The 55016-nt window shown below is 63.1% G+C and carries 64 protein-coding genes and 1 other RNA gene (2 of these 65 only partly in view); 42 read left to right on the plus strand and 23 right to left on the minus strand.

Translation table 11 applies throughout. The annotated features are described in order from the left end of the window. The 10 genes from J2S45_RS03495 to J2S45_RS03540 form a co-directional block, all read left to right on the plus strand. Positions 1-516: the 3' end of a mannose-1-phosphate guanylyltransferase gene (locus J2S45_RS03495; protein ID WP_307634559.1), read on the plus strand. Its footprint begins 570 nt before the window's first position; only the last 516 of its 1086 coding nucleotides appear in the window; the start codon falls outside the window, past its left edge; the stop codon is at positions 514-516. Positions 517-684: 168 nt separating this feature from the next. Next, complete coding sequence (locus J2S45_RS03500) at positions 685-1776, plus strand: BMP family lipoprotein (protein WP_307634560.1); 1092 nt, start codon at positions 685-687, stop codon at positions 1774-1776. Between the two features lie 79 nt (positions 1777-1855). Further along, complete coding sequence (locus J2S45_RS03505; protein WP_270974721.1) at positions 1856-3397, plus strand: ABC transporter ATP-binding protein; 1542 nt, start codon at positions 1856-1858, stop codon at positions 3395-3397. Next, entirely contained in the window at positions 3397-4704 is a 1308-nt protein-coding gene (locus J2S45_RS03510; RefSeq protein ID WP_270974720.1) for an ABC transporter permease, read from the plus strand. Before J2S45_RS03505 ends, J2S45_RS03510 begins: the two co-directional genes overlap by 1 nt. Then, positions 4701-6011 carry an ABC transporter permease gene (locus J2S45_RS03515; RefSeq protein ID WP_270974719.1) on the plus strand — a complete coding sequence of 437 codons (1311 nt, stop codon included), beginning with the start codon at positions 4701-4703 and terminating at the stop codon, positions 6009-6011. The genes J2S45_RS03510 and J2S45_RS03515 overlap by 4 nt, the downstream gene beginning before the upstream one ends. Next, positions 6008-6448, plus strand: coding sequence for a cytidine deaminase (locus tag J2S45_RS03520; protein WP_270974718.1), 441 nt, complete (start codon positions 6008-6010; stop codon positions 6446-6448). Before J2S45_RS03515 ends, J2S45_RS03520 begins: the two co-directional genes overlap by 4 nt. 1 nt (position 6449) lies before the next feature. Beyond that, positions 6450-7736, plus strand: coding sequence for a thymidine phosphorylase (locus J2S45_RS03525; RefSeq protein ID WP_307634561.1), 1287 nt, complete (start codon positions 6450-6452; stop codon positions 7734-7736). Continuing rightward, on the plus strand, positions 7733-8446 hold the full coding sequence (locus tag J2S45_RS03530) for a hypothetical protein (protein ID WP_307634562.1): 714 nt from the start codon (positions 7733-7735) through the stop codon (positions 8444-8446). The genes J2S45_RS03525 and J2S45_RS03530 overlap by 4 nt, the downstream gene beginning before the upstream one ends. Before the next feature lie 2 nt (positions 8447-8448). Further along, complete coding sequence (gene deoC / locus J2S45_RS03535; RefSeq protein WP_270974715.1) at positions 8449-9102, plus strand: deoxyribose-phosphate aldolase; 654 nt, start codon at positions 8449-8451, stop codon at positions 9100-9102. A gap of 132 nt (positions 9103-9234) precedes the next feature. Beyond that, positions 9235-9960 (plus strand): hypothetical protein, encoded by a 726-nt coding sequence (locus J2S45_RS03540; RefSeq protein WP_307634563.1) that lies wholly within the window; start codon positions 9235-9237, stop codon positions 9958-9960. Between the two features lie 79 nt (positions 9961-10039). Here J2S45_RS03540 and J2S45_RS03545 read toward each other — a convergent pair whose 3' ends face one another. Together J2S45_RS03545 and J2S45_RS03550 are read right to left on the minus strand one after the other, a co-directional pair. After that, positions 10040-11722 carry a phospho-sugar mutase gene (locus tag J2S45_RS03545; protein WP_296932901.1) on the minus strand — a complete coding sequence of 561 codons (1683 nt, stop codon included), beginning with the start codon at positions 11720-11722 and terminating at the stop codon, positions 10040-10042. Then, on the minus strand, positions 11719-12528 hold the full coding sequence (locus J2S45_RS03550) for a purine-nucleoside phosphorylase (protein WP_307634564.1): 810 nt from the start codon (positions 12526-12528) through the stop codon (positions 11719-11721). The genes J2S45_RS03545 and J2S45_RS03550 overlap by 4 nt, the downstream gene beginning before the upstream one ends. Before the next feature lie 159 nt (positions 12529-12687). Between J2S45_RS03550 and J2S45_RS03555 the strand changes: the two genes are divergently transcribed. Together J2S45_RS03555 and J2S45_RS03560 are read left to right on the plus strand one after the other, a co-directional pair. Then, a complete protein-coding gene (locus J2S45_RS03555; RefSeq protein WP_307634565.1) occupies positions 12688-13449 on the plus strand; it encodes an LOG family protein in 762 nt (253 codons plus the stop codon). A gap of 139 nt (positions 13450-13588) precedes the next feature. Continuing rightward, positions 13589-13759: a DUF3117 domain-containing protein gene (locus J2S45_RS03560; RefSeq protein ID WP_270974710.1), complete on the plus strand. Its 171-nt coding sequence runs from the start codon at positions 13589-13591 to the stop codon at positions 13757-13759. Between the two features lie 11 nt (positions 13760-13770). Here J2S45_RS03560 and J2S45_RS03565 read toward each other — a convergent pair whose 3' ends face one another. The 5 genes from J2S45_RS03565 to J2S45_RS03585 form a co-directional block, all read right to left on the minus strand. Then, the gene (locus J2S45_RS03565) at positions 13771-14391 is read right to left on the minus strand and encodes an O-methyltransferase (protein ID WP_270974709.1); all 621 of its coding nucleotides are present in this window, start codon (positions 14389-14391) and stop codon (positions 13771-13773) included. Positions 14392-14457: 66 nt separating this feature from the next. Next, positions 14458-15591, minus strand: coding sequence for an Mrp/NBP35 family ATP-binding protein (locus J2S45_RS03570; protein ID WP_300048555.1), 1134 nt, complete (start codon positions 15589-15591; stop codon positions 14458-14460). Between the two features lie 9 nt (positions 15592-15600). Then, positions 15601-16164 (minus strand): DUF1003 domain-containing protein, encoded by a 564-nt coding sequence (locus J2S45_RS03575; protein WP_270974707.1) that lies wholly within the window; start codon positions 16162-16164, stop codon positions 15601-15603. Next, on the minus strand, positions 16157-17560 hold the full coding sequence (locus J2S45_RS03580; protein WP_307634566.1) for a magnesium transporter MgtE N-terminal domain-containing protein: 1404 nt from the start codon (positions 17558-17560) through the stop codon (positions 16157-16159). Before J2S45_RS03580 ends, J2S45_RS03575 begins: the two co-directional genes overlap by 8 nt. A gap of 27 nt (positions 17561-17587) precedes the next feature. Further along, a complete protein-coding gene (locus J2S45_RS03585; RefSeq protein ID WP_307634567.1) occupies positions 17588-19066 on the minus strand; it encodes an aminopeptidase P family protein in 1479 nt (492 codons plus the stop codon). A gap of 77 nt (positions 19067-19143) precedes the next feature. On the opposite strand from J2S45_RS03585, the gene J2S45_RS03590 reads away from it, so the two are divergent. From J2S45_RS03590 to J2S45_RS03605, 4 genes are read left to right on the plus strand one after another with little or no spacing between them, the layout of a single operon-like run. Beyond that, positions 19144-19989, plus strand: a complete 846-nt coding sequence (locus J2S45_RS03590; protein WP_307634568.1) for a PHP domain-containing protein — start codon at positions 19144-19146, stop codon at positions 19987-19989. After that, positions 19986-20606, plus strand: coding sequence for a MarC family protein (locus tag J2S45_RS03595; RefSeq protein WP_300048558.1), 621 nt, complete (start codon positions 19986-19988; stop codon positions 20604-20606). The genes J2S45_RS03590 and J2S45_RS03595 overlap by 4 nt, the downstream gene beginning before the upstream one ends. A gap of 53 nt (positions 20607-20659) precedes the next feature. Further along, a complete protein-coding gene (locus J2S45_RS03600; protein ID WP_307634569.1) occupies positions 20660-21064 on the plus strand; it encodes a hypothetical protein in 405 nt (134 codons plus the stop codon). A 2-nt stretch (positions 21065-21066) separates the two neighbouring features. After that, positions 21067-21615 (plus strand): ABC transporter ATP-binding protein, encoded by a 549-nt coding sequence (locus J2S45_RS03605; protein ID WP_307634570.1) that lies wholly within the window; start codon positions 21067-21069, stop codon positions 21613-21615. Between the two features lie 68 nt (positions 21616-21683). Here the strand turns inward: J2S45_RS03605 and J2S45_RS03610 are convergent, their stop codons facing one another. The 4 genes from J2S45_RS03610 to J2S45_RS03625 form a co-directional block, all read right to left on the minus strand. Further along, a complete protein-coding gene (locus J2S45_RS03610; RefSeq protein ID WP_307634288.1) occupies positions 21684-22451 on the minus strand; it encodes an ATP-binding protein in 768 nt (255 codons plus the stop codon). Beyond that, a complete protein-coding gene (istA, locus tag J2S45_RS03615) occupies positions 22451-24085 on the minus strand; it encodes an IS21 family transposase (RefSeq protein WP_307634289.1) in 1635 nt (544 codons plus the stop codon). The genes J2S45_RS03610 and istA overlap by 1 nt, the downstream gene beginning before the upstream one ends. 473 nt (positions 24086-24558) lie before the next feature. Beyond that, complete coding sequence (locus tag J2S45_RS03620) at positions 24559-26142, minus strand: DEAD/DEAH box helicase (RefSeq protein ID WP_307634571.1); 1584 nt, start codon at positions 26140-26142, stop codon at positions 24559-24561. A gap of 124 nt (positions 26143-26266) precedes the next feature. After that, positions 26267-26488: a DUF3107 domain-containing protein gene (locus J2S45_RS03625; protein ID WP_270974698.1), complete on the minus strand. Its 222-nt coding sequence runs from the start codon at positions 26486-26488 to the stop codon at positions 26267-26269. A 120-nt stretch (positions 26489-26608) separates the two neighbouring features. Between J2S45_RS03625 and J2S45_RS03630 the strand changes: the two genes are divergently transcribed. Both J2S45_RS03630 and J2S45_RS03635 read left to right on the plus strand, forming a co-directional pair. Next, positions 26609-29683, plus strand: a complete 3075-nt coding sequence (locus J2S45_RS03630) for a UrvD/REP family ATP-dependent DNA helicase (RefSeq protein WP_307634572.1) — start codon at positions 26609-26611, stop codon at positions 29681-29683. Further along, a complete protein-coding gene (locus tag J2S45_RS03635) occupies positions 29680-33057 on the plus strand; it encodes an ATP-dependent helicase (RefSeq protein ID WP_307634573.1) in 3378 nt (1125 codons plus the stop codon). The genes J2S45_RS03630 and J2S45_RS03635 overlap by 4 nt, the downstream gene beginning before the upstream one ends. On the opposite strand, the gene J2S45_RS03640 is transcribed toward J2S45_RS03635, so the two are convergent. Beyond that, the gene (locus tag J2S45_RS03640) at positions 33054-34064 is read right to left on the minus strand and encodes a phosphotransferase (protein ID WP_296932937.1); all 1011 of its coding nucleotides are present in this window, start codon (positions 34062-34064) and stop codon (positions 33054-33056) included. The two genes, J2S45_RS03635 and J2S45_RS03640, sit on opposite strands and share 4 nt — an antisense overlap. Before the next feature lie 191 nt (positions 34065-34255). Between J2S45_RS03640 and J2S45_RS03645 the strand changes: the two genes are divergently transcribed. The 13 genes from J2S45_RS03645 (at position 34256) to J2S45_RS03705 (ending at position 44224) form a co-directional block, all read left to right on the plus strand. Next, the gene (locus J2S45_RS03645) at positions 34256-35509 is read left to right on the plus strand and encodes a CpaF family protein (protein ID WP_270974694.1); all 1254 of its coding nucleotides are present in this window, start codon (positions 34256-34258) and stop codon (positions 35507-35509) included. Beyond that, positions 35494-36309 (plus strand): type II secretion system F family protein, encoded by an 816-nt coding sequence (locus J2S45_RS03650; protein ID WP_307634574.1) that lies wholly within the window; start codon positions 35494-35496, stop codon positions 36307-36309. Before J2S45_RS03645 ends, J2S45_RS03650 begins: the two co-directional genes overlap by 16 nt. Beyond that, the gene (locus J2S45_RS03655) at positions 36302-37159 is read left to right on the plus strand and encodes a type II secretion system F family protein (protein WP_307634575.1); all 858 of its coding nucleotides are present in this window, start codon (positions 36302-36304) and stop codon (positions 37157-37159) included. The genes J2S45_RS03650 and J2S45_RS03655 overlap by 8 nt, the downstream gene beginning before the upstream one ends. 32 nt (positions 37160-37191) lie before the next feature. Continuing rightward, the gene (locus J2S45_RS03660; protein ID WP_296932946.1) at positions 37192-37380 is read left to right on the plus strand and encodes a hypothetical protein; all 189 of its coding nucleotides are present in this window, start codon (positions 37192-37194) and stop codon (positions 37378-37380) included. Next, positions 37352-37720: a TadE/TadG family type IV pilus assembly protein gene (locus tag J2S45_RS03665; protein WP_270974690.1), complete on the plus strand. Its 369-nt coding sequence runs from the start codon at positions 37352-37354 to the stop codon at positions 37718-37720. Before J2S45_RS03660 ends, J2S45_RS03665 begins: the two co-directional genes overlap by 29 nt. Continuing rightward, a complete protein-coding gene (locus tag J2S45_RS03670) occupies positions 37713-38123 on the plus strand; it encodes a TadE/TadG family type IV pilus assembly protein (protein ID WP_296932949.1) in 411 nt (136 codons plus the stop codon). Before J2S45_RS03665 ends, J2S45_RS03670 begins: the two co-directional genes overlap by 8 nt. After that, a complete protein-coding gene (locus J2S45_RS03675; RefSeq protein ID WP_296932951.1) occupies positions 38120-38563 on the plus strand; it encodes a hypothetical protein in 444 nt (147 codons plus the stop codon). The genes J2S45_RS03670 and J2S45_RS03675 overlap by 4 nt, the downstream gene beginning before the upstream one ends. Positions 38564-38572: 9 nt before the next feature. Beyond that, the gene (gene prfB / locus J2S45_RS03680; protein WP_307634576.1) at positions 38573-39709 is read left to right on the plus strand and encodes a peptide chain release factor 2; all 1137 of its coding nucleotides are present in this window, start codon (positions 38573-38575) and stop codon (positions 39707-39709) included. A 108-nt stretch (positions 39710-39817) separates the two neighbouring features. Continuing rightward, on the plus strand, positions 39818-40510 hold the full coding sequence (gene ftsE / locus J2S45_RS03685) for a cell division ATP-binding protein FtsE (protein ID WP_270974686.1): 693 nt from the start codon (positions 39818-39820) through the stop codon (positions 40508-40510). Then, on the plus strand, positions 40507-41415 hold the full coding sequence (gene ftsX / locus J2S45_RS03690; protein WP_270974685.1) for a permease-like cell division protein FtsX: 909 nt from the start codon (positions 40507-40509) through the stop codon (positions 41413-41415). The genes ftsE and ftsX overlap by 4 nt, the downstream gene beginning before the upstream one ends. A gap of 9 nt (positions 41416-41424) precedes the next feature. Further along, complete coding sequence (locus J2S45_RS03695; protein WP_307634577.1) at positions 41425-42756, plus strand: murein hydrolase activator EnvC family protein; 1332 nt, start codon at positions 41425-41427, stop codon at positions 42754-42756. Positions 42757-42818: 62 nt separating this feature from the next. Then, positions 42819-43352: an SsrA-binding protein SmpB gene (smpB, locus tag J2S45_RS03700; protein ID WP_296929796.1), complete on the plus strand. Its 534-nt coding sequence runs from the start codon at positions 42819-42821 to the stop codon at positions 43350-43352. Positions 43353-43462: 110 nt separating this feature from the next. Further along, on the plus strand, positions 43463-44224 hold the full coding sequence (locus J2S45_RS03705) for an HAD-IIA family hydrolase (RefSeq protein WP_296929799.1): 762 nt from the start codon (positions 43463-43465) through the stop codon (positions 44222-44224). A gap of 37 nt (positions 44225-44261) precedes the next feature. On the opposite strand, the gene J2S45_RS03710 is transcribed toward J2S45_RS03705, so the two are convergent. After that, a complete protein-coding gene (locus tag J2S45_RS03710) occupies positions 44262-45341 on the minus strand; it encodes a S66 family peptidase (protein ID WP_307634578.1) in 1080 nt (359 codons plus the stop codon). Positions 45342-45511: 170 nt separating this feature from the next. On the opposite strand from J2S45_RS03710, the gene J2S45_RS03715 reads away from it, so the two are divergent. Next, positions 45512-46081, plus strand: coding sequence for a P-loop NTPase family protein (locus J2S45_RS03715; protein ID WP_307634579.1), 570 nt, complete (start codon positions 45512-45514; stop codon positions 46079-46081). Positions 46082-46161: 80 nt separating this feature from the next. Beyond that, positions 46162-46539, plus strand: a transfer-messenger RNA (tmRNA) gene (ssrA, locus tag J2S45_RS03720). 519 nt (positions 46540-47058) lie between these two features. On the opposite strand, the gene J2S45_RS03725 is transcribed toward ssrA, so the two are convergent. Both J2S45_RS03725 and J2S45_RS03730 read right to left on the minus strand, forming a co-directional pair. Then, positions 47059-47373 (minus strand): hypothetical protein, encoded by a 315-nt coding sequence (locus J2S45_RS03725; RefSeq protein WP_296929806.1) that lies wholly within the window; start codon positions 47371-47373, stop codon positions 47059-47061. A 468-nt stretch (positions 47374-47841) separates the two neighbouring features. Beyond that, on the minus strand, positions 47842-48315 hold the full coding sequence (locus J2S45_RS03730) for a hypothetical protein (protein WP_307634580.1): 474 nt from the start codon (positions 48313-48315) through the stop codon (positions 47842-47844). On the opposite strand from J2S45_RS03730, the gene J2S45_RS11095 reads away from it, so the two are divergent. The 6 genes from J2S45_RS11095 to J2S45_RS11120 all read left to right on the plus strand — a co-directional run bounded on the left by J2S45_RS11095 (position 48308) and on the right by J2S45_RS11120 (position 49673). Beyond that, on the plus strand, positions 48308-48619 hold the full coding sequence (locus J2S45_RS11095) for a hypothetical protein (protein WP_407702461.1): 312 nt from the start codon (positions 48308-48310) through the stop codon (positions 48617-48619). The two genes, J2S45_RS03730 and J2S45_RS11095, sit on opposite strands and share 8 nt — an antisense overlap. Further along, positions 48556-48687 carry a transposase gene (locus J2S45_RS11100; RefSeq protein WP_407702500.1) on the plus strand — a complete coding sequence of 44 codons (132 nt, stop codon included), beginning with the start codon at positions 48556-48558 and terminating at the stop codon, positions 48685-48687. Before J2S45_RS11095 ends, J2S45_RS11100 begins: the two co-directional genes overlap by 64 nt. A gap of 14 nt (positions 48688-48701) precedes the next feature. Beyond that, on the plus strand, positions 48702-48875 hold the full coding sequence (locus tag J2S45_RS11105) for a transposase (protein WP_407702462.1): 174 nt from the start codon (positions 48702-48704) through the stop codon (positions 48873-48875). Positions 48876-48919: 44 nt separating this feature from the next. Then, positions 48920-49084 carry a hypothetical protein gene (locus J2S45_RS11110; RefSeq protein WP_407702501.1) on the plus strand — a complete coding sequence of 55 codons (165 nt, stop codon included), beginning with the start codon at positions 48920-48922 and terminating at the stop codon, positions 49082-49084. 7 nt (positions 49085-49091) lie between these two features. Next, the gene (locus J2S45_RS11115; protein ID WP_407702463.1) at positions 49092-49319 is read left to right on the plus strand and encodes a transposase; all 228 of its coding nucleotides are present in this window, start codon (positions 49092-49094) and stop codon (positions 49317-49319) included. A gap of 117 nt (positions 49320-49436) precedes the next feature. Next, positions 49437-49673, plus strand: coding sequence for a hypothetical protein (locus J2S45_RS11120; protein ID WP_407702464.1), 237 nt, complete (start codon positions 49437-49439; stop codon positions 49671-49673). A gap of 64 nt (positions 49674-49737) precedes the next feature. Here J2S45_RS11120 and J2S45_RS03740 read toward each other — a convergent pair whose 3' ends face one another. Both J2S45_RS03740 and J2S45_RS03745 read right to left on the minus strand, forming a co-directional pair. Beyond that, positions 49738-49965, minus strand: a complete 228-nt coding sequence (locus J2S45_RS03740; protein WP_307634581.1) for a hypothetical protein — start codon at positions 49963-49965, stop codon at positions 49738-49740. Positions 49966-50089: 124 nt separating this feature from the next. Continuing rightward, complete coding sequence (locus J2S45_RS03745) at positions 50090-50359, minus strand: hypothetical protein (protein WP_307634582.1); 270 nt, start codon at positions 50357-50359, stop codon at positions 50090-50092. A 138-nt stretch (positions 50360-50497) separates the two neighbouring features. Here J2S45_RS03745 and J2S45_RS03750 point away from each other — a divergent pair, with 138 nt between their 5' ends. Then, complete coding sequence (locus J2S45_RS03750; protein WP_307634583.1) at positions 50498-50761, plus strand: hypothetical protein; 264 nt, start codon at positions 50498-50500, stop codon at positions 50759-50761. A gap of 269 nt (positions 50762-51030) precedes the next feature. Here J2S45_RS03750 and J2S45_RS03755 read toward each other — a convergent pair whose 3' ends face one another. Continuing rightward, complete coding sequence (locus J2S45_RS03755) at positions 51031-51318, minus strand: hypothetical protein (protein ID WP_307634584.1); 288 nt, start codon at positions 51316-51318, stop codon at positions 51031-51033. A gap of 147 nt (positions 51319-51465) precedes the next feature. Next, the gene (locus tag J2S45_RS03760) at positions 51466-51714 is read right to left on the minus strand and encodes a hypothetical protein (protein WP_307634585.1); all 249 of its coding nucleotides are present in this window, start codon (positions 51712-51714) and stop codon (positions 51466-51468) included. Between the two features lie 478 nt (positions 51715-52192). Here J2S45_RS03760 and J2S45_RS03765 point away from each other — a divergent pair, with 478 nt between their 5' ends. Beyond that, positions 52193-52375, plus strand: coding sequence for a hypothetical protein (locus tag J2S45_RS03765; protein ID WP_307634586.1), 183 nt, complete (start codon positions 52193-52195; stop codon positions 52373-52375). Positions 52376-52479: 104 nt separating this feature from the next. Here J2S45_RS03765 and J2S45_RS03770 read toward each other — a convergent pair whose 3' ends face one another. From J2S45_RS03770 to J2S45_RS03785, 4 genes are all read right to left on the minus strand, one after another. Then, positions 52480-52761, minus strand: coding sequence for a hypothetical protein (locus tag J2S45_RS03770; protein WP_307634587.1), 282 nt, complete (start codon positions 52759-52761; stop codon positions 52480-52482). A 68-nt stretch (positions 52762-52829) separates the two neighbouring features. Then, positions 52830-53075 (minus strand): DUF7675 family protein, encoded by a 246-nt coding sequence (locus J2S45_RS03775; RefSeq protein ID WP_307634588.1) that lies wholly within the window; start codon positions 53073-53075, stop codon positions 52830-52832. Between the two features lie 30 nt (positions 53076-53105). Beyond that, positions 53106-53294, minus strand: coding sequence for a hypothetical protein (locus J2S45_RS03780; protein ID WP_307634589.1), 189 nt, complete (start codon positions 53292-53294; stop codon positions 53106-53108). A gap of 106 nt (positions 53295-53400) precedes the next feature. Next, complete coding sequence (locus J2S45_RS03785; RefSeq protein WP_307634590.1) at positions 53401-53895, minus strand: hypothetical protein; 495 nt, start codon at positions 53893-53895, stop codon at positions 53401-53403. Positions 53896-54430: 535 nt separating this feature from the next. On the opposite strand from J2S45_RS03785, the gene J2S45_RS03790 reads away from it, so the two are divergent. Further along, positions 54431-55016, plus strand: the beginning of a protein-coding gene (locus tag J2S45_RS03790; RefSeq protein WP_307634591.1) for an amidohydrolase. It continues 632 nt past the right edge of the window; 586 of the gene's 1218 nt are visible here — the first part of the coding sequence; its start codon is at positions 54431-54433; its stop codon lies off the right edge, out of view.

Here is a 55016-nt window from a genome sequence, read left to right on the forward strand (position 1 = left end):
GGGTACCGTTGGAACGCCGGCATGTTCGTGGCCAAGACGTCGGTGCTGCTCGGTGCGCTGGAGCGCTTCGAGCCTGAGCTGGCCGGCGGGATCGCGGCGATCGCGCAGGCGTACGATACCGCAGATGGGCCGGCGGTGCTCGCCGAACGCTGGCCGGAGCTGAAGAAGATCGCCATCGATCACGCGATCGCCGAGCCGCTCGCCGCAGCGGGTGGGGTCGCCGTCGTGCCAGTGGAGATGGGCTGGTCCGACGTCGGGGACTACGCCTCGCTTCGAGACGCGGTGGGCACCGGCGCGCACGTGGCCCCGGGTGGCGCCGCGCAACCGGTGTTCGCCATCGACTCCCCAGGTGCGCTCGTGTACACCCATTCGAAGCCGATAGCGGTTCTCGGATTGGAAGATGTGGTCGTTGTCGAGTCGGAGGGTGCGATTCTTGTCACAAATATCGAGCGTTCGCAGGAAGTGAAAGCTATCGTAGAGCGGATCTCGCGTTCCGGGATGGAGGAGATTCGGTAAAATTCCGGGAACTTATAGTTCTGTGCATGGATTATCGAACTGTTAAACGAAATTATCACGAAAAGATTACAGATTCGTCACTGTGCGACAACCGCGCAAACTCACGTTAAAGTTGATGTGATCACTGCACAGGCGTAGTGAAGCAGACCAGTTATGAAGGAGTTATCCGTGAGGAATTTCAAGAAGTTTGCGGCTGTCATGGCTGCGACCGCTCTTGCACTCAGCGCATGTTCCGGCAAGGACGCCGGCGGGGACAAGGGTTCGGAGGGGGCGAAGTCCGACTTCAAGGCGTGCCTGGTCTCGGACGCCGGCGGTTGGGATGACCGCTCGTTCAACGAGTCCGCTTACAACGGCCTCATGCAGAGCAAGGACGCTCTCGGCATTAACGTTCAGACCGCCGAGTCGTCCTCCGACGCCGACTTCGCGCCCAACGTCGAGGCCATGGTTTCCGACGGATGCAAGATGATCATCGGCGTCGGCTACCTGCTCGAGCAGCCGCTCCAGGACGCCGCCAACAACAACCCCGACCTCCAGTTCGGCCTGGTCGACTCCTACTTTACCGACGGCGACGCGCCTGTGAAGGTCGACAACGCCCGCCCGCTCGTCTTCAACACCGCCGAGGCCGCCTACCTCGCGGGTTACCTCGCAGCCGGCATGTCCAAGAGCGGCACGGTTGCCACCTTCGGTGGCCTTCAGATCCCGTCCGTCACCATCTTCATGGACGGCTTCGTGGATGGCGTTGCCAAGTACAACGGGGACAAGGGTGCCTCCGTGAAGGTCCTCGGCTGGGACAAGGCCAGCCAGGCCGGTGCGTTCACCAACTCCTTCGATGACCAGACCTTGGGCAAGCAGCAGGCACAGCAGTTCATTGACCAGGGCGCGGACGTGATCATGCCTGTCGCCGGCCCGGTCGGCCTCGGCGCTGCCGCCGCCGCCCAGGAGGCGGGCGACGTCATGTTCATCGGCGTCGATTCCGACTGGTTCGAGACCGCCCCCGACTACGCCGACCTGATCCTGACCTCGGTCGTGAAGGAGATCGCGGCCTCGGTTGAGGACACCGTCAAGGCTGGCGCCGACGGCACCTTCTCCGCCGACCCGTACGTGGGCACCCTCGAAAACGGTGGCGTCTCCATCGCCCCGTTCCACAACTTCGAGGACAAGGTCCCGGCCGAGCTGAAGGACGCGGTCAAGAAGCTCGAGGAGCAGATCAAGTCCGGCGAGCTGAAGGTAGAGTCTCCTGCCTCCCCGCGAGCCAACTAGTTCTGTCTAAGAACTAGGGGGAGGCCCGGCCCTGGACGGGCCGGGCCTCCCCCCTTTACTGTCACAGGAAGGCAGAATCGTGAAACTTGAACTGAGAGGGATCACCAAGCGATTTGGGACTCTCGTGGCAAACGACCACATTGACCTCGTGGTCGAGCCGGGCCACATTCACGCCCTTCTCGGCGAGAATGGCGCAGGCAAATCAACCCTCATGAATGTCCTCTACGGTCTCTACGAGCCGAACGAGGGTGAGATTCTTCTAGACGACCAGCCGCAGAAGTTCACTGGCCCCGGCGACGCCGTTGCCGCCGGTATCGGCATGGTTCACCAGCACTTCATGCTCATCCCCGTCTTCACGGTGGCCGAGTCCATCGCGCTGGGTTACGAGCCGACGAAGGCCGCCGGCCTCATCGACATCGCCAAGGCGCGCAAGCTCGTCAAGGACGTCTCCGCCCGCTTCGGCTTCGACCTCGACCCAGATGCCAAGATCGAGGATCTCCCCGTCGGCGCGCAGCAACGTGTGGAGATCGTCAAGGCGCTTTCGCGCGACGCCCACGTCCTCATCCTCGATGAGCCCACCGCCGTGCTCACCCCGCAAGAAACGGATGAGCTGATGGCGATCATGCGCCAGCTGGCGGATGCCGGCACTTCAATCGTCTTCATCACGCACAAGCTGCGTGAGGTCCGCGCCGTCGCGGACGACATCACAGTCATCCGCCGAGGCAAGGTCGTTGGCGCGGCTGAGCCGACCTCCACCGAGTCCGAGCTGGCCACCCTTATGGTGGGCCGCCCGGTCATGATGCAGGTGGACAAGCAGCCGGCCAACCCGGCCGGCCCGGGCCTGGTGGTCGAGCATCTGACCGCTTTTGACGCCGTGGGCACCAGGGTGCTCGACGACGTGAGCTTCGAGGTGAACAAGGGCGAAATCGTTGCCATCGCCGGCGTGCAGGGCAACGGCCAGACCGAGCTCGCCGAGACCATCATCGGCCTTCAGGAGGCCGCCGGCGGAACGATCGCCCTCAACGGCACCGACATCACGGCACACAGTGTGCGCCAGACGATTGAGGACGGCATCGGGCAGATCCCGGAGGACCGCTCGAAGGACGGCGTGATCGCCAGCTTCTCGATCGCCGAAAACCTCGTGCTCGATCAGTACCGCGACAAGCCCTTCTCGGCTGGGGGCGTGTTGCGTCCCAAGGTCATTTACAAGAACTCGCTGGCCAAGCAAGAGGAATACGATATCCGTCTGACCTCGGTCAACGACCCGATCTCCACCCTTTCCGGTGGCAACCAGCAAAAGGTGGTGGTGGCGCGCGAGCTGTCGCGCGACCTGGAGCTGCTCATCGCGAATCAGCCCACCCGCGGCGTCGACGTCGGCTCGATCGAGTTCATCCACAAGCGCATTGTCGAGGTGCGCGACGCGGGCACCCCGGTGCTCCTCGTGTCCTCCGAACTTGACGAGGTGGTGGCGCTCGCCGACCGGATCGTGGTCATGTACCGTGGCCGCGTGATCGGCACCGTGCCGGCCGACACCCCACGTGACGCCCTCGGCCTCATGATGGCCGGCGTTCCCCAGGATGAGGCCCTGGCGATGTCGCAGACCACGAAGGAGGAGCTCTAATGGCTCAAAATACGACGTCCACACGCAAGGCAGGGGCGGGCACCTACCTCAAGGGCTTGGTCTACACCGGCATCCGCTCCGGTTGGCTCGTCTCGGTGCTCGCAGTGCTCATCGCGTTCGTCATCGGCGCTATCCTGATCGCGCTGACCGGTTCGAACGTGCTCGACGCCTACTACGCGATGTTCCGCGGCGCCATCTTCGACCCGCAGGCCAGCTCCTTCGTTCGTCAGATCAAGCCGATCACGGATTCCTTCTTCTACGCGATCCCGCTCATCATTGGCGGACTTGGCCTGGCATTCGGTTTCCGGGCCGGCCTGTTCAACATCGGTGGCGCCGGCCAGCTGATTTTCGGCTCGCTGGCGGCCGTGTGGGTGGGCTTCAACATGTCCTTCCCGCCCGTCGTACACACCCTGCTGGCCCTGCTGGCGGGTATTGCGGCCGGCGCGCTCTACGCCGGCATCGCGGGCGCGCTCAAGGCGCGCACGGGAGCCAACGAGGTGATCGTGACGATCATGCTCAACTCGATCGCCACCCTCGCGCTCGGCTACATCCTTCTGCAGCCGGCCTGGCAGGTGCCGGGATCGTCCTTCCCGAAGACGCCGACCGTGGCCGATACGGCCGCGCTGAGCCCGCTGCTTCCCGCGCCGTTCAAGCTCCACTTCGGCATCGTCATCGCGGTGCTGGCCACGATCCTGTTTTGGTGGGTGCTCGAGCGTTCGACCTTCGGTTTCGAGGTCCGGGCGGTGGGCGCCAACCCCAACGCGGCCCGAACCGCCGGCATCTCGGTGGGGAAGGTGACCACGTTGACGATGGTCGCCTCCGGTTCCTTCCTCGGACTCGCGGGTGCCAATGAGGCGCTCGGTACTATCGGGTATGTTTCGGGCAACGTGGCAGGTACCGTCGGCTTCGACGCCATCACGGTGGCCCTTCTGGGGCGCAACAAGCCGCTTGGCACCTTCTTGGCCGGCCTGCTCTTTGGGGCCTTCAAGGCGGGTGGTTACATCATGCAGACCAAGGGCGTGCCGGTTGACATGATCCTCATCCTGCAGTCCACCATCGTTCTCCTCATTGCAGCCCCGGCACTCGTGCGCTGGATCTTCCGCCTGCCGCGCGCAAACTCGGTCACGCTGCGCCAGTACGTCACGCTGAGCGAGCGTGGCATCAAGGTCACCGAAGAGAACGCGAACGACCTCGTCAGCGCCGGCGTGAGCGCCAAAGAGTCCACGCCTGCGCGAAACGATAACCGGATCAGTAGCGACAAGGAAACCGCGCAAGCGACCGAGGAGAACAAGGGAGGCCAGCGATGAGCGTTGATGTTCGTAACGAGACTCCGCGCAAGGCGGAGCAGAAGGAAGTGCGCACCCGCCTGTCGTGGAAGCTACCTATCACCTACGCGCTGGCGGCCCTCCTACTGGTCTTCTTCGCGCTGAACGCCAAGGGCGAGACGATTCTGCGTCTGAATGACCGCAGCCAGTCTTACACGTTGGGCGACACCGCGATCAACGCGCCGCTGTTCCTGTGGATCTTCGTGGCGATCGCACTGGTGGGAACTGCCTGGTCGATCCTGTCCACGCTCTCGCGTGGCAAGTACGGCAAGATCGGGCACACCTTGGACGTGGTGACGATGCTCCTCGTGGGAATCGTGACCATCCTGTCCTTCCTCGTCTTCGCGGGCGCCGGCTCGGCCGGCGCGGTGACGCTGACCTCGACGCTGGGAGCGACGGTGGCGATCTCCACCCCACTCATCTTCGGCTCACTCTCCGGCGTCATCTGTGAGCGCGTGGGCGTGGTCAACATCAACATCGAAGGCCAGCTACTTGCCGGCGCGTTCGCGGGAGTCATGGCGGCCTCGTTCTTCCACAACGCCTACATCGGCCTGCTGTTCGCCCCGCTGGCGGGTGCTCTCCTCGGCTCCCTGCTGGCGCTGTTCGCGGTGCGTTACGGCGTGGATCAGATCATCGTCGGCGTCGTGCTCAACGTGCTTGCCCTCGGCCTGACGGCGTTCTTCTACGACACGGTCATGACGAAGGACCAGCAGCTGTTCAACACGAACCGCTACTCGCTGAGCGCGATCAAGATTCCCGGCCTGTCCGAGATCCCCGTGATCGGCCCGATGCTGTTCAACCAGACGATCGTCGTCTACGTCATGTACGTCGCGGTGATCTTCCTGGCGATCTTCATCTTCCGCTCGCGCTGGGGCCTGCGCCTGCGCGCCTGCGGCGAGCACCCGAAGGCCGCGGACACGGTGGGCATCAACGTCAACCGCACCCGCACCCGCAACACGATCCTCGGATCGGCGCTGGCCGGCTTCGGAGGGGCATCCTTCACGATCGGCACGGGCCTGGCGTTCACGGATAACATCTCCGCTGGCAACGGATACATCGCCCTCGCCGCGATGATCCTCGGCAAGTGGCACCCGGTGGGGGCCATGGGCGCGGCCGTCATGTTCGGCTTCGCCCGCGCGGTCGCCCAGCTCGTGCCGTCGCTGCACAGCGGTATCCCATCCAACCTGCTGAACATGATCCCCTACATTGTCACGATCATCGCGGTCGCCGGCTTCGTCGGCAAGTCGAGGCCGCCGGCAGCTGAGAACATCCCCTACGTGAAGTCATGACGATCAACTGGAACGCCCTGAAAGAACTGGCGATTGAAGCAATGAAGTGCGCCTACGCGCCCTACTCGGGTTACCCGGTGGGCGTTGCAGGCGTGACGACCGACGGCCGATACGTCTCGGGCTGTAACGTGGAGAACGCCTCCTACGGTCTGGGCACGTGCGCGGAAAACGGAATGATTAGCGCGCTCGTGCGCTCCGGCGGGGGACAGCTCGCCGCGGTGTGGTGTGTCAATGGTGACGGGGAGACGGCGGTCCCGTGCGGCCGCTGCCGTCAGCTGCTCTACGAGTTCGGAGGCCCGGACCTGTTGGTCTACATGCCTGAAACGGGCCCGCAGCCGATGACGTACGTGCTCCCGGAGGCCTTCGGCCCCCGCGACCTCACCGACTATGACAGCGAGGCCGCCGTCGACATGTCGAAGACGATATTTAAGGACTGATATGACGGAACAGTTTGATGTCGTGGACATCATTCGTGCCAAGCGCGACAAGAACAAGCTGACGCTTGCGGAGATCAACTGGACGATCGACGCCTACACCCGTGGGGTGGTCGGCGACGAGCAGATGGCCGCCCTGGCGATGGCGATCTTCCTCAACGGGATGGACCGCGAGGAGATCGCCCAGTGGACCCAAGCCATGATCGACTCGGGCGAGACGATGGACTTCAAGTCCCTCGGTAAGCCGACGGCTGACAAGCATTCGACCGGCGGCGTGGGGGACAAGATCACCCTCCCGCTCGCTCCGCTCGTGGCCGTCTACGGTGTGGCTGTCCCGCAGCTGTCCGGGCGGGGCCTTGGGCACACGGGAGGAACGCTCGACAAGCTCGAGGCCATCTCCGGCTGGCGCGCCGCGCTGAGCAACGAGGAGATCATGGCCCAGCTCGCCGACGTCGGCGCGGTTATCTGCGCGGCAGGCTCCGGCCTGGCGCCCGCCGACAAGAAGCTCTACGCCCTGCGTGACGTGACGGCGACCGTGGACTGCATCCCGCTGATCGCTTCCTCGATCATGTCGAAGAAGATCGCCGAGGGCACAGACTCGCTCGTCCTTGATGTCAAGGTCGGCTCGGGCGCCTTCATGAAGGACCTCGACATGGCCAGGGAGCTAGCCCGCACCATGGTCGACCTCGGTACCGACGCCGGGGTTGTCACCACGGCGCTGCTGACCGACATGTCCACCCCGCTCGGCCTCAAGGTGGGCAACGCCCCCGAGGTCGCAGAGTCGGTGGAGGTGCTCGCGGGCGGCGGACCGGCCGACGTCGTCGAGCTGACCTGCGCGCTCGCACGGGAGATGCTCACCGCCGCCGGGCAGCCGGACGCGGACATCGAAGAGGCCCTCAAGGATGGGCGAGCCATGGACAAGTGGCGCGAGATGATTCGCGCCCAGGACGGCGACCCGGACGCCCCGCTCCCGCTGGCCAAGCACTCTCACGACGTGCTGGCCGAGGCGGACGGCGTGCTCACCACGCTCGACGCGCTCGCCGTGGGCGTGGCATCATGGCGCCTCGGCGCCGGGCGCGCCTTCAAGGAGGAGCCGATCCAACTGGCCGCGGGAATCGAGCTGTACAAGAAGCCGGGCGACTCGGTGAAGAAGGGCGAGAAGCTCATGACCTTCTTGACCGACGAGGAGGCGCGTATCCCGCGCGCGCTCGAGGCGCTTGAGGGCGGCATCGTCATCGGCGGGGAGTACACGCCGCGCGAGTCCGTCGTCCTGGACCGCATCTCGTCGTGAACCTGTCCACCATCCTTGCGCGGCTCGCCCGCCCCGTGGTCAGCCCCATCCAGTTCTCCTGGCCCGAGAATTTCACGGCCGAGGACTGGTTCGCCGACGACGCCGTGGGCGTGCCGCTCGAGGTGGGTGGACATCGACTGACCCAGTCCACGGGTCGCACCTGCGGAGCGATGGTGGTGCTCGTGGCCCGCATGCTCTCCGACTCGGCGCTGCGGGAGCGGATCGAGCTCGAGGGGCCCGCCGGCGCCGAGGCCGAGATCTACGCCGAGTTGCGGCGCGGCGCGCTCGGGCCGCTGACATGGCCGGCCGCCTACGGCTCCCCGCCGTGGCAGGTGGCCAAGGCGCTGACGGCGATCGCTCGTGAGGGCGGGTGGGACGTCGGCTACACCGCCACCCCCGTCGATGCGGACACCGAGCGCGGGCACGCGATCCTACAGTGGATCTGGCACGCGGCAGGTGTGGGGCTACCCATCCCGCTCTTCACCGGGGGCGAGCTCGCCGAGGGTCTTGCGCGGGCCGTGCCCCGCCACGTCGTGCTGGTCATGCCCGCAGCCGACACCTCACCTGAACTATCCATCTACGACCCGGGGTCGGGATCCGTGTATCGCGTCCCCATTTTTTCCATGGCGCAGCGCTCAACCCCGCTGCCCGCTTTTGGGCACTGGACACGGCTTGTGTGGGCAGTGCTTCCGCAACCAACGAAGGAGTAAACATGACCGAAGTTTCGAAGATGATCGACCACACCCTGCTCAAGCCGGAGGCCACGATCGACGACGTCGCCAAGCTGATCGAGGAGGCCAAGGAGCTGGGCACATACTCGGTGTGCGTCTCCCCGTCCATGCTTCCGCTGCCGGCGCAGATCGAGCTGGGCGAGCTCAAGCTGTGCGTCGTCGTCGGCTTCCCCTCGGGGGCCGTCGCCTCCGAGATCAAGGCCGCCGAAGCCGCCCGGGCGGTGGCCGCCGGCGCCGATGAGGTGGACATGGTCATCAACATCGGCTACGCCAAGGAGCACGACTGGGATTCGCTCGGCTACGACATCGCCGTAGTCCGCGACGCCATCCCGTACTCCCTGCTCAAGGTGATCATCGAGTCGGCCGTTCTCACGGACGAGGAGATCGTCGAGGCATGCAAGTGCGCGGTCGAGGCCGGCGCCGACTTCGTCAAGACCTCCACGGGTTTCCACCCCGCGGGCGGCGCCTCCACCCACGCCGTCAAGCTCATGCGCGAGACGGTGGGAGAGGAGCTCGGGGTCAAGGCTTCCGGCGGCATTCGGGACGCGGAGACCGCGAAGGCCATGATCGAGGCGGGTGCCAGCCGTCTTGGCCTGTCCTCCTCGCGCGCGGTCATCGAGGGCTTTGCCTCCTAAACCGAGAACGACGACGGGGCCCGGGCCGGCTGGTTCGGGCCCCACGTGCTTGTGGAAGGAAGTGCGAGACATCGCGTTCGTGGGAGGCGGGGGCGTAAGATAAAACCGTCACGCACAGAAAGGACTACCACCTTGAAAAAGTCACTCGTGTCCACCTTGTCCGCCGCCGCCTTTGCCCTGACCGCGCTCGCGGCGTGCGGGAACGACAATTCCAACTCTGCGACCACCGCCACGCCAAGCCCAAGCGCCTCGGCCTCTGTTTCTGCCTTGGCTGACGATCATAGCGCCAGCGCCGCCCCGTCGACGGACGCCGTCGCACCCTCCGTCCCCGACGGCTACAAGCTGGTCACCGCGCCGAAGAACGGCATCTCATTCGCCATCCCCGATGGATGGTTCGAACTTGACAGCTCGGCCGTCGCGAACAGCGAGGAGTTCCGGGACGCGATCGAGCAGTACACGGCCGGCCTGAACATGACCACCGAGGACTTCCTCAAGCAGATGGCTCAGTTCGACCTCATGGCCTCCGCGCTGACGCCTGATGGCACCGTCACCGAGAACCTCAACGTCAACGCGCAGGTATTGCCGGTCACATCACTTCCGACCGAGGATGACCTGAAGCAGCTGGTCGAAAGTGCCCAGGGCACTGCCGACGTCTACTCCACGACGACGACGCCTCTGGGCGAGGGCGCTATCGAGAGCTACACCCTGACCTTGGGAGAGGTCACCGTGCACGGCGCATTCATCCTCGTTCCCGTCCCGAACGGGGGCTACGCCCTCGTCACCGTGACCGCCGCCGACGCGGACAGGGTCTCAACCCTCGCGGAGGCCATCACCTCGAGCGTGCAAGCCGCCAAGTAGGCGACACGTAGCCCGAGGCCGGCCGGCTAGCGATATGGTGGGGCCCCGACGAATCGGGGCCCCACCATTGTGCTCGTGACTAGAGCGTGAGCATGGCGGAGACGTCGGCCTTGAAACGCTCCATGCGCTCCCTGGCGGCCTCGCGCGCCTGGGGAAGCGAGGCGGCGTCGGCGACGGGCACGATGACCTCGAGGTAGCACTTGACCTTGGGCTCAGTGCCGGAGGGACGGACGATGACACGGTCGCCCTCGCAGGTACGGATGCGCAGGGCGTCCGTGGGTGGCAGGTCGTCGCTACCCTCGCTCAGGTCCTCGATGGAGGCGACGGGCAGGCCGAGCAGCTCGGTCGGAGGCTGGCTGCGCAGCTTCGCCATCGTGGCCGGGATGATCGACAGGTCCTCCACGCGGACCGTCACCGGCGCGGTGAGGTACACGCCGTGGCGGATTGCCAGAGCGTCGAGGACGTCCTGGAGGGACTGACCGCCGGCCTTCATCTTCGCGGCCGTGGTGGCCAGCATGAGGGCCGCCGAGACGCCGTCCTTGTCCTTGACGAGGTCCGGGAAGCAGCAAAAACCGATGGCCTCCTCGTAGCCGAAGAGGATGTCCTCCGCGCGCGCGATCCACTTGAAACCCGTCAAGGTCGAGTGGTAGTCGAGCCCGTGGTGCTCGGCGATCTTCGAGAGCATCTGGGAAGAGACGATGGAGGAGGCCAGCGAGCCCTTGGTTCCGGCCTCGCGCGCGGCGGCGCCCGCCTGCTCGCCGAGGATGGAGCCGATCTCGTCGCCGGAGAGCTGGCGCCACCCTCCCGGGGTCGGGATTGCCGCCGAGCAACGGTCGGCGTCGGGGTCGGAGGCGATGATGATGTCAGCCCCCACCTCCTGTGCCACCTTGATGGCCTCGTCCAGCGCGCCGGCCTCCTCAGGGTTGGGGAAGGCGACCGTGGGGAAGTCCGGGTCGGGTTCGATCTGCGATGGCACGTCGACGACGTCGGTGAACCCCGCCCGTGCGAGAAGCGGGTGGACGAGGCCCTTGCCCACGCCGTGCATGGCGGTGTAGACGATCTTCAGCTCACGCGGTCCGTCCGGGATGCGGGCGAGGGTGTCGGCCACGTAGTCGGCCACGATCGAGTCGTCGATGACGTTCCAGCCCTCAGACATGGGGACCTCGTTGGCCGCCGGAGCGGCGGCGATCGCCGCCGCGATCTGCGAGTCCACCGGTGGGATGATCTGCACGCCGTTGCCGTTCGCGCTGGCGGCGCGCCCGCCGAGGTAGACCTTGTAGCCGTTGTCCTTGGGCGGGTTGTGCGAGGCGGTGACCATGACCCCGGCGTCGGCGCCGTACTTGCGTACGGCGTAGGCGAGTAGCGGCGTGGGGAGCTTGGTGGGCATGAGGTAGGCGGTGCCGCCCGCGGCGGTGACGATCGCGGCGGTGTCACGCGCGAACTCCTCCGAGTGGTAGCGGGCGTCGTAGCCGATGACGACGACGAAGTCGTCAGCGACCGTCTCCTTCAGCCATGCAACCAGCCCGGCGGCAGCTCGGCGCACGACGGCGGCGTTCATCCTGTTCGGGCCTGCCTCCATGACACCGCGCAGGCCGGCGGTGCCGAACTGGAGTGTGCCGGAAAAGCGGTCTTCGAGCTCGGCCGTGGCGGCGGCGTCACCGTCTTTGGCGGAGGCGAGGAGCGCTTCGAGCTCTGCGCGGTCATCGGCCGAGGGGTCGGCGCCAATCCACGCCGCGACGTCGTCAAAAAGGTGGGTGGTCATGAGAGGTCCTCCGCAATTCGTTCAATGATGTCCGCTAGAAGCCGGGAAATGCGCGGTCCGGCGGCCTTGCCGGCCTCGAGCACTTCGGCGTGGTTGAGCTTGTCGCTTGCGACGCCCGCGGCCAGATTCGTCACGAGCGAGATGCCGAGGATCTCCATCCCCATCTCGCGTGCCGCGATCGCCTCGAGTGCGGTGGACATGCCCACGAGGTCTCCGCCGAGTGTGGCCGCCATGCGCACCTCCGCCGGAGTTTCGTAATGCGGGCCGGAGAACTGGACGTAGACGCCCTCCACCAGGTTCGGATCGATCTGGTGGGCAATCCCGCGCAGGCGGGAGGAGTACAGGTCCGTGAGGTCCACGAAATTGGCGCCCTCAAGCGGGGAGGTAGCGGTGAGGTTGATGTGATCGCGAATGAGGACGGCGCTGCCCGGTCCGACCTGCTCGCGGGTGGAACCGCACCCGTTGGTCAGGATGCAGACCTTCGCACCGGCAGCAGCGGCAGTGCGAACGCCATGGGCGACGGCACGTACCCCCTTGCCCTCGTAGTAGTGGGTACGGGCCCCCAGGACGAGGGCGTGTTTGCCGCCCTTAAGGCGGATGGAGGTGAGCTTTCCTCCGTGTCCGGCAACTGCCGACTTGGAAAAGCCCGGGATGTCCTCGGCGGGAACCTCGGCGACGACCTCACCGATGAGGTCAGCGGCCCCGCCCCAGCCCGAGCCAAGGGTCAAAGCGATGTCGTGTTTATCGACGCCCGTCACGTCGGCGATCTTCGCCGCCGCCTCGCGGGCCAAATCCATGTAATCCATGGCGGATATTTTACAGCAGTAGCATGGCTTGTGATCCGCAACCATGGCATTATATGCGCATTTCGGTGGTGATGCTTGCCATAATGGCGGCGCCCTCCGCCGCCATCGATCCGCGGATGGGTGTACCGGCTGTTCACCTGGTGCCTGTACGCTTGCCGTATGGTTAAGAAGAAGCGTTATCGCAAGGGCCCCGTGATGCTCAGGGGCGAACACATTCCGGATACCACCACCGACGCGCGGCTGCTGCGCCCGTTCCAGGATCCCTCCTTTATCCACTCCGAGCCCTGGCGCATCATGCGCATCCAGTCGGAATTCGTGGAAGGCTTCGGCGCGCTCGCCGACCTCGGGCCGGCGATCTCCATCTTCGGCTCCGCCCGCACCTCGCCCGATGACCGCTACTACCACCTCGCCGAGCAGATCGCCCGCGAGCTCGTCTCCCACGGCTACGGGATCATCACCGGAGGCGGACCGGGCATCATGGAGGCCGGCAACAAGGGAGCGCACGAGGCCGGCGGTGTCTCCGTCGGGCTCGGCATCGAGCTACCCTTCGAACAGGGCATGAATCAGTACGTCAACATCGGCATCGACTTTCGCTATTTCTTCGTGCGCAAGATGATGTTCGTCAAGTACTCCCTCGGCTTCATCGTCATGCCCGGCGGATATGGCACCATGGACGAACTCTTCGAGGCGCTGACCCTCGTGCAGACCAACAAGGTCTCATGCTTCCCCATCGTGCTCGTGGGCAGCGAGTACTGGAGGGGCCTCGTTGACTGGATCGAGGGCCGTCTTCTCGCCGACGGCTACATCTCCGAGGGGCACGAGAAGATCCTCGTGGTCGTCGACACCGCTGAGGAGGCCGTGGCCGCCGTCCTCGAGGGCGTCCACCGCCTCGCCGAGGAAAAGCGCTCAAACGAGAAGTAACACCAAGGTGCGGGCGAGCGACCTGGGCTAACGGCTCGGGCCGGCGGACGGTGAATCTACAGGTGAAGGCCTGACGCGCCCCAAGTATTCGCGTAGAATATAAGCATTGGGCGCAAACGTGCCCCGGAAGGAGTAGACCATGGCAGCCATGAAACCGAGAACGGGAGATGGGCCGCTCGAGGCGGAGCGTGACCTCCACGGTACGACTCTGAGGATGCCTTTGGAAGGGGGCGGACGCCTCGTGCTCGAACTGAGCGACGAGGAGGTCGAGTCCCTCCACGAGGTCCTAGGTAAGGTCCTCGAGCTTTAACGAGGCAACCATTAGCGCTTAACGCTGACTAACACGCCGTCACCGAGGGGATTGAGGCTGGAGACGAGGTCTTCAGCCTCAATCAATTCCCGGCCGAGATTGCGCAACGCGACGGTTGCCTCGTCGCGGCGCGCCGGGTCGGCCACGCGGTCGTCGTGAAGAGCGTGGGCGAGTACGAGCGTGCCGCCGGGGCGGAGCATCCGCAGCGCCTCGGACACGTCGCCGGCGGCCTCGAGGGGATCGCCGTCCACGAGTACCAGGTCGTAGGAACGCGAGGCGAGACGGGGGAGCATGTCGGCGCTACGGCCGTTGATGAGCCGGTAGCGGCCGGGACGGATGCGGGCCGCGGAGAAGTTCTCCCGCGCGTATGCCTGGGCCTCGGCGTCCGTGTCGATGGAGGTCAGCACGGAGTCCGTGGACGCGGCCAGGAGGTAGAGCGCCGAGACGCCCGTTCCCGTGCCGATCTCCGCGATAGTCTTGACGCCCATCGCGGCGAGCGCAGTCAGGAAGTGCCCCGTGGCGGCCGACAGCGCTTTCAGCCCCAAGTCAGACGCCTGCTGACGCGCATGAAGCACCAGATCCGACTCTTCGACAATGTGCTCCGCGTACGTCCACGACTGGGCCTTATCCACGTCCGTCCTTTCTCTTTTGCATCATCTTAGCGCGCGTGGCCGGCGCGAGGCCGGCCACGCGCCCGATCAGTTACCGACCGGCTTGACACCGAGCGGGCGTCCGGCGAGCCCGCGGGCACGATGGGCGAGCGTCGTGGCCACCTCGCGGATTGCCTCCTGCGCCGGGGACTGCCCGGGCTGGATCGCGAACGGGGTTCCTGAGTCACCGCCCTCGCGCAGGTCCTGCTCGATCGGGATCTGCGCCAGAAGCGGCACGTGATAGCCGAGGTTGCGCGAGAGCTGGGCAGAGACGGCCTCGCCGCCGCCGGCGCCGAAGATCTCCATGTGTGAGCCGTCGGGCATCGCCAGGTAGGACATGTTCTCGATGATGCCCACCACCCGCTGGTCGGTCTGCTTGGCCATGAGGCCCGCACGCTCCGCGACGTCGGCCGCCGCCACCTGCGGGGTGGTGACGAGGACGATCTCGGAGGTCGGGATGAGGGAGGACACCGACAGCGCCACGTCGCCCGTCCCGGGCGGGAGGTCAATAAAGAGGACGTCAAGGTCACCCCAGTAGACGTCGGCAAAGAACTGCTCAAGCGCGCGGTGCAACATCGGGCCGCGCCAGACCACAGGGCCGTTCTCGGACATGAAGTTACCGATCGAGATCGTCTTCACGTCGTGGACCACCGGCGGGATGATCATGTTGTCCACCACCTGCGGCGGGTGGGTCACGCCCATCATCTGCGGGATGGAGAATCCGTAGATGTCCGCGTCGACAACGCCCACCTTCAGCCCCGCCTTTGCCATCGTGGCGGCGAGGTTGACGGTCATGGAGGACTTGCCCACGCCGCCCTTGCCCGAGGTGATCGCGTAGACGCGGGTGAGGTTGCCCGGCTGGGCGAAGGGGATAACGCGCTCGGGTTCGCCCCCGCGCAGCGTCTTCTTCAACTCGGCGCGTTGGGCGTCGTCCATCACGCCCATGCGCACGCTCACGGACGCAACGCCCGCCATCGCGCCCACAACCTTCTGGGTGTCCTGCGCGATCGTATCCCGAAGCGGGCACCCCGCCGTCGTCAGATCGATCCCGACGACGACGTTGCCGGCCTCGTCGATCTCCACGGAGCGCACCATCCCCAGGTCGGTAATCGGGCGCCGGATCTCCGGGTCGATGACGTTGGCGAGCTCGGCCTTAATATCTTCAATGCTCGGTAAACTCATGGCTGTATCCTATCCTTGCCCTTCACCAGTTTCGAGCTGGGCTAACCTCGCCTCAAGCTCGGCGATCTTTTCGTCTTTGGCGGCGAGTTCGGCGTCGCGGGCGGTGACCTGCTCGCGCAATTCGAACTGGTCGCGCATCTCCGAACGGACGAAGTCGCGGGTGGCCAACTCCTGCATGGACATGCGCAGCGAGGCGATCTCCCGGATGAGGAACTCGGTGTCGGACAGGGTGCGCATGGCGTGCTGACGGTCCCGCTCGGCACTGACCCTGTCACGCTCGTCCTGCCTGTTCTGTGCGAGCAGGATGAGGGGGGAGGCGTAGGAGGCCTGCAGGGAGAGCATGAGGGTCAGCGCGGTGAAGCCGAGGGCCGCCGAATCGAAGCGCAGCCGTTCGGGGGCGACGCTGTTCCACACCAGCCACAGTCCGACGAAGATGGTCAGCCAGATGATGAACTTCGGGGTTCCCGTGAAGCGGGCGATCCGTTCGGCGATCACCCCGGTAGCCTCCGAGTCCACGGAGGTGCGCCAGCGGCGATGCCGCTTGCTCAACGGCTGGTCAAAACTCTCAGGCATCGCGGCCCTCCCTATGCTCGGCCTTCTCGCACTCGTTGACGACGTCGCGATCCGACTCGCGCCCATCGCGCTCGCAACCGTCTATCTCAGCTTCGCCGGCAGTGCCGGGTTCGGATTCGTCCAGCAGGTCGTCGACGTGACGTTCGTCGATGCGGGTATCGATCTGATCTTCATCCGCGTCGCGCCAGTCCTCGGGCATGAGGTGGTTGAGCACGTCGTCGACCGAGACCGCTCCCACCAGCAGCCCGTTGTCCACCACGGGCAGGATCGTCAGGTTGTAGGTGGCGAGCAGGCGGGTGATGGTGCCGATCCCGTCGTCGGGGGAGAGGATCTCCACCTGATCAATGATCGAGCCGACCATTTCCGAGGGCGGCTCACGCAGCGCCCGCTGCAGATGGACGACGCCGAGGTACTGGCCCGTGGGGGTCTCCGTGGGCGGGCGCACGATAAAGCACGTGCTGGCGATAGCGGGGGCGAGGTCCTCCCTGCGGGCAGCGGCGAGGAGCATGGAGATGTGGGCGTCGGGGGAGAGGATCATCGGCTCGGTGGTCATCAGACCGCCGGCCGTGCGTTCCCCGTAGGACATGAGGCGCCGCACGTCCTGGGCCTCATCGGGCTCCATCTTGGACAGCAGTATCTCCGCCTGGGCTGGGGGCAGCTCGTTGATGAGGTCGGCGGCGTCGTCCGGCTCCATCTCCTCCAGGATGTCGGCCGCGCGCTCGACCTCGAGGGCGCTCATGATGGTCACGCGGTCGGCATCCGACATCTCCTCCAGCACGTCGGCCAGTAGGTCGTCGTGCATATGGCGAGAGACGGCGATGATGCGGTCATCAGGGAGGTCGGAGAGGAGGTCCGCGATGTCGGGGGCCTTGAGCTCGTTGATCTGGGCGAGGAGGGCGGTGGCGGCCTGGTTTGCCACGCGCGTACGCAAGCCCGAGACGGAGGCGACGGGCACGATCTTCGTGTTGCCCGCCTCCGGCCCGCCCCGCGACATCCGCACATACAGCGAGGTCAGCCGCCATTCGCGGTTGCCCGTCTGCTCGATCGCCACGTCCTCCACGACGGCTTTGCCCGAGCCGTCGTTGAACTGGACCTCGCGGTCGAGGACCTCGCCGAGCACCATCGTCTCCGACGGGCGCTTCTCGAAGCGGCGGATGTTGAGCAGTCCGGTGGTGATGACCTGGCCGTTCGCGATCGAGGTCACGCGCGTGAGCGGCATGAACACGCGCCTCTTTCCGGTCACGTCAACCACCAGCCCAACCGCCGACGGGTTTCCGCGTAATCGGAAGACCACGACGACGTCATGAACCTTGCCCACCCTGTCGCCGATCGGATCATAAACGGGTGTGCCAGCCAAGCGTCCTACAAAGACTCGCGTTCCGGTGCCTAGTGCCATCCTTTGTCCTTTCCGACGGTGCGGGCTTCACTGCTGAAGGCGTGCCATCCATGCCTCCACGGCGTCCGCGGTGCGTGGGATGTCCTCCGAGAGCCGGATCGCGCCGTCGTCGGTGACCAGGATGTCGTCCTCGATCCGCACGCCGATGCCACGGAAGCGTTCGGGAACCTTCAGGTCGTCCTCGCGGAAGTACAGGCCCGGCTCGATGGTGAAGATCATCCCGGGCTCCAGGTAGGAATCCTGGTAGAGCTCGCGCTTGGCCTGCGCGCAATCGTGAACGTCGAGGCCAAGGTGGTGGGAGGTGCCATGCGGCATCCAACGGCGGTGGTACTGAGCGTCGGGGGAGAGGGAGTCCGCGGCAGGTACCGGCAGCATTCCCCACTCTTCGAGGTGCTTTGCGATGACCTCCATCGCCGCCGCGTGGATGTCCTTGAACTGAACCTTGCCCTGGGCGACCTCGAGGGCGCGCTCGCAGGCCTCGAGGACGGCGTCGTACACCTCGCGCTGCGCCTCGGTGAACTTTCCGTTGATGGGCAGGGTGCGCGTGATGTCGGCGGTGTAGAGCGAATCGACTTCCGCGCCGGCGTCGATGAGGATGAGTTCACCCTCGCGCAGGCGCCCGTCGTTCGTGATCCAGTGCAAGGTGTTGGCGTGGTTGCCGGCCGCCGCGATTGTCTCATACCCCAGTCCGTTGCCCTCCTCGCGTGCCTTGGCCTGGAAAGCGCCCTCGATGACGCGTTCGCCGCGCCAATGCTCCACGGCGCGCGGCATCGCGCGGATCATCTCCTCGAAGCCCGACTTGGTGACCGCGATCGCCTTGCGCATCTCCGCCACCTCGTAGGGGTCCTTCGTCAGGCGGATCTCCGCGGCGGCCTCGGCAAGGCGGGCGTCCGCTTCCGCGGCGCCCTCAGTCAGCCCGTTTTGCTGGCGAAGCTCCGCCACGAGCGCCTCCACCGCGGCGTCGGACTGCGGGATCACCCGGATCTGGACCGCTCCCAGATCCTTCGAGATCGCGTCCTTCATCTCATCAATGTGGGCCACCTTCAGGCCCGTGGCCGTCGCCATTTCCTGCGCGCTCAGGCGCGCCCCGACCCAGAATTCGCCGTGGCGGGAGTCGGCGTAGAACTCCTCCGACGAACGCGAGGCGCGCGGGTGGAAGTAGAGGACCGCCTCATGCCCGCCCTCGACCGGGTTGAGCACGAGGACCGCTCCGGGCTCATCCTCCCCGCCAAGGCCGGTGAGGTGGGCGAAGGCCGAGTGGGCGCGGAAGCGGTAGTCCGTGTCATTCGAGCGGACCGTGAGGTCGCCCGCCGGGAACACGAGGCGTTCGCCCGGGAAGAGCTCCGAGAGACGCTTGTGGCGCTCTGGGAGGTAGTCGGCCACCGTCATGCGGGCCGGACCCGCCGGGCGCGGGCCCCAATCCTCGCCGATGAAATCTCGAAACGCCTGGCTCTGCGGGCGTTGAGTGCGGTTGTGTGCTTTTTCTTCGTTGGTCTGCTTAGTCATATTTCCATTATCCCACGCGCCCCCGACAAACTTGAACCGAGCTTGCTCTTCGCGTGGGGCGAACTTAGCGTGGATCCATGATCGATTTGCACACGCACTCCTCGTGCTCGGACGGCACCCAGACTCCCACCGAACTCATGGCGAGCGCCCGCGAGGCCGGGCTGATCTGCGTGGGACTGACCGACCACGACACCGTGGCCGGCTGGGAGGAGGCCGCCCGCGCCGTATCTGACACCGGGGTCAGCCTCGTGCGCGGCATGGAGGTCACGTCCCACTACGACGACGCCGGGGCGCGCGTCAGCGTTCACATGCTCGCCTATCTCTTCGACCCCACTGCGCCCGCACTCGCCGCCCACCGCGAGCGCCTGCAGGCATCTCGCGCCGACCGCGCTCGTCAGATCGTCGAGCGGCTGTCCCAGGACTTCCCCCTGAGCTGGGACGACGTCGTCGCCGGGGAAGGCGCCGTCGTGGGAAGGCCGCACATCGCCGACGCGCTGATCGCCGCCGGCGTCGTGTCGAGCAGGGAGGAGGCCTTCGACGACCTCCTTCACCCACGCGGCAAATACTACGTGCCCAACTACTCACCGGACGTGTTCGACGTGATTTCCTGGATCAACGACGCCGGCGGGCGCGCCGTCTTCGCTCATCCCATGGCCGCCAAGCGCGGCAAGACCGTGCCGCTGTCGGCCCTTGATGCCATGGCAGAGGCTGGCCTGTTCGGCGTCGAGGTCAACCATCGTGACAACCCGCCCCACCTGCGCGAAGCGCTGGCTAGCCGGGCGCGTGTGCTTGAGCTTTTCCAGTTTGGTTCGAGCGATTACCATGGAGCAGGAAAACCGAACCGGTTAGGTGAGAACACCACGGATTCGGATACGCTCGCCGCCCTGGAACAGGGCGCTTTCCTGGAGGTTGTGCACCCGTGAATTTTGATGGGGCGCTGTTTGCGTCCGCCTTCGCCACGCTGCTGGTGATCATTGACCCACCCGGCAACGTGCCCGTGTTCATGGCGCTGACGCGAACGCTGAACAAGGCTGGGCGGAAGAAGGTGGCATTCCAGGCGAACTTCATCGCACTGGTCTTGCTACTCTTGTTCGGTTTCTTCGGCTTCTTTCTGTTCGGCTATATGGGCATCTCTCCCGAGGCCCTGCAGATCTCGGGTGGCCTGCTCCTGCTACTTGTCGCCCTCCAGCTGCTGACGGGCAAGGAGGAGGATCCGGGCTCGGCCGGCGGCACGATCGCGGTGGCCATGGTTCCCCTCGGCACGCCGCTTCTGGCGGGTCCGGGTTCAATCGTGGCTTTCATGCTGTTGATGCGTGACTTGAACGGCGACCCGTGGGGCCAGATTGCCGTCATCGCCGCCGCGGTGAGCGTGCTACTGATTTCCTGGCTCTCGATGCACTTCGCCGGGGCGATCATGCGCCTGCTTGGTGAGGCCGGTGTCATGCTGCTTACCAGGCTCTCGGGCATGCTCCTGGCGGCGATCGCCACCCAGCTCATCATCGCCGGCGTGCTTGGCGTCATCCGGCCACTTACCAGTTAGCTGCGGGGCGCGGCCGACGTGCGGCGTGGACTTGACCACCGAGTGCGTGATGGATGGCACATGCACAGATATACCGGCAGCAGGCAACTTGGTTGACGCTCTTTTCCACGCTTGGTTTCATTTACGCGATGACGTCGGTTTGGATGCAGTACGCGCGAGAAACTAGCGCTCATGCTAAAGAATTTGCCTCCATCGCATCTTTGACAGGAAAATCCGACACAATTGCGCGAACGATCTCCCTGCGTCACGCAACAGTAAATGCGGTTACGGGAATAGCCTCCATTGGCATAGGAGTATTCCTCGCGAGCCAGTTCTTTTTCACATTCGGTGGATTTTTCCCCTGGTCATTCATGATCAGTATCGGGGTCCTTTACCTCGCTTTTATTCTTACTCAAGCAATCCTCATGTACATCCTTGTCAAGAAGGAAGCCGCTAACTGGCTACCAGGAATGAGCTGAAAATGAGCATCCTACAATGTCAAAACCTGTCATGCGGTTACACCACTCCCTTGTTTACGGAGTTCAACCTTGACATTGGAGCCGGTGAGACGGTAGCAGTTATGGGGCGTTCTGGCGTTGGAAAAACCACCCTCTTGACAACGATCCTTGGCATGAATCGGCCGCTCCAGGGGAGCGTCGTCGTCGACGGCACAAACGTCCATCGGCTCAAGTTCAATCAACTGGCACGTCTACGCTCGACAACAATTGGTACCGTCTTTCAAAACGGCGAGCTCATGAGCGGCTACACTGCACTCGATAATGTCATGTTGCCGCGGCTGCTCTGGAACAAGAACGATCCAACCGTTCACGACGAAGCCGCACAGCTTTTACGTGAGCTCGACGTGGAAGAATCCAGGATGGCTGAACAGCTCTCTGGCGGCGAACGTCAACGAACCGCCCTCGCACGCGCCCTTATCAACAGGCCAAAGCTGATACTCGCAGATGAACCCACTGTGTTGCGAGCGTGGAAAATGAAGCGGTGTGGTGACGATCGTGAAGCGCGATGGTGAGCATCGTGAAGCGCGTGGGTGACGATTGTGAAGCGGTTGTCACCCACGCGCTTAGTTATTGCTGAGGACTAGGACACTGTTGGTGCCAGCCTCATGTTCGGTCCGTCGACGTTGACGATTTCTGCCCCGCCGACAAGGCGGTTGAGTAGGGATTCAGCCACGACTCGATCAGGCATTGATTCGTACCAGTCTTCTGGGGCGAATTGGGAAGTGACCATGGTCGATCCTCTGCCTTCTCGTGCTGCTAGAAGATTGAACAGCTCGTTGGCGGTTTCACCACTAATTGGAGTGGTGAGAAAGTCATCGAGGACGAGCAGGTCACAGCCAACTATCTGGTTGATGAATTTCAACCGTGCGGGATCGCTGCGGTCGAGTACGGCCAGTTGGTCGGCTAGGTCTGCGGTTCGGAAGAACTTGGCTGAATAGTCCCGCTTACATGCTTCGTGTAAGAGAGCGCAGGCTAGATAGGTCTTTCCGACTGATGATTTGCCCAGGATAACGACGTTGCTGGCGTGTTCTATCCATTGACAATGCGCTAGCCGGCTAGTTAACTCACGGGTGAGGTTGCGCTTTGGTGTGTGACGGATATCAGCAGCACAAGCATCGGGCAGGGGTGTCATTGATGCCTTGAGCAGTTTTGCAAATCGTCGCTCTGCTCGAGCTGCAACCTCTTTTTCTACAGCGAAGATGATCTTGTCTGAAAACGTCCACTCATCAAAGGCACTGTCATTGGCCATACTGATAACGGTCTGGCCAAAGGCAGTCATGCGTAGCTTGGTGAAGGTTTCCATCCACGTGTCGTCTAGATGCTGACGTGGTGCGGTAGAAAAAGTCATTAGTTGTCTCCTTCTTTCATCAAAGCACTCAGTGAGAATTGCTCACGCCCGCCGAGCATGCCGCGTGATTGGGAACGCGATGACGGTGCTGGCTGTGATGGAGTTGCTGGTGCAGATTCCCGCGTGGGCGGGGCGGTTGGCCGTGTGGATTGTTCATGGCGGATGACTGCCATCATGTTCTTGACCGCGGTGTAGCTAATAGCTCGTTGGCGGTGGCCTTCATCTCCTAGAAGGCGCTGGCATGCTTGCTCGAGAATTAGTTTATTCTCTGTAGCTTTACCTAGCTTGATGATGTTGCGGGCTGGTTGAAAGCCTTGGGCTGTAATCTTTTTCGATGCCAACAACGCTTCAACAGCTTGCCGGGTATACGGCCCAATCCGGGATGCTTGGGTCACAAAGTACGACGGTGTCCATAGGTTCCTAGCCTGGGCCATCCCCGGCGGAGCGTGTTCAACATCGGTGACATAGGCACCGCGTTGGACACTGACCTGGTGACGAGCCTGAGCTTGGCCATCGGCAAAGACATCAAGGATCTGCCCACGGATACGCACATCAACACTTCGTCCCACCAGCTGGTAAGGCACCGAGTATTTCACGGTATTGATCGTGATATGCCAGTCAGGAGTGACTTTCGACTTCTTCCACACGGTATCTACCCACCCTGTTGCAGGAAGATTACCTAGTTCGTCAGATTCGAGTTCTTCGAAGATATCCTGGCGGCTACGTTGCTGATTGCGAAACGGGCGGCGATGATTAATCGCCTCAACCTGTCCGGCAACCGCGTCATTAAGGTCGTCAAGGCTGGCAAAGACCACATCGGCAAGTTTGCGAATCACCCAGTTGGTTACAATCTTGACTCCAGATTCCACATTGCCTTTTTCACGTGGGCGAACAGGATTAGTTGGAAGAGCAGCAGTGTTGTAGTGCTCGAGAAATTCCTCATACTTCGCGTTGACTCGTCGTGCGCGTTCACCTTTGGCAATCTGATTCGATGCCGTAGACGCATTATCAGGAACAACCACCTCAGTAACGCCACCGAAATACTCGAAGGCCAAGCGGTGCCCTTCCAGCCACGAGGGTTGTTTTTCATCAATGAAGCCATGGGCAAAGACCATTCCTGAATACGGCAGTGAAGCAACAAAGATATGGATCTTGCTGCGTTTAGCCGTAATCGGATCAACAACTGCCATGGTCGACCCCGCCCAATCCACCTGCATGGTATGGCCCGGCTGGTGCACAATCAGTGCGGTCACGCCTTGGGTGGCAACATGGGCAGCCACCAGCTGGCGGAAGCGCTCATAGCTATAGAACTTCAGACCACGTGGTGCTGGTTGGTCAAGATAGGTCGACCACAGCACTCGCAGTGGAGTCTTGTTCCTGCCGGTACGAGCTTTGATCACAACATCGAAATCGATACCAACGAAGTCATCAGCGACTACGAGTCGACCATCACCAATGAGATCAGTAATCGCCGAATCGTCTAACGACTCTAAAAGTTCACTGGTGATGCCATGGGAATCAATGGCTTTGCGCGCTTTGGCAATCGTGGCCTGAGCAGCACCACAGCGTTGTTGTATCTGCCGATACGAGAGCCCCTGAAGCAGGAGCTTGATAATCAACCGGTAATCAGTCACGGCTGACGTCCTTTCTAACAAGCACGCAACCGGATTGTCACGTGCTAGTAGAAATAGTTATCAGCCCACCGAAAGTGCTTCACGATCGTCACCACACCGCTTCACGATCGTCACCACCCTGCTTCAAAAAGCACGTTCCTAACACCCACTGGCGCACTCGATACAGAACTACGTGAAGAAGCCATGGATTTGTTACTAGCTCAGGTCCATCAGCGCAACTGCGGACTTCTGCTCGTAACACATGATCCCGCAATCGCTGAGAAGGCTAACCGCATCATCACAATAACACCGCACCGGGTATAAGGGGATTGCTGAGGGTTTGGTCGGCATCGGGGCTTGACGGGTGTTGAGCACGCAAGGGTGTTGATCATGTCAAAGCTGTATGGTGAGCAGTCCCAGGCTGAGGCGATAGGGGGCTGGCCCCGAGCTCATCTGGTTCGATACGTGTCTAGATGGGCTCGGGCGTCACGGCACTAGCGCGCGTCGAACGACTTGCGCACCCGGCGCCTGCGCGGCTTGTCCGCGCCGCGGGGCGACTGCTCGGAGCTCTCGGAGGAGACGCGGGTGCGCGTGCGCTTGCGGGCGGAGCGACCCCGCCTGGACTCGCCATGGCCGCGCCCACCACGGCCCCGCTCACCTCGGCCGCCGCGGCCGCGCGGGCCCCGGCCGGTCTCGCCCAGGTCCTCGATCTCTTCCGCGTCCAGGCCGGCGCGAGTGCGCTTGGCGCGCGGGAGTCGGCCGGTGACCTTGGGGTCGATGTCGAGGTCGGTGTACAGATGTTCGGAGGTGTGGTAGGTCTCCACAGGCTCGGGGTAGCCGAGGTTCAAGATCTTGTTAATGAGCGACCAACGAGGCATGTCCTCCCAGTCCACAAAGGTAACGGCGGTACCGGCATGCCCGGCGCGGCCCGTGCGGCCAATCCGGTGAAGGTAGGTCTTCTCATCGTCGGGGCACTGGTAGTTGATGACGTGGGTGACGTCGTCGACGTCGATGCCGCGCGCCGCGACGTCGGTGGCAACCAGGACGTCAATCTTGCCGTTGCGGAAGGCACGCATGGCCTGCTCGCGGGCGCCCTGGCCGAGGTCGCCGTGGAGGGCGCCGGTGGCGAAGCCGCGATCCTCGAGCTCATCGGCGAGGCGGGCGGCGGAGCGCTTAGTGCGGGTGAAGATGATGGTCAGGCCGCGGCCGCGCGCCTGCAGAATGCGGGCGAGGACCTCGGTCTTATTCAGCGCGTGGCAGCGGTAGACGACCTGCTTGACCTGTTTAACGGTGGCCGAGTCGTCGTCGGGATTCTGCGCGCGGATGTGGGTGGGCTTGGACATGTAGCGGCGCGCCATGGTGATGACAGGGCCGGGCATGGTGGCCGAGAACAGCATGGTGTGGCGGTTGGGTGGTGTGGCGGCGAGGATCGCCTCGACGTCCTCAAGGAAGCCCAGGTCGAGCATCTCGTCGGCTTCGTCGAGCACCACGGTGTGGGCGTGGGACAGGTCCAGGGTGCGGTGCTTGCCGAGGTCGATGAGGCGCCCCGGCGTGCCGACCACGATCTCCGCCCCGCGGGTCAGCTCCTTGACCTGCGGCTCGTAGGCCTTGCCACCGTAGACCTCGACGACGCGGACCGAGCGCTTAGCTGCGATGTCGCGAAGGTCGCCCGCCACCTGCTTAGCCAGCTCGCGCGTGGGGACGACGACGAGGCCCTGCGGTTTGCCGGGCGCGCGCAGATCCTCCCAGCCCTCCTCGCCGGGACCGATAACCTTCTCGACCATCGGGATTCCGAAGCCGAGCGTCTTACCCGTGCCCGTCTTGGCTTGGCCGATAATGTCCGAGCCCTTGAGCGCGACCGGGAGGGTCAGCGCCTGGATGGGGAAGGGGTGGGTGATGCCCTTCTGCGCGAGGCTCTCAACGATGTCGCTCGAGACGCCGAAGTCGGCAAAACTCTTCGAGTTGAGCTCGAGCTCGGAGCCGGAGGCTTGGATGTCGGCTTGAGGTTCGTTCGCCGGACGCACAGTGGCCCCGGACGTATTTACAATTCCAGAATGCACAATATTCACTTTCGACATGGGGCGCCGTGTGCGCCCAGGTAGCCGATCGTGAAAATTCCTTGAACAACGTGACGACCGGTCAACCGTCAACGATTCTACCGTGTGGGCCGCGCCTTCCTGGTCAGGCGTGGCAAGCTACACATCAGAAGCCGAAGCCGACGCGGCGCGCCTCGGTCTCCTTGCACTGGACGTAGCCGAGTGCGGTGGTCGGAACGACGACGACGTTGCCATCCCTGTCGGTAAAGGACAGGACTGATCCGCCGGCGAGTGCCTGCTCAACGCGGTCGGAGACGTCCTGGGCGGTAAGGTCGACGTCGAAGGTCAATTCGCGGGCGACGTTGCGGATTCCGATGCTGATTTCCATGATTCCTCCAAGGCTTGATCTGGCAGTATCGTACCCCGCCCGGGTGGGAGGGGAGCTAGGGGCAGGCGCATTTCGTCTTTGGCAAAAAATTTGTCGGAGGGTGTCAGTATGCTCGTGGGCATGGACAAGAAATGGGATGAGAGCCAGGCCGAGGTGCTGGAACTGCGGGCGCCGTGTGCGGCGTGCGTCATAGGCGGGCCGGGTTCGGGCAAGAGCAGCCTGGCGGTGGAGTTGGCCGTGCGGGCGTTGCGGGACGATCCTCAGGCTCGGGTGGCGGTGCTCTCGCCGGACCGGCGGGCGGCCTCCGATCTGCGTAACAAGATCTCTGTCGAGCTGGGTTACCTTCCGGGCTCGCTCCAGGTGCGTTCACTGACGGCATTCGCCTTTGGAATCCTGTCCACCTACGCCCAGTTCATCGGGCGGCGTGAACCCGAACTGATCTCGGGTCCGGCTCAGGACGCCCTGATTAAAGAACGCTTTGAGCTCGCCGTCCAGCTGGGGGAGGCCGGTATCGATGAGGAGGCGGCGCAGCTGCCGGCCTACCGCGCCGAGTTTCGCGACCTCATCACGCGAGCCGCGGAGTTGGAGATCTCGCCTGCCGATCTTGTCACGCTCTCGCGGCGCTACGATGAGCCGATCTGGGAGCTTGGGGCCACCCTGGTCGAGGACTACGATCGGGCGCTCGCCATCCAGTCGGCGGTGGGGCATGCGAACCCGGATCTCGTCGATCACGCCCGGGTGATGACGCAGGCGGCGGCGATGCTGCGCGGCTGGGAGGCCGCCACTCCGAGCGCGGAGGGTCGGCTGGATCTGGCCAAGCCGCGCTGGGATTGGGTGATCGTTGACGACGTCCAGAACGCCACCCTTGCTCTGCGCACCCTCCTTCTCGTGCTTCAGGAGGGCGGCTCGTCGGTGGTCGCGTTCGGGGATCCCGACGTGGCCGTCCAGGGCTTCCGCGGAGGAATAGCCCACCTCCCGGCACTGCTGACCAAGCCGGTGGGAGGCGGGGGAATCGGTGCCCGCAGAATGCTTCTGAATGCCACTTACCGGTGCGGCGGGCAGGCCTTCGAGTGCCTGGGCAAGGTCGTCAGCGGCATCCACACGGCGGGTGTGGGAAAGCACCGGGAGAAAACTGTCAAGAGCGCCGAGCAAGCGACGATACGAGCCCTAACCTTTTCAAATGTTGACGAGGAGCTCGCCTTCGTCGCCACGGAGCTTCGCCGGCGCCACCTCATCGATCAGGTTCCCTATTCGCGCATGGCCGTGATCAGCCGTTCGACGTCGGCGCACGGTACCATCCGGCGCACCTTGGTCCACTATGGGGTGCCGGTTCAAACGATCGTCAATACCCGCCCGCTGCGCGAACAGCGGGCGGTGGCGGCGCTCATCGAGCTGATCGAAGTGGCGCTCGCGGATGCGCCGGTCGACTCGGAGCGCATCGAGGCCCTACTCACCGGCCTGCTCTTCGGCATCGATTCGTTGCGTTTGCGTGCCCTGCTACGGGAGGCGCGTGGCTGGGAGTTGGCCGCCGGCGGGCGGCGCACCAGGGCCGAGCTTGTCCAAGATATCGTCTGCGGCGGGGGGATTTCTGCCAAAATCCCGGAGTTTGCGCGGGTATCGCAGGTGCTGGCCTCAGTCCGGGAGGTTGCCGCCGGCGGGGGCCTCGGCGAGGAGGTGCTCTGGGCGGCCTGGGACGGGGTCGGCGTGGCGGAGCGCTGGCGCGACCAGGCGATGGAGGCCGGCCCGGCGGGGGACGTCGCGGATGAGGACCTCGATTCGGTCATCTCCCTGTTTCGTATCGCCCAGCGCCAGGCGGATCGCGACGTCTCGAACGCCACCATCGGCGCCCTGCTTGAACTGCTCGAGAATCAGGATCTGCCGGAAGACTCGATCGCCCGCGTGGGTGGCGGCGCCGATGAGGTTGCCCTCGTTTCCCCGGCTGCCACGATCGGGCGCGAGTGGGACTACGTGGCGATCGTGGGAGTCAACGAAGGTGTGTGGCCCAACACGCGGCTGCGCAACCCGCTCACGAAGGTGCCCAAACTGGTCAACATTGTGGTCGGCTCGGCGATGGCCGGCAGGGATATCGAGCCGACCCAGTTGGTCTCCGATGTCATTGACGACGAACTGCGCATGTTCGCCCAAGCAGTGAGCCGCGCCCGGCGGGAGGTGCTCGTCACCGCCGAGGATCACGACGCGGCGCGACCGTCCAGGTTCCTGGACTGGCTGTTCCCGGAGATTGAGCGGGGCGTTGCAAGCCCGGCCACGCTCGACGAAACGAGCCTGGTGGGTCAGCTTCGCCAGGGGCTGCGGAGCGGGGATCCCCGTCTTGAGCGGGAGGCGTCCGCAGTTCTATCTCAGCTCAACGCGGCCGGCGTGCCAGGTGCCGATCCGCGGGGGTGGATTGACGAACTTGAGCTTTCCACGAGTGAGCCAGTCATCGATGGCGGGTCGTCTCTCTCGCCCTCGCGTGTGGACGGGCTGCTGAAGTGCCCGCTGGCGGCGTTTCTCGATCGATCGAATGTCCGTTCGGAGGAATCGGGAATCCTTGCCGACATCGGAAAGGTTGTCCACGGGCTCGCCGAGGCATTTCCCAGCGGGCCTAAGGAGGCGATCGTGGAGGCGTGCGAGGAGAGGCTTTCAGTCATCGAATTTCCCTCCGGGCTGGAGGGAGTGTTGCTTCGCGACCGCGTGAAAGCCATGGCTGCCGATCTTGGCAGTTACCTTGAAAACAGTGCTCCGGCAGTCCTCGTGGAGCAGGACGCGTGCGTCAGCGTAGACGGGGAGGGACACACGATCAACGTGCGGGCACGCATCGATCGGCTCGAGGCCGTGGGCGCGGGCGTCGCAGTTGTCGACTTTAAGACGGGAAGAAACAAGGTGGCCGTCAAAGACGTGGGAGACAACCCGCAACTGTTGCTCTACCAGTGGCTCATCCAGGCCCATGGGGTCGACGGTTTCTCGCTGCCCATGGGTGCTCGTCTCGTCTATGTCGGAGACGACGACCGCGGTCCCACGATCCGCGAACAGGGGCCATTGGCCAGCGAAGATACCGATCGAGTCATCGATCTGATCAAGGCGGCCGACCAGGTCCAGCGCGGACCCGACTTCGCCGCGCTACCCGGCTCCCATTGCCGCACCTGCCGGTATACGTCGTCGTGTCCGGCCATGGGCACAGGAAGGATTTTCTCGTGATCGCCTACGAAGACTTTGCCAACACGCTCGCCTTCACCCCCACCGCTGAACAGGAAGCAGTCATCCGCAGCGAGGATCACGCCATCGCCGTCATCGCAGGGGCCGGATCGGGCAAGACCCTGACGATGTCGCAGCGCATCGCATGGCATGTGGTCAATGGGAACGTGCGCCCCGATCAGGTTCTGGGGCTGACCTTCACCACCAAGGCTGCTGGAGAGCTGGCCGAGCGCGTTGAACTCCAGCTCCGGCAAGCAGCCGCAGCCGGCCTCACCGCCTCCAGGCCGGAAGTAGACGAAGCCGATGCCGTTCACCGGCAGCTGGAGCGCCCCACCATCGCCACATACAACTCCTTCGCCTCCGAGATCGCCTCGTCCTACTCCATGCTCATCGGGGAAGATCCCCGCGCTCGCCTTATCACCGACGCCGAACGCTTTCAGGTCATGGGTCGCATCGTCAACGGCATCGACCCGGATAATCCTCGTTATGCGGTTTTGAGAACGCTTGCCATGTCCACGATCATTACGCGGGCTCTTCACCTGACCGATGAGGTGGTCGGCAACGAGGTCGATGCCAGCGAGCTTCGCGCATACCTCGAACGTGAGTTGACCGCCATCTATCAAGTTCACGGCGTGACCGCCAAACGCGGAACGGCAACCGAGCAGTCGCGCAGCGAGCAGAGCAAGCTTTCGGGGATGATCAAAGCGCTCAACACTCGCGTGGCGTTGACGTACCTCGTCGAGGAATACCTGGCGTTCAAGAAGGAACATTCGCTCATCGAATTTGCCGACCAGATCGTTCGTGCCCGCAAGATCCTGGCCGCAGTGCCTGAGGTCGGCCAAGATCTGCGCAGCCGTTACAAGCTCATCCTCCTCGACGAATACCAGGACACCTCCTCGAGCCAGGCCCAATTCATCGAGGCCGCGTTCTCCAACTCGTGGTCGGTGTGTGCCGTGGGCGATCCCAACCAGGCGATCTATTCCTGGCGTGGAGCCTCCTCGGCCGCCCTGTCGGACTTCATGGATAGCTTCGGCGTAGCCAAGAACCTCACCCTTTCTACCGCCTTCCGCAACGGGCGCAGGATTTTGAACGTCGCCAACGCCCTGACGGAGGGCAAGCTCAGCTATCCGACGATGACAGTCAAGACGCTACAACCCGGCCCCATGGCACAGGATGGGCGGGTTGTGCACGTCCACCGGACCTTCCGCGAGGATGCCTACCGGGACATGGTCGACTATTTCGCGCGAGCCTTCGCCACGGCGCAGGCCGAGGCGGCTAGGGCGATCGATGAGGGAAGGGAGCCCACCAAGATCCCAACTGCGGCGATCCTGTGCCGGGCGCGCTCCTACATGGACTTTGCCATCGCCGCGCTGGAGGAGGCCGGCGTGCCCTACGAGATGGTCGGCGGTCAGATGCTCATCGACAGGCAGGAGATTCGCCTTGTGCGCTCCGTCTTGGGGCTGAGCGTGAATCCTGGGCGCAACGATCTGCTCGTCCCGCTTTTGACGTTTTTCGCGATCGGTGCGAAGGATGTCGCCGCGCTGTCGGCATTTGCACGCAGCTTCGCAAAGTCGACCCGGCGAGAGCTTCGGCGGGAGACGAGCGACGAGCTCGACGTCGATGCCAACCTTGTCGAGGCGTTAGCTGCGCTACCGGAAGATCCCGTCCCTGGCATGAGCGCAGCGGGCCACCGGCGCCTCGTTGCCCTCGCCTCGATCCTCGAACGGGCCAGGCAGAACAGGCACCTGGCCGTCCCGGAGGCAATATCCGCCGCAATTGATCTCCTCGACCTGCGCGCATACGCCAAGGCTCGACTCACCGGGGGAGCTCGTGTCACGGCTGCGCTCGCCAGCTTCGTCAAGCTTGGGGCGGCATACGCAAACGACATGCCAGGTTCGCGCCTGGACACCTTCGTCGAGTGGGTGGACATGGTTGAGGCCCACGAGCGCGTCGGCGAAGACGAGTCAGGCTCGGACACGCCCGTGTTCGGCGAGTGGGAGATCGAGCCGGAATCCGGGGTCGTGCAGCTACTCACCATCCACGCGGCCAAGGGGCTCGAGTGGGATCTCGTAGGCATCCCGGATATGAAGGCGGGCGGCTTTGACGAGGTGTTGACTGAAAAGCTGTGGCAGGAGTCGAGGGACGGCCTGCCCTATGCCTTCCGGCAGGACCGCCTCCACCTGCCCGATCTGTCCGTCGCCGACATCCTGGGCAAGCACGGGGCAGTAACCCCGCTGAACAAGGCATCGATTCTCGAAGAGGTCTACGAGCACCGACACACCACGTTCACCCGCTACCACCTGGCAGAGGGGCGGCGGCTTGCATACGTGGCTACCACACGCCCGCGGAGCCTGCTAATCCTGTCCTCCTATGATCTGGCCGATTCGGCCCAAGCGGAGTCAGCGCTCAAGAAACTGGCGCGCGCCGTCGGTGCCGAGGAAGCGGCAAATGCGCACATGCCACAAAATGTGTTCATCTCGGATGTCGCGCAACTCGTCGAGGCGCATCCGGCTAACGACCAGGTGCTGACCGGCGCCGATCTTGAATTGATCGCGTTGACGGCCACGGCGGCGCCGGGCTCGCAGCAGGCCAAGATGTGGCCGCGTGACATCGATCGTCGCCTCGAGCGCGATCCCGTCCCCACCGTGACTGGCGATCCTTCGGTGGCTGAACGCTGGAAGGCGCAAGCTCGTGTCATCATCGCGGAGTGGCAGGCGCCACCCAGCGTGCGCGGGTTGGCGCGCGAGTACCTGACCGCCTCTGACGTGGTGGCGCTTGCCCAAGATCCGCATTCCTTCCTCGCCGATCAGTACCGGCCCATCCCACGCCGCCCTTCACGTGCTGCACGTACCGGTGTGCTCGTCCACGCCGCCATCGCCCATTCCTTCGATGCGGCCTACACAATGGACATCGATTCGGTGGCAGACCCTGACGAGATGCCGATCGACGCCACGGCGCTTGATGACGAGCGGCTCGCGGAGCTGTTCGCACGCTTTGAAGACTCGCGCTATGCCACGCGCCCGGCGCTCGCGGTCGAGGAAGCGGTCGACGTACGGGTGGGGGGCTACCCGGTACGCTGTGTCATCGACGCGGTCATTGACACGACGGGCGTGCCCGGCCTTACGCCGGTCACCATTGTAGATTGGAAGACCGGGCGTCGGCCAAGTGCCCACCAGGTCGCATCGCGCCAGTTTCAGCTTGGGCTGTACCGGCTGGCATGGTCGCGCGCCACGGGGACACCGCTCGAGGAGATCGGGGCGTGCTTCTACTACCTGGGCGAGGATGATCCGGCACGGCGAGAGCTTCACGCCGGCGACATGCGAGAGGACCAGATTGCCGACTACATCCGCACCCACCTGGGGCAGGGTGTGGGCTAGTCTGCGGAGCGAGTGGTGAACCCGGCGCCGTCGGCCGACTCAGATTCCACCGTGGTAACACGGCTGACGGTCCAAGTCGGTCCGGTGGCCAGGTCAGGGTCGGCCTCCACCTCGGCGGCGAGCTCGTCCATCATGGCGCGGGCCTCCTCGACGATCTGATGTTGCCCGCTGCGCGAGCCAAAGAGCATCCAGCGTGCGAGCGCCAGCTCGGACAGGAGCACGGTGCGATTAAGGAAGTGCTCGTTCACGGGCTCACCCACTGCGTTCTCATACGAGGTGAGCACCGCCTCAAACAGCTCTTCATCCAAACCGGAAACGAGGGAGGAGAAGTCAAGTGCCGGATCACCCACGTGCGCCGATCCGAAGCCGAGCACGCAGGAGATCGACCGATCCGACCACATGAACTGATCGGGGCCGACATCCCCGTGGACGACGCGCGGCTCGAAGTCCCACAGGTCGGTGGCCTCGAGCGCGTTCTCCCAACGGCGCCGGAGCACGGGTGGAAGCGGAGATGCGGCGTCGGCGTCGTGAAGGTCAGACAGGAGGCGGCGCCGGGTAGTCTGCGCGTCGTAGGATGGCAGGCCAGCCGACTCGACCGTCTCGTGGGGCAGAAGGTGGATGGCGGCGATCGCTCGGCCGAGCTCGTGGGCGCCATCCGAATCCAGCTCGTCGAAATCGCGTTCACGGCCCATGGGCGCCACGTAGACGACGGCGCGCCCGTCCCTGACCTGCGCGAAGCCCGCCGGCCGGATGACGTCGAAGGGGAGTAAGCCCCGACGTAGTGCCTCCAGGAGGGCGGGGGCGATGGCGGCCTCGGCCTCGATCATGGCCCCGGCCATGGGGTGCAGGGGGTGCTTGACGATCCAGCGTCGCCCGCGCGCGTCGATGACGCCGCCGTATTGAAAGTCGGTTGTCCGCGTGTAGGGGCCTCGCACACCAACGGCGTCCAGGCCGTCGACGGCGGCAACGGCCAGTGCCGCGAGCTTGAAGGGGGTCGTGTTCACCATTCCACGGTAACGACTTTTGCGGTCAAGCGCGTGGCGTACACACCTTTTGGGCCAGCTCGCACGCCGAGAGCCCCGCGCCCCCGCCCCCGAGAAGTCGCGCCTCATTAGCACGGCGTGGCGCACTACGCCCAAGTTATCCACAGGTGTGGGAAACGGCGGCGAGGCGTGGCGTGAGGTTCTAGTGTGACGGCGTGAAGACACAATGGGCAGCCGGGAACGCATGGCTCGATGCGCGAGTGCGCGAGCTTGTGCGCGCCTCCCGCATCGACCCGCAACTTCAGCCGCGTGAACTTGAGGCGCTCATCGACGACGCGCTCGCGGAATACGAGGAGCTGACGGTCGCGGGAGTGGTGGATCCGATCGCAGACGTGACGGAGGTTCGCCGCAAGCTCAGAGACGACATCGGAGGCTTTGGGCCGCTCCAATCTCTCATCGACGATCCAACAATCGAGGAGATCTGGATCAACGAGCCCGGCCGCGTCTTCTTCGCACGCGACGGCGTGAGCCAGCTGTCGACGATCCTGCTCGAGGCACGCCAGGTCAAGGACCTCGTGGAGCGCATGCTGCGCGCCTCGGGTCGCAGGCTTGACCTGTCTCAACCCTTCGTCGACGCCGCGCTCCACACCGGAGAGCGACTCCACGTGGCGATCCCGGACATCACGCGCGAGCACTGGGCGGTCAACATCCGCAAGTACATCGTGCGCCCGCGCCGGCTACGCGACCTCGTTGAGCTCGGCACGCTGAGCGCGCAGGCCGCAGCCTTCCTTGACGCCGCTATCGACTGCGGGATGAACGTTATCGTCTCGGGAGCCACCCAGGCGGGCAAGACCACCTTCCTGCGCGCCCTGCTGGGCGCCATCCCGCCTCATCAGCGCGTCATCACGGCCGAGGAAGTATTCGAGCTCAACCTCGCCCACCGCGACGTCGTCGCCCTGCAGACCCGCCCGGCCAACATCGAAGACCGCGGAGAGATCACGTTGCGCCGACTCGTGCGCGAATCGCTACGCATGCGCCCGGACAGGATCGTGATTGGCGAGGTGCGCCAGGCCGAGGCTTTCGACATGCTCATCGCCCTCAACTCCGGTATCCCTGGCGCCTGCACAATCCACGCCAACTCGGGGCGCGACGCGGTGGCCAAGCTCAGCGTCCTGCCCCTCCTCGCCGGCGAGAACGTCACCTCCGACTTCGTGATCCCCACCGTCGCCCACACCATTGACCTCTTGGTTCACCTGCACCGGGACCGGGACGGCAAGCGTCGTGTGCGAGAGATCATCGGCCTGACCGGGCGGACGGAAGGCAGCGTGGTTGAGACCAGTGAGCTCTTCGTGGACCGCGGCTTCGGCCTCGAACGGGGAGCGGGATACGTCGCCCGCCCGGAGATCTTTGAGGAACACGGTTACGTCCTGCGCGAGTTGCTGGGAGGTGGACGATGGGCTTCGTCGTAGGGATGGTCGTGGGCCTCGGCGTCTTCCTCGCCGCCGTCGCCTTCCGGCGGCCGCGTCCCCTCACTGTGCCGAAGCGAGTGTGGCACGCGGCCTGGCCCGCCCTGGCCGTGGGGATCGTCAGCTTCCTGGCGGCGTCGGCTATCTCGAGTTCGCTCGCCATCTCGGTCCCGATCGCGATCATGTGTGCGGCCGTGCCCGGCGTGTGGCGGGGAGCCCGGGAACGCCGCCGCCGCGAGGAGCTGCGTGAGGTGTGGCCCGAGGTCATTGACGACATCGTGGCGAGCGTGCGCGTCGGCCTGCCCGTGGGCGAAGCGCTGGCGCTTCTGTCGGTGCGCGGACCGGACATGATGCGCCCGTCGTTTACGCGATTCGCCCAGCACCTGCGCGCCGACGGCCGTCTCGACCCGGCGCTCGACGAGCTCAAAGAGGCGCTCGCGGATCCGATGACGGACCGCATCCTCGAGGCGCTGAGGCTGGCCCACGACCTCGGCGGGCGTGACCTATCAGCTGCGCTTGCGAGCTTGGCCTCCCTCGTGCGTGAGGAGAACCGGGCCCGCGGCGAGCTGCTTGCCCGCCAGTCATGGACGGTCAACGGAGCCAGGCTCGCCGCGGTCGCGCCGTGGATCATGCTGCTGCTCTTTTCCACCCGGCCCGGGGCGATCGACGCGTTCACCACGCCGGTGGGCGTGTTCATCCTCGTCGCCGGCTTCGTGTTGACCGTCTTGGCCTACTGGCTCATGCTCCGGCTCGGTCGCCTACCGGAGGAGGAGCGAATCTTCGCGGGGGTGGGCCATGCTTAGTGTACTGACGGGGGTAGCGCTGGTTGCCGGCTTCCTCCTGGTCGGGGTCTCGCTCGTCTACCGGCCCACTCAGCTGGCCGAACGCGTCCTTCCCTACGTGGCCACCCGCACGAAGCGCCGGCCGCGCCGCCGTGCCGCCGTCGTCACCAGGGTCCTCGATGCCGTCGGCTCGACCACCTCCTCGGTCGAGCGCCGCGTCCACATGCTCGGCACTATGACCGTCACTGACTTTCGGGTCCGCCAGCTCCAGTGGGCGAGCATAGGCCTCGCTTTCGGCTGCGTGCTCGCCTTCGCGCTCATCGTCCGCGGGGTGCCGCTTGTGGCCGGCATCCTTGGCGTACTTGTATGCGCGGCGGCGGGGGTCCTCGGCGCGGACTGGGCACTCAGCAAACAGGTGGACCAGCGTAGCCGCGCCTACACAGCCCAGCTACCGGACGTCGTCGAGATCCTCGCCCTCGCAGTCGCCTCGGGCGAATCGATCCGTGTGGCGATTGAGCGGGTGTGCCTCATCGGCAGTGGCGACATGGTCGACGAGCTGAGGCGAACGATGAGCGAGGTCCACGCCGGTCAGTCTCTGACGGCGGCGCTAACCGACATGGGCAACAGGTCCGCCAACCGCAACGTCGCGCGTTTCGCCGAGGCTATCGTCACCGCGCTCGAGCAGGGCAGCGGGCTTTCCGGTTCCCTCCATCTGCAGGCACGGGACGCCCGTGACGCCGCCCGGCGCGACCTACTCGAGGCCGGCGGCAAGGCTGAGATCGCGATGATGATCCCGGTGGTGTTCATCATCATGCCCCTCACGGTGGTTTTCACCGTGTTCCCCGCACTTCACGCATTGACATTCACATGAGTCACGCGCTGGATACCGACAAGGAGAAACCTATGAAGATTCGACACCTTTTACGCCGGGTACTGTGGCCGGCCGAGCCCCGCGAAGAGGCGGGAGACGTGCCCGGCTGGGTGATGATCACCCTGATGACGGCCGCCCTCGTAGTCCTCATCTGGGCGGTGGCGGGCCCCGCGCTGACCGACCTGTTCAACAATGCGATCGAGCGCGTGCTCAACATCTGAGGCCGGCAACGCCACGGTCGGCTTCGTGGCCTCCGTCGGGCTTCTCCTGATGGTGGCCTACACCATCATCGCCGCGGGGCTGGGCTGGTACGTCCACACCATCGCCACCGACGCGGCGATGGAGGGCGCACGCGTGGGGGCGGCGGCCCATTCGGCCGAGGTGGCCCAGGCCCGCACGCGCGAGCTCATCTCCGCCGCCCTCGCCCCCGCCTACGCCGGCGATGTCGCCGCCTCCGTGACGTCTACGGGGATCGAGGTGGTGGTGCGGGCCCCGGTGCCCGGCGCCGGCTTCCTAGGCGAGAACATGATTGAGGTGAGGGCACGTGCGGTGCGTGAATAAACCCCGCGGCGAGGAGGGCAATGCCATTGTCGAGTTCGTGGGTATCGTGGTGGTCATCGTGGTTCCCGCGCTCGTTTTGCTCATTGGTCTCGCCACGACGACGTCGGCCCAGCTTGCGCTCGATGACGCCGCCCGCCAGTCCGCTCGAGCCTACGTGCGCGCGGATTCGGCTCACGCGGGTGAGGCGCGCGGACGGGAGGCGGCAGATCGCGCGTGGAAGGATCGCGGATTGAGCGAGCCGCTGTCCCTCGACTTCCTCTGCAGTGCGAGCCCGTGCCTGACTCCCGGCGCCGTGGTGACGGCCCGCACCTCGGCCACCGTCACCGTGCCCATCATTGGCGCCCTCGCGCTCACGGGAGAGCAGGAGATGGTGGTCGACCAGTACCGGGTGGTGCGGCCATGACGGGCGCTTCGGCACCCTCGACGCGCACTCGCGCCCGCGCCGAGCGCGCGGAGGAGGGCAACCTCATCGTGCTCGGGCTGGGCGTGTGGGTGGTGGTCATCTCGCTCATCCTCATCCTGGGATCGGTCATCCACGTCTACGGTGTGCGCCGCGACCTGCTCAACACCGCCGACGCCCTCGCCCTCGATTTCGCCCAGGACATCTCGGACGCCGCATACTACTCAGGCTCGTCCCTCAACCTCACTCCCGCGCCGCCCGCTTCCGGGACGCTGACCGTGGACGGGCGCACCGTGAGCTACGTGACGCGGGTCGCGGACGACGCCGTCGTCGTGGAGCTCACCGGCCGGGCACGCATCCCGTTCATCCCGCAGCTGCTGAGCGCCGTGGACGAAGTTGACCTCACTGTCACCTCCACGGCCGCGCTGCGGCAAATGCCGTAGACTTGCGCCGTGGCCATTGACTATCACCAACAACTCGACAACCTACGCCGGATCTTTGACCAGATCGAGGCAGTCAGCGACGTGCCCGCGCTCAGGAGCACGATCGCGGAGCTGACGGAGAAATCCGCGGCACCCGACCTGTGGGACGATCCCGACGCCGCACAGGCCGTCACCTCCAAGCTCTCCCACGCCCAAGCACGCCTGGACCGCGTGGAAAAGATGGGCGAACGGGTCGAGGACGCCGAGACGCTGTACGAGATGGCGGTGGAAGAATCCGAATCGGATCTCGAGTCCGGCAAGGAGCTCTATGCCGAACTCGACTCGGAGATCGCCAAGATCTCCAAGGACTTGTCGGACCTGGAGATTAAGACCCTGCTGAGCGGGGAGTACGACGAGCGCGACGCCGTCGTGACCATCCGCTCCGGGGCAGGCGGCGTGGACGCCGCGGATTTCGCCCAGATGCTGCAACGCATGTACTTGCGCTGGGCCGAGCGCCACGGCTATAAGACGAAGGTGATGGACACCTCGTACGCCGAAGAGGCGGGCATCAAGTCCACCACCTTCGAGGTCAACGCGCCCTACGCCTACGGCACGCTGTCGGTGGAGGCCGGAACGCATCGGCTGGTGCGCATCTCGCCCTTCGACAACCAGGGCAGACGCCAGACCTCCTTCGCGGCGGTCGAGGTCATCCCGCTCATCGAGACCACCGACTCGATCGAGATTCCCGAATCCGAGCTAAAGATCGACGTCTTCCGCTCCTCCGGCCCGGGCGGGCAGTCCGTCAACACCACGGATTCAGCCGTGCGCATGACACACATCCCCACGGGCATCACGGTCTCGATGCAGGATGAGAAATCCCAGATCCAGAACCGTGCCGCGGCACTGCGCGTGCTCCAGTCCAAGCTGCTGCAAAGGCGCCACGAGGAGGAGCAGGCGAAGAAGAAGGAACTAGCCGGCGACGTCAAGGCCTCCTGGGGCGACCAGATGCGCTCTTACGTGCTCCACCCCTACCAAATGGTCAAGGACCTTCGCACTGGGCACGAGGTGGGCAACACCGATGCCGTGTTCGACGGCGATCTTGACGGCTTTATCGACGCCGGGATCCGGTGGCGCCAGTCGGGGGAGTCCGCGACCGCCGATAACTAGCAGTAGGCGGGCAGAGTAATCCTCGCCACGCCGGCGTGCCTTACCGGCAGGAAATTGTGTGGCTCCTAAGCTAATGGAGACCATGACTGCAAGGATTTGGCGCCATCTATGATCACATTTGAAAACGTCACAAAGGTTTATCAGCGAGGTGCGGCTCCCGCGCTCGACTCCGTGAGCCTAAATATTGACCGCGGCGAGTTCGTCTTCCTCGTCGGTGCCTCCGGGTCTGGAAAGTCCACGATGCTGGCTCTTATCCTGGCCGAGGAGCGCCCCACCGAGGGTAAGGTTCACGTGCTTGGCAAGGACTTGTCGGGAGTGTCCTCGCGGCGGGTGCCGTTCCTGCGGCGCCAGATCGGCACCGTCTTCCAGGATTTTCGCCTGTTGCAGGACAAGAACGTATTCGACAACGTCGCTCTCGCGATGCAGGTCATCGGTAAGCCGCGCCACGCCATCCTCAAGGAGGTCCCCCAGGTTCTTGAGCTGGTGGGACTGGACGGGAAGGAAAAACGGCGCATGCATGAGCTCTCGGGCGGCGAGAAGCAGCGTGTGGCGATCGCCCGCGCGATGGTCAACCGTCCCGAGGTTCTGCTTGCCGACGAGCCGACCGGCAACCTTGATCACAAGACCGCACTTGGCATCATGCGCCTTTTGGACCGTATCAATCGCCAGGGCACGACGGTGGTCATGGCCACCCACGACCAAGCGATCGTCAACCAGTTGCGTAAGCGCGTGATCGAGCTCGTCGACGGCGAGGTCGTGCGCGATCAGGATCGCGGAGTGTACGGGGGGAGCCAGGCATGAGGCTACGATTTATTTTCTCTCAGGTTTTCAAAGGGCTACGCGCCAACTTCGCGCTCTCCGCGTCGGTGACGCTGGTTACCTTCGTTTCGCTCCTCTTCGTCGGCTCGGCAGTGCTGCTTCAGGACCAGATCGAGTCCGCGAAGAACGCCTGGTATGACCGGGTGGAGGTCTCGGCGTTCCTGTGTGCGCCGGATCAGAACACCGCCCAGTGCGCGGGCGGCGAGGCCACTCAGGAGCAGATCGACGCGATCAACACATTCCTCCACTCGCCCGAGATGGCCGACTACGTGGAGGAGGTCTACTTTGAGACGAAGGAAGAGGCCTACGCCAACTTCCGCGAGTACCTCAAGGACAGCGCGTGGGTGGACACGGTCGACCCCAAACAGATGCAGGCATCCTTCCGTGTCAAGCTCATTGACCCGCAGGAATACGACGTCGTCCGTGAGAGCCTCGAGGGCCGCCCCGGCGTCGACGCCGTCATTGACCAGCGTGAACAGCTCGAGCCGCTGTTCAACATGCTTAACCGCTTCACCCTCATCGCAGGGTCACTGGCGGGCGTCATGATCGTCACCGCCCTCTTGCTCATCCCCTCCACGATCCGCCTGTCGGCCATGTTCCGACGGAATGAAACCGAGATCATGCGCTTCGTTGGCGCTTCGAACGGTTTCATCCAGGCCCCCTTCGTGTTGGAGGGGATGCTAGCTTCGCTGATCGGCTCTCTCGTCGCGGTCGCGGCGCTGTGGGCGGCGGTGGAGTTCTTCATCCAGGACTGGTTCTCCGGCTCGTGGCTACGGATCATCACGGGCCACGACGTGCTTCTCGTCGCCCCCTGGCTCATCCTCGGCGCGCTCGTGATCTCCGGCCTGGCTTCGTTCCTGGCGCTCCGCCGTTACACTCGGGTCTAGGGAGGAAAGATGCGTAAATTTGCCCCAGTCGTGGCCGCCGTCGCGTTGGCCGCGTCGGCCATTACGGCCGTGCCTGCGCTCGGCGACGAGCGCAGCGACCTCGTCGACCAGCAACAGGAGCAGAAGGCCGAGAAGGAGCGCCTCCAGTCCGAGATGGAGGGCATCGACGTCAACCTCCAGGAGGCATACCTCAAACTGGAGGAGACCCGCGGCAAGATCCCGGCCGCCGAGGCGGCCGTGCAGAGCGCCGAGGCCGACCTCGCAGCGGCCGTGCGCGAGTTGGAGGCGAACACGGCTCTCCTCGACGCCGCCCAGGGCCAGCTGGAGGAGATCAAGGCGCAGATCAAAGACAATGAGGCCAACGCGGACGCGACGCGTAAGTCGCTCGGCGAGCTTGCCCGCGCCACCTACCGTGGCGACACGATGCCGTCGACGATGGAGATGCTCGTTGGGTCTGCCACCGCCGAGGACTTCGCCAATGCCTACCGCGCGCAGTCGGCTGTGAGCCGCTCGCAGTCGGCGTCGTTGGCTCTGTTCCAGCAGAAAGCCGCCCAGGAGAAGAACCGGGAGGCGCGCCAGAACGCGGTGGAGGATCAGATCGAGGAGCTCAAGACCAAGTCCGAGGAGCTGGTCGACACGCAGAGCACGAAGAAGGCCGAGGCGGATGCCCGCAAGGCCGAACTCGTGAACCTCGAGGCGAGCCTCGTGAGCCAGTCGGAGGATTTCGAGGACCAGAAGGCCAGCTACCAGGCATCGCTCGCCACGCTCGAGACGCAAAGCGAGCAGACCGCACAGCGCATCGCCGAGATCGACGCCGAAAACCAGCGCAAGCTCGAGGCCGAACGGGCCAGGGCCAAGGCGCGGGCCAATGCCCCCGCGCAGCCCGCACCGAACACCTCCGCGCAGGCCGGAGGCGCGTGGCTCAAGCCGCCGGTGCCGGCCCCGCTCTACGTCACCTCGCCGTTTGGCATGCGCGTCTACCCCTTTGGCGGCACGTGGATGCACAACGGCGTCGACCTGCGCTCCCAGTGCGGTGAGGCACAGACGGCGCCCGCCGACGGCGTCGTCTCGGCCGTCATCCCCGCAGCCGGCAACGGCACGCACGGCAACCAGATCTACATCAACCACGGCGTGGTCGGCGGCAACTCCTACGTGACTGTCACCAACCACCTGTCGGCCTTCAACGTGCGCGTGGGGCAGAGCGTCAAGCAGGGCGACGTGATCGGGTGGACCGGGCAGACCGGTCTCGTCACCGCCTGCCACGTCCACTTCGAGGTGTGGAAGAACGGCGCCGTGGTCGATCCTATGAACTTCGGCTCCTTCACCCAGCGCTGGTCCTAGCCTTGCGACGGTGCCGTGCCCGGCGTTAAGCTATGAGGTCACGTCACAAGGAGGGATGAGCCATGCCGAAAGCCTGGAAGAAGGACAGCGGCAAGCTGACCCCTGCGCAGAAGGCGAAGGAAGCCGCTGACGCCAAGCAGGTGGTGGCCCGCAACAAGAAGGCGCGCCACGACTACTTCATCGACAAGACCTACGAGGCGGGACTCGTGCTCGCCGGCACAGAGGTTAAGGCGCTACGCGCCGGGCGCGCCTCCCTCATGGAGGCGTGGATCGACTTCGACCGACGCGGCGAGGCCTGGCTGGTTGGAGCGAATATTCCCGCCTGGTCGACGGGCGGCTGGACCAACCACGCACCCACCCAGAAGCGAAAGCTTCTCCTGCACAAGAGCGAGCTACGCACGCTCGCCGTCAAGGTCAAGGAAAAAGGCGTCACGGTGGTGCCGCTCGAGCTCTACTTCATCCGCGGTCGGGCCAAGGTTGAGATCGGGCTGGCGCGCGGTAAGCAGGAGTGGGACAAGCGCGAGACGCTTCGGCGCAGGCAGGATCAGCGCGAGGCCGAGCGGGCCGTGTCCGAGGCCCGAAAGCGGATGCGCTAGGCGCGAGCCGGCGAACGACGTCGTCGCCCCAGCTCGCGTGTTGCGTGCCACGAACGTGCATGTTGTCTCATCGCTAGGCTTGGCGCGGGTATTCGTGATTGGCTTAGGGCATGTGTGCATGGCTGATTGATATGGACGGTGTCCTTGTTCATGAGGGGATCGCGCTCGACGGTGCGAACGATTTCCTCAAGCGTCTTGAGGAGCGGCAAATCCCGCACCTGATCTTGACGAACAACTCCATTTTCACCACCCGCGACCTCTCCGCCCGGCTGGCAACGTCCGGCCTGGAGGTCCCGCCGGAGCGGATCTGGACCTCCGCGCTGGCCACCGCGAAGTTCCTCGCGCGCCAGACGGATAACCGCCGCGCGTTCGTCGTCGGCGAGGCGGGCCTGACCACGGCTCTGTATGAGGAGGGCTTCGTCATGACGTCGGTCGATCCCGAGTTCGTGGTGTTGGGGGAGACCCGCACCTACTCCTTCGAGATGATCACGACGGCGATCCGCCTCATCCAGGACGGCGTTCGGTTCATCGCCACCAACCCCGACCCGACCGGCCCGTCTGCCGAGGGCGACCTGCCGGCCACCGGCGCCGTCGCCGCCATGATTGAGAAGGCGACGGGGCGAGGGGCGTTCTTCGTCGGCAAGCCCAACCCGATCATGCTGCGCAACGGCTTGAACAAGATCGGGGCGCACTCGGAGGAGACGTCGATCGTGGGTGACCGCATGGACACCGATATTCAAGCCGGCGTGGAGACGGGACTGGCCACTCACCTCGTGTTGACGGGATCGACCAAACGCGAGGACGTCGTCAAGTTCCCCTACCGCCCCGATCACATTCATGATTCGATCAAGGACGTCATCGAGTTCATCTAGGGCCTGTCGGGCTTGAGGGGCTGACGGGCTGACGGGTTTATCCCGCGACGCCAATCCGGTATCGGGCGGCAACCGGAAAATGGGCCGTGACCCGCTCCGATACCGGGTCAAGTGTGACCTCGCCACCGTATGGCAGGATCAGCTGCGGGCGCGTGTGGCCGAAGGGGACGTTGAGGCAGACGAGGAGATCCTTGCGGTAACGGCTGACCTGCGTGAGCAGGTACTCGATGTAGGCGTCGTGGCGGGCCTGTTGAAGCTCCGCGGTTCCGGGCGCGTCGCGGTCATCGACGACCGGCCGGGCGAACATGAGCCCCGCCGCCGCCTCGAGGTAGCCGCGCTCGCCGAGGGCCCGGATCCAGTCGCCCACCATGTCCGCGGGAGTCACCCGCTCCGAGTTTTCAAAGATGAGGATGGCTCCCTCGAGGTCTGAGACGTCTGGGAGCCGGCCGGCGAGCGCGAGCTGGTCGATGACCTCCAGGCACCCGCCCCACGTGCGTCCCCGCACGAGCGCGTCGCTGCCCACGAACTCGATTGGGCGGGCGGGGCCGCGCGGGGAATCCTCGGTGAGCGCCTCCGGGCTCGACCAGTCGTACCCATAGTCCTGGGAGTCGGTGGTGGCGGGCAAGACCGTGTCGCCCCGGCCGAACAACGCGGCGCGGAGCGTGATGAGGTGCTCGGCGTCGACGAGCGTGCCCGGCCCGAAGTGGACCTGGGTGGCCCCGCCGTAGTATCCGCCCACCCCGTGCGACCACAGCCAGTTGAGAATGTTCGTGTTATCCGAGTAGCCGAAGAAGGGTTTGGGGTCGGCCTGGGGGAGTGACGGGTCGAGGTGCCGGATCAGACGGATTTCGTCCCTTCCGCCTACGGTGGTGAGGATCGCGCGGATCTCGGGGTCAGCAAATGCGGCGTTCACGTCCGCGGCGCGCTCCTCGGGACTGGCCCCCATCTGCCGCGTGGTGGGATACTCAACGACCACGACGTCGAGCAACCGCTGGAGGCGGGCGACCGCCTGCTCGTGGATCTGCGGGAAGTAGGCCGGCGCGGCCCAAGCGGGGGAGAGCAACGCGACCTTGTCGCCGGGGTTAATCGTTCTCGGAACCAGGATTTCTTTGGTCATGCTGCGATGGTACCCTTCATGGGAGTGAAAACACGGATGAAGCGAGGGATAGTGTCGGATGAGGCCAAACAGCGGCGTGAAGATATGTTGACCTCTCAGATGAAGGCCGCGGTCGTGGGCGCGAGACACGAGGACGACACCATCGCGTTGCACCGGCGGAGTACGCAATAATGCCGCGGGCAACTCTTGATGACGCCGCACGCGCACGCCGCGTCCTCTTCTACGGCGTGACGGGCTCGGGGAAGTCCACAGCGGCAAGCCGTTTTGGGAGGGCGCGCGGTCTGCCGATCATCCTGGTGGACGACGCCGTCGGGTGGCTACCAGCCGACGTGGCACCATGGACCAACAGGGACGACGAGTCTATGCGTGCCATCGCCACCGAACTGGCGGCGGCCGAGGAGTGGGTATTCGATTCGGCCTATCATCAATTCCGTGATGTCCTGTTTGAGCGTGCGCAGGTCATGATCGCGCTCGATTATCCACGGCTGCTGTCCCTCGGCCGGCTGGTGCGACGCACGTGGCGGCGCGCCGTCGATGGTCTTGAGACCTGCAACGGCAATCGCGAAAACTGGAAGCAGGTTTTTAGCCAGGACTCGATTCTTCGATGGCACTTTCGCTCCTTTGCCTCCAAGCGTGCCAGGATGCGCGAGATGGAAGCGGCACCCACCGGACTTGCCGTGTTGCGATTGACCCATCCGCGCCAGTTGGACGACCTCCTCGCCGTCATCTCGCGGTTGTGACGCCGGGAATAGACGCGGACGGCGTCGTCGGTATAATGTAAGGGTAAGCCTTCGGGCTTAGTTGGTTGACAACAGAATATGGGGATGATCGGTTTCGACGGCGATGACTGCCGAAGGGAAGCGGGTAGAGGATGCAGAGTCATCTCTTAAACGACTCTCTGCAAACAATAACTGCCAACAAGCAGAAGTCCGACTTCGCCCTCGCTGCCTAAGCGCGAGCGCATTTAAAGAAGTCCGTCAGTCTCACGGTGCTTTCACGTGAGAGTTCTGGCGTCGTTTTTGAAAGCCACTGGGACGGCACCGGGTTACCGGGTGCCGCCCGACACTCGGTAACTATGCTCGTCAGCAACTTGTCCGCGTGAGTGCTGGAGCTGAAAACAACGTCTAGCAGACTGCACCCGGAGAAGCCTTGGGTTTTGCATCGTCGGACGGGAGTTCAATTCTCCCCATCTCCACAGGGTGCCCCGCTGGATCGTTGATCTGGCGGGGTTTTCGTTGTCCTGGCGCGGAAAAGTGGCAGCATTGTTTTACACTGTTTTATACCCGTTTACACTCTTTTATACTCTCGTAGGGGTACTTTTGGGGTACCCCACCACCAAACAAGAAGGGGTACTCCGATGGGCAGATCAAACTTCGGCCACGTGTATAAGACAAACGCCGGCACCTGGCGCGGCCGTTACCGCAAAGAGGGCTATGACTACCGCATGCCAAGCGTTTGCAGGACAACCGTGGCTTGCCTGCTACTCAGGGAGATTCACTCCCGCTTCATTCGCGGAGAGTGGAGTCTACCACGCACAATGGTGTCCCTCGATAGTATTTTGAGTTGAGAGGGACACGTGTGGGTATTTCGCGGGGGACGCGGGTAACCTTGCCGCGACTGTGATCGGCAACGCCCGCACCGGCCGGTGAGACAGAATGTGCGCGGGCTTGGCATCCTTTCAGTTGGTCCGTGCATCCTATGATGATCAGTGAGTGCTCTATTTAGGGCACTCACCCTCGCCGACCCAATACTCAGGGATCAGGTCCTCAATCGTCTTACCTTCCGGCGGGAGGAAGTACCAACGGGTAGGGTTAAACGCCACGTGCATGTATAGAACGCCGATCATGTCCCCGTTGACATATTTAGACCACCACCTCAACCCCGGATCAGTGCTATCGGGCTGAATGCCATGCGACACAAGCCAACGAATAATAGGCGCCTTAATCTCCACGTCGGAACAATGCATCGGTGACACATACAGTAGCGGCACATCCACGCCCTCAACCTCTGGAAACTCATCCATCGCGCTCACGCCCTTGCCTTCTAACCTGTGATGTTGCCGCGACTATTATTTCATCCGTCGAAGTGGATTGGGTAGGTTCAGTCACGTAACTTGTTTTTGGCACGGTGATTCTTCTTTGTGGTGTTGCTGCATGTGGTTATGTGACGTGGGTTTACATGCCGGGGTCTGCCGCTCGCCACAGGCGCGCCTCTGTGTCCAAGACGCTCGGCTAGGAACTTCGGCACCGTTCCGGCCGCGCCCGTCACCGAGATAGTCAGGCGGTTCCGCCGTTGATCATCCGGCAACCTCCGGGCTCGTGATACGATCCCGTGAGCCTATATCGGGTGTTGATCAGGTCGATACCCAGCGCCCATGCCTGCTTGCGGTCGAGGGCCGGGGCGTTGACGTCGGCGTCGTTGGCGATGACAAGGCCAGCGGCGGCACGAATGTCGGCATCGGCCTCAGTCTTGCCCTGCTCGACGATGAGCGTGGTCGCGGTCAGGTACTTAGACCAGGTGCTGACCGGGTTATCCGTGAGCGGGTTGACCCGGTGGTAGAGGCCAAGGTCAGAGCACGAGACAGGGTGGTGTTCTTCGCCGGGGCCATGTCACGGTCAATGATGTCGGCCTGAAAGTCCTCATCCTTCCACATGAACTCAAGATCGGCGTTGTGCTTTTCAAGAGCACCGATGCGGGCAAGGACTTTTTCAAGATCCCCGGAGGCACCTTCAAGCTCGGTGATTCGTGTCTTGAGTTGGGAGACCTGGGCCCGGTTAGCTTTGGCTCGGTCTTCCCATTTACGTGCCTCGGCTTTCCAATCTGTTTCCTGTGCAGGAGCAGAATCGGTGCCGGGAGCTTGTGAAGTCTCGGCCTCATCAGTGGCCTCGGTCGTGTCGGTGTGCTGTGTGTCAGCCATGAGGGTGTCAAATGGTTTGTGTATGAGGATCTGATGAAAGGATTCGATTATGACCATGACACGTGATGAGAAGACCCGCCCGGCTGGCGCCGATGTTGTTGGGCAGCTGAAGGCTAACGGTGCTTTAGACGATCTATTTGCCCGCATTGATTCTGGCCAGATCGAGCTGACCGGGGATGGGGGAATGATCCCCGCACTGATCAAGGAAGCCCTGGAGCGCGGCTTGCAGGCCGGACGGGCTCACACCTGGGATATGAGCCCCGCGATCGGCAGGCTAAGGCCGAATCTGACCGGCCAATCAACGCCCGTAACGGGTCGTATACCAAGACCGTGGCTAGCGAGGTTGGCGATATTGAGCTGACCATTGCCCGGGACCGTGAAGGCTCTCTTTCACCCCCAGGTTGGTGCCTAAAGGTTCACGGCGCCTAGGTGGGCTGGATCAGATGATTATCAGCCTTTATGCCGGTGGGATGACCGTACGCGATATTCAGCATCATCTGGCTAAGACGATCGGCACGGAGCTATCCCATGAGACGATCGCTAAAATATTACTGACGCGCCCCGAGAGTCGGTCACCACTTGGCAGGAGCGGACCTGACAAGAGTTCTACCCGGTGATCTATCTCGATGCGATCCGGGTTAAGGTCCGTGACCAAGGCCGGGTGCGATCCAAGGCTGCTCATATTCGGGGTGGGGGTCGATATGGAGGGCATCAAGCACGCCCTTGGGTATCTGGGCCCCTAGACAATGAGGGGTCCTCGTTTTGGGCTTCCGTGTGCTTCCAACTAGCCAACCGGGGTATTCAAGACGTGCTGATTGTGTTGTGAGGTGCTGGTGGGCTTGCCTGAGGCTACCTTGGCCACCTGGCCCAACTCGCTAGTCCAAACCTGTGTCGTTCACCTGATCCGGGCCGCGAAGTACTTCGTGGCCTACCAGGACCGCAAAGCCCACTCAGTGTCCCTCACAGGCGATCTATACCGCCAGCAGCGAGCAGGTCGCTCAAGAGGCCCTAGAGGCCTTCGCCGCCTTGGACCTGGGCCAGAAGTACCCCTTCGGCGGTAGCGACCTGGCGTAACGCCTAGGGGGGCGCAACACCGGCGTTCTTGCAGTTCCCGCCAGCCCTGCGCAAAGTTCTACACGACTAACGCTATCGAGTCACCCAGCTACCAGCTGCGTAAGGTGAGGCAGAATCGCTCTCAGTTCCCTACCGATGAGGCGGGTCTCAAGCTGTTGTGGCTAGCTATTTGCGATATTGAGGATACCCGGGCCCGCCGGTGGGCCAAGGACAAAGGCAAAGCCGCCGCAGAGCGTAAAGGCGCGGGCCGACTGATCGAAGGGCAGGTGAAGGCGAACTGGAAACAGGCCCTGGCCCAACTAGCCGCGGCCTACCCCGACCGCATGAACCCCTACCTATAAAACAACCCCTTCATACACAACAAACTTGACAAGCTCCCTTGGCCCGCTCACGCAGGGCCTTCGCTTAGGCGTTCGCCTTGCGGATCTTGCGTAGGGCCCGTTCCTTATCCCACGCCTCGCCATCGCTCTCGTCGACGTCGTCGACGTCGTCGGCATCGGCGTCGTCGGCGGTATCGGTTGCTTTCTCGGCGTCGGCGTTGGTGGTCTGCTCCGGCTCGTCCTGAGGGCTTCCAGAACCCCCAGCCTCATCACCTGTGAGCATGACCAGGAATGGGTGGCGTCGTCCATACATTGTGTTTTGCCTCCTTACGGGCATCAAAAGAAGCCCACCACCAAGGGGCAGGCCAAATGGGTAAAACAAAACCCCACCAGAGATTGGTGGGGTCAAGAACATTTTGTGCGATGATTGCGCATTCTTAGGTGCGCGCGAATTCTCGGGCACCATCATAATCAAGCTCTTCGAGTTGTTCTCCAGTAGGTGGCCGATAGTCCAGTTTACTCTTGGCATATTCCTGAAGCGTGCTGGGCGGAACCATGCTCACATATACCGCCATTACTGGGAACGGTTCCCCCTCGTCGTCAATATATCCAACCGGTACATCGTCCGGGCACCGATCAAGCACTTCTCTCACATCCTCAAGTGCGAAACCCTCGAAGAATAGCGAGAACTTCTTGCTCTTATTCATTGATCCAGTACACCACCTTCCCAGAAGGCCCCATGCCAATCACAATATGGTGCCCATGCCCATATCGTCTCACATAGTCGTTAACTGATTCTACGAGGGCACTATCATCTCCTGTGCCGCTTGTGAGATAGGCTAACGATGCAGATTGTTTACGCGATTCAGAAATATTTCGACCGAACGGGCATCAAAAAAGCCCACCACCAAGGGACAGGCCAAATGGCATCAACTCTTGGCGGGGTCAAGAAGTATGTGAGAGTCCGGCTAAGACCGCGTGAACGCACGAACGCTCTCCATATCTGGGAGCGTATCGAACTGTTCATCCGAGGGCGGTCGATACCCGAGCTGTTCCTTAACGAACTGCTGGATTTCTTCAACGGCGGTATCCGTCGAGTAGGTAGCTAGGATTGGGAAAGGGCCTTCACCGTCATCGAAATAATCGGTTGGCTTTACACCTGGGAAACTCTCCAACACCGACTCTATTCTTTCTAATGAGAAGCCCTCAAAGGACAAACCGAAGTTCCGGGATCTAGCTTCACCTGTCATTGACCCAATAAACCACCTTCCCCGACGGATTCATCCCAATAACGATATGATAAGCATGCCCGTACCTCATCACATGTCTTTCTAACGCTCTACTCAACATATCATCGGAAGAATCAAGAAGTATTCAATTAGGTGCCAACCCTAGCCCGATGCTTAGCAATCCAACCCAAGCTCCGTTCAGTAAGTTCCGGGTCCCAACCGGCTCGGATCGTAACCTCCGTAACATCAAGAAGATCTGTAGGGATCTCTACACCGTCAAGCAAAGAAAACTGAAGAAAATCATCAATCTCCATGGCAATATCAACTGACGCACGATCAGATTCGATAACAGATTGCATCGGCTTAGAAAGATAAGGAAAAACCTGATCGGCAAAAGCCGTCGTAAGTTTATCGAAACCTACGGGAATAACCACCATTCCTCCTTCGAATTCCAATCGTTAGGTATTTCCTTCCGAACCTTACCATCGATGGTGTTTAGGAATACGTTTGCTCCTCCAACGGCGTGAGCACCTCTAAAAATCTCGCCATTATTCTCATAAACGCTGACATGGATTAAATCCCCATCAACCAATCCGACGAAACTCAGTACGATCACCCGTTTTCCGCACCACCGCAGGATCATTTCGCGTCACAATGATCGCTTGACGAAACTCGCTTCTAGACCACTGGGAAGAAAACTCTGTTTTGCCTACCCAATTCCTCCCCGATGCATGGCCTCCTTTCAAAGTGATTTCACCTTTAGAATTGACCCAGATACGGCCGTTAAGCACCTTATCGAGGGTTTCATCGTTAAGCCATTCCGGCACCTTCATACCATCACTGGAAGGCATACGAGGTGACTTATCACCGCCGAAGCTGCCAACCAGCGGGCGCCCCTTTTGGGAAGCAGACCCGGATGACGGGTCCTTGCCTGACGCTCATATTGCACCTCCTGGTTTTCGTATGCCTTTTACGCGGAAGACACGGCCACGAGCAACTTATGAACGCGCCGAGCATGCTTTGTCCCGCCATGCCTCAGACGCGGTCATTACCAGCGAGGTACAAACCTTTTCCCAGCAGACTTTGATGACATCGAAGCAATCAAATATGTCATGGATCGTGCTGTATATCTGGGCGAACCCCGCCTCGATGGTCAGGCGTTGCATTTTTCTGCCGAGATCCAAGGCGTGATATGCAATCTTGCGATTCGTTGAGAGGACGGGAAATGGACCCCGCGCTCTGTATGGCCAGTTTCAGGTAGGAGCGTAATGGTTGCGCACAAAGGAAGGAAAACTCCGCTACAATAGTGACATGCGACATTCACTGGATGAGCTTGCGGGCATGATCGATGCGCTGTTGGAATTGGTTCCTGAAACTCAATATGCCCGTGAGATGCGTCAACAGGCTGAATACGAAGAAGTAGTCTGGGCGCTACAAGATGAAGCAAAAAGACGTGGCATTGAGCTGCCTGAACGACTCAAAGAGAAGGTCTAAACTGGCCTGGAGCGGCCCCCGTAGGAAGGTACATTTCCTTAGTTCTTGACCCCACCAATCTCTGGTGGGGTCAAGAACCATGCTGGTCAAGCAGGTATGCGCAGTCAAGTACGCGCAAAAGCACGTACATCGTCAAAGTCACCTAGTTCTTCGATCTGCCTATCAGTTGGGGGCCGATAGTCCAGCTTCTCCTTCACAAATTGCTGAATTCTCTCCGGCGGAATTGCCGTCGAGTATGCCGCCAAGATGGGAAATGGCACATCGTCATCATCAAAATAGCTCGTCGGCGTTGTATCCGGGAATTGCTCTAATACCTGTTTGACTTCTTCCAAGGAGAATCCTTCGAAGAATAGGCCGAATTTTCTATTACGGCGTTCATCTGTCATTGACCCAATACACCACCTTCCCAGAAGGCCCCATACCAATCACAATATGGTGCCCATGCCCATATCGGTTAATATACTCGTGCACGATCCCCAAAGAAATCAGCCCAAAATGGGCGTTCCTTCTTAAAGATCTCAAGTTGCTCGGCTGTGAAATTGTGGGGATAATCAGTAAACAAGTTCAAAACTGTTTCCCGGTCGAATGTCACCAAATGAACACCGCGTGGTTGGTTTCCATATTCATCGATCTCGGTTACGTCCCAAATGTGCGCACCCGGAATATTGTCCTCAGCAGCTATGAATTGATTACTTTTCATGCCCGGATGCCCCCTTCATTTCATTAGGTCTTATATAGGCTTTGTGGCTAAATCTCGGGGGAGAACGATTCCCCGTTCTTCGGCGACATCTTGAATCAACATAATCGCTTCTTCAAACTCGGCTTGGCGCATCAGTTCATCAGTCAATGGGGTAGTTCCGACTAGTTCAATCAGAGATTCCGCTTGACGTTCATACGCCTTGAGTCTATCCACTTCCATACTCACAATCCTCCCGGCATTTTCACTCCATGGCGTGCAGCCATGACACCTCGACCGCGAAGCGGGAACATTGTGCGGATCTCCCAAGAACCATCATTAGATGGCATTACAACATAGGTATAAACGCCTTGAACCTCAGCATCAAAATAAAGTCGTTGGCTCTCATACTTTGGTTCACCCAGATAGGCAACCCGATCCATGACATATTTGATTGCTTCGATGTCATCAAAGTCTGCTGGGAAAAGGTTTGTACCTCGCTGGTAATGACCGCGTCTGAGGCATGGCGGGACAAAGCATGCTCGGCGCGTTCATAAGTTGCTCGTGGCCGTGTCTTCCGCGTAAAAGGCATACGAAAACCAGGAGGTGCAATATGAGCGTCAGGCAAGGACCCGTCATCCGGGTCTGCTTCCCAAAAGGGGCGCCCGCTGGTTGGCAGCTTCGGCGGCTTGGCTCCGCCACCGCCGCTAGTGCCCGTGGCTAGCTTGATGTTCTCCCGGCGGCGCCGGGTTGACTCCTTCGCTTTGACCCAGGCCGGTGAACGGAACTGTGAGTCCTTGGCGAACACGCCGTCGTTGAACAAGCCCGGGTTGTTGCGCCGCATCCGAGCCAAAATCTGGTTTTCACCGGCAGCCGTACGCGCCCACGAACGCCCGAACTCTTCTTCAGCATCGCCGCCGCCTGCATGGGCGACGTCCGGGTAGTCCTGTTGCGTGGTGCTTCGGCAAGTTCGTGGCTGCCCGGCCCGTCTCGTCAGTTAAGGCACAAGGGCGTGACCGGTGATGGCCCCGTCCGGAACTGATGGTTGTCTAGCCGCATCCCGCAGAGGCCTTCACTTGCCAACCCTCACACCAACCCTCACAACCTGCCCGGAAACTCCTCCGCTGCGGCGAATCGGTGGGGCGAAGGTAGGGGCCACGGTTACGTCTCCGCTGCACGGGGCAATGAGGGCTTACGACGAACGAGTGCGGACTTCCATGGTCAGAGGGCAGTACCGCCCGTGGTATCTCGAGCAGGCCTGCCGAAGCCTCAGTCATGATTCTCTATACACCTGTAATGTACTAGTGCCAAAGATCACTTCGCGTTACCATTAAGTCAATACTATTCAAAAGCCGCATAACGGCTTGGGCAGGAGCAAGATGTCCACACTCGATATTGGCAAAGCACTAGACGCGATTACCGACTGGCAGGAGGAGTCATACATCCACCTGCACCAGAATCCCGAACTCTCCATGCAGGAAACAGAAACCTGCGACTTCATCGAAGCCGAGCTGGAAAAGCTGGGCTACCAGGTGCAGCGGATCGGTGGGGGAGTCGTTGGTGTCCTAGAAAACGGTGAGGGGGCAACCGTTCTCTTCCGAGCCGACATTGACGCCCTGCCAGTTAAGGAAAACACTGGCTTGGAGTACGCCTCGACGATTACCCGAACCGACGAAAACGGCAACGAGGTGCCTGCGATGCACGCCTGCGGCCACGATTTCCACATCATGGCCAACCTCGGTGCCGCCCGCGTCCTCTCCGAAAACACCGATGCCTGGAGCGGAACCCACATCGCACTGTTCCAGCCCGGTGAGGAGACGGCGGCCGGAGCCAAATCCATGGTCGAGGACGGCCTGGTAGATAAGCTGCCCAAGCCCGACGTCGCTCTGGGTCAGCATGTCCTGGCCGGCCCAATGCGGTCGGGGCAGGTTGGCACGCATGCCGGGCCCATTCTTTCCACCGGCG

It is taken from the genome of Trueperella abortisuis, assembly GCF_030811095.1.
GTDB classification, from domain to species: domain Bacteria; phylum Actinomycetota; class Actinomycetes; order Actinomycetales; family Actinomycetaceae; genus Trueperella; species Trueperella abortisuis.

What these genes read in the sequence shown, in the direction of transcription:
- J2S45_RS03580 (WP_307634566.1), bottom strand. Translation starts at nt 17,560, where the DNA reads ATGGCACTAGGCACCGGAACGCGAGTCTTTGTAGGACGCTTGGCTGGC.
- J2S45_RS03775 (WP_307634588.1), bottom strand. Translation starts at nt 53,075, where the DNA reads ATGAAAAGTAATCAATTCATAGCTGCTGAGGACAATATTCCGGGTGCG.
- J2S45_RS03600 (WP_307634569.1), top strand. Translation starts at nt 20,660, where the DNA reads ATGGCACATGCACAGATATACCGGCAGCAGGCAACTTGGTTGACGCTC.
- J2S45_RS03740 (WP_307634581.1), bottom strand. Translation starts at nt 49,965, where the DNA reads ATGTATGGACGACGCCACCCATTCCTGGTCATGCTCACAGGTGATGAG.
- J2S45_RS03770 (WP_307634587.1), bottom strand. Translation starts at nt 52,761, where the DNA reads ATGACAGATGAACGCCGTAATAGAAAATTCGGCCTATTCTTCGAAGGA.
- J2S45_RS03765 (WP_307634586.1), top strand. Translation starts at nt 52,193, where the DNA reads ATGCGACATTCACTGGATGAGCTTGCGGGCATGATCGATGCGCTGTTG.
- J2S45_RS03620 (WP_307634571.1), bottom strand. Translation starts at nt 26,142, where the DNA reads ATGTCGAAAGTGAATATTGTGCATTCTGGAATTGTAAATACGTCCGGG.
- J2S45_RS11095 (WP_407702461.1), top strand. Translation starts at nt 48,308, where the DNA reads ATGACCATGACACGTGATGAGAAGACCCGCCCGGCTGGCGCCGATGTT.
- J2S45_RS03555 (WP_307634565.1), top strand. Translation starts at nt 12,688, where the DNA reads ATGGTTAAGAAGAAGCGTTATCGCAAGGGCCCCGTGATGCTCAGGGGC.
- J2S45_RS03695 (WP_307634577.1), top strand. Translation starts at nt 41,425, where the DNA reads ATGCGTAAATTTGCCCCAGTCGTGGCCGCCGTCGCGTTGGCCGCGTCG.
- J2S45_RS03705 (WP_296929799.1), top strand. Translation starts at nt 43,463, where the DNA reads ATGTGTGCATGGCTGATTGATATGGACGGTGTCCTTGTTCATGAGGGG.
- J2S45_RS03520 (WP_270974718.1), top strand. Translation starts at nt 6,008, where the DNA reads ATGACGATCAACTGGAACGCCCTGAAAGAACTGGCGATTGAAGCAATG.
- smpB (WP_296929796.1), top strand. Translation starts at nt 42,819, where the DNA reads ATGCCGAAAGCCTGGAAGAAGGACAGCGGCAAGCTGACCCCTGCGCAG.
- J2S45_RS03755 (WP_307634584.1), bottom strand. Translation starts at nt 51,318, where the DNA reads ATGGTGGTTATTCCCGTAGGTTTCGATAAACTTACGACGGCTTTTGCC.
- J2S45_RS03525 (WP_307634561.1), top strand. Translation starts at nt 6,450, where the DNA reads ATGACGGAACAGTTTGATGTCGTGGACATCATTCGTGCCAAGCGCGAC.
- J2S45_RS03625 (WP_270974698.1), bottom strand. Translation starts at nt 26,488, where the DNA reads ATGGAAATCAGCATCGGAATCCGCAACGTCGCCCGCGAATTGACCTTC.
- J2S45_RS03760 (WP_307634585.1), bottom strand. Translation starts at nt 51,714, where the DNA reads ATGAAGGTGCCGGAATGGCTTAACGATGAAACCCTCGATAAGGTGCTT.
- J2S45_RS03515 (WP_270974719.1), top strand. Translation starts at nt 4,701, where the DNA reads ATGAGCGTTGATGTTCGTAACGAGACTCCGCGCAAGGCGGAGCAGAAG.
- J2S45_RS03610 (WP_307634288.1), bottom strand. Translation starts at nt 22,451, where the DNA reads ATGACTTTTTCTACCGCACCACGTCAGCATCTAGACGACACGTGGATG.
- J2S45_RS03675 (WP_296932951.1), top strand. Translation starts at nt 38,120, where the DNA reads ATGACGGGCGCTTCGGCACCCTCGACGCGCACTCGCGCCCGCGCCGAG.
- J2S45_RS03750 (WP_307634583.1), top strand. Translation starts at nt 50,498, where the DNA reads ATGCAGATTGTTTACGCGATTCAGAAATATTTCGACCGAACGGGCATC.
- ftsE (WP_270974686.1), top strand. Translation starts at nt 39,818, where the DNA reads ATGATCACATTTGAAAACGTCACAAAGGTTTATCAGCGAGGTGCGGCT.
- J2S45_RS03665 (WP_270974690.1), top strand. Translation starts at nt 37,352, where the DNA reads ATGCGATCGAGCGCGTGCTCAACATCTGAGGCCGGCAACGCCACGGTC.
- J2S45_RS03785 (WP_307634590.1), bottom strand. Translation starts at nt 53,895, where the DNA reads ATGCGGCGCAACAACCCGGGCTTGTTCAACGACGGCGTGTTCGCCAAG.
- J2S45_RS03630 (WP_307634572.1), top strand. Translation starts at nt 26,609, where the DNA reads ATGGACAAGAAATGGGATGAGAGCCAGGCCGAGGTGCTGGAACTGCGG.
- J2S45_RS03640 (WP_296932937.1), bottom strand. Translation starts at nt 34,064, where the DNA reads ATGGTGAACACGACCCCCTTCAAGCTCGCGGCACTGGCCGTTGCCGCC.
- J2S45_RS03660 (WP_296932946.1), top strand. Translation starts at nt 37,192, where the DNA reads ATGAAGATTCGACACCTTTTACGCCGGGTACTGTGGCCGGCCGAGCCC.
- J2S45_RS03575 (WP_270974707.1), bottom strand. Translation starts at nt 16,164, where the DNA reads ATGCCTGAGAGTTTTGACCAGCCGTTGAGCAAGCGGCATCGCCGCTGG.
- deoC (WP_270974715.1), top strand. Translation starts at nt 8,449, where the DNA reads ATGACCGAAGTTTCGAAGATGATCGACCACACCCTGCTCAAGCCGGAG.
- J2S45_RS03730 (WP_307634580.1), bottom strand. Translation starts at nt 48,315, where the DNA reads ATGGTCATAATCGAATCCTTTCATCAGATCCTCATACACAAACCATTT.
- J2S45_RS03605 (WP_307634570.1), top strand. Translation starts at nt 21,067, where the DNA reads ATGAGCATCCTACAATGTCAAAACCTGTCATGCGGTTACACCACTCCC.
- J2S45_RS03655 (WP_307634575.1), top strand. Translation starts at nt 36,302, where the DNA reads ATGCTTAGTGTACTGACGGGGGTAGCGCTGGTTGCCGGCTTCCTCCTG.
- J2S45_RS03560 (WP_270974710.1), top strand. Translation starts at nt 13,589, where the DNA reads ATGGCAGCCATGAAACCGAGAACGGGAGATGGGCCGCTCGAGGCGGAG.
- ftsX (WP_270974685.1), top strand. Translation starts at nt 40,507, where the DNA reads ATGAGGCTACGATTTATTTTCTCTCAGGTTTTCAAAGGGCTACGCGCC.
- J2S45_RS03550 (WP_307634564.1), bottom strand. Translation starts at nt 12,528, where the DNA reads ATGGATTACATGGATTTGGCCCGCGAGGCGGCGGCGAAGATCGCCGAC.
- J2S45_RS03570 (WP_300048555.1), bottom strand. Translation starts at nt 15,591, where the DNA reads ATGAGTTTACCGAGCATTGAAGATATTAAGGCCGAGCTCGCCAACGTC.
- J2S45_RS03780 (WP_307634589.1), bottom strand. Translation starts at nt 53,294, where the DNA reads ATGGAAGTGGATAGACTCAAGGCGTATGAACGTCAAGCGGAATCTCTG.
- J2S45_RS03585 (WP_307634567.1), bottom strand. Translation starts at nt 19,066, where the DNA reads ATGACTAAGCAGACCAACGAAGAAAAAGCACACAACCGCACTCAACGC.
- J2S45_RS03710 (WP_307634578.1), bottom strand. Translation starts at nt 45,341, where the DNA reads ATGACCAAAGAAATCCTGGTTCCGAGAACGATTAACCCCGGCGACAAG.
- J2S45_RS03545 (WP_296932901.1), bottom strand. Translation starts at nt 11,722, where the DNA reads ATGACCACCCACCTTTTTGACGACGTCGCGGCGTGGATTGGCGCCGAC.
- J2S45_RS03510 (WP_270974720.1), top strand. Translation starts at nt 3,397, where the DNA reads ATGGCTCAAAATACGACGTCCACACGCAAGGCAGGGGCGGGCACCTAC.
- J2S45_RS03715 (WP_307634579.1), top strand. Translation starts at nt 45,512, where the DNA reads ATGCCGCGGGCAACTCTTGATGACGCCGCACGCGCACGCCGCGTCCTC.
- J2S45_RS03745 (WP_307634582.1), bottom strand. Translation starts at nt 50,359, where the DNA reads ATGAATAAGAGCAAGAAGTTCTCGCTATTCTTCGAGGGTTTCGCACTT.
- J2S45_RS03650 (WP_307634574.1), top strand. Translation starts at nt 35,494, where the DNA reads ATGGGCTTCGTCGTAGGGATGGTCGTGGGCCTCGGCGTCTTCCTCGCC.
- J2S45_RS03590 (WP_307634568.1), top strand. Translation starts at nt 19,144, where the DNA reads ATGATCGATTTGCACACGCACTCCTCGTGCTCGGACGGCACCCAGACT.
- J2S45_RS11105 (WP_407702462.1), top strand. Translation starts at nt 48,702, where the DNA reads ATGATTATCAGCCTTTATGCCGGTGGGATGACCGTACGCGATATTCAG.